This is a genomic window from Actinoallomurus bryophytorum (genome assembly GCF_006716425.1).
GTDB classification, from domain to species: Bacteria; Actinomycetota; Actinomycetes; order Streptosporangiales; family Streptosporangiaceae; genus Actinoallomurus; species Actinoallomurus bryophytorum.
Genome location: NZ_VFOZ01000001.1, coordinates 4036760 through 4092560, shown reverse-complemented (window position 1 = coordinate 4092560; position 55801 = coordinate 4036760). Strand labels below are relative to the sequence as shown.

Annotated in this window: 55 protein-coding genes (2 of these 55 cut by a window edge); 22 read left to right on the top strand and 33 right to left on the bottom strand. The window is 70.3% G+C overall.

Going from position 1 to position 55801, the window contains the following annotated elements:
* Positions 1-476, bottom strand: the 5' portion of a protein-coding gene (locus FB559_RS46455) for a CDP-alcohol phosphatidyltransferase family protein (RefSeq protein WP_141956935.1). 1183 nt of this gene lie to the left of the window's left edge; 476 of the gene's 1659 nt are visible here — the first part of the coding sequence; the start codon lies at positions 474-476; the stop codon falls past the left edge of the window.
* Positions 477-692: 216 nt separating this feature from the next.
* Between FB559_RS46455 and ispD the strand changes: the two genes are divergently transcribed.
* The gene (gene ispD, locus FB559_RS19375) at positions 693-1421 is read left to right on the top strand and encodes a 2-C-methyl-D-erythritol 4-phosphate cytidylyltransferase (protein ID WP_342780946.1); all 729 of its coding nucleotides are present in this window, start codon (positions 693-695) and stop codon (positions 1419-1421) included.
* Here the strand turns inward: ispD and FB559_RS19370 are convergent.
* Positions 1384-2400, bottom strand: a complete 1017-nt coding sequence (locus FB559_RS19370) for a glycosyltransferase family 2 protein (protein ID WP_141956934.1) — start codon at positions 2398-2400, stop codon at positions 1384-1386. The two genes, ispD and FB559_RS19370, sit on opposite strands and share 38 nt — an antisense overlap.
* 80 nt (positions 2401-2480) lie before the next feature.
* Between FB559_RS19370 and FB559_RS19365 the strand changes: the two genes are divergently transcribed.
* The 4 genes from FB559_RS19365 to FB559_RS19350 all read left to right on the top strand — a co-directional run bounded on the left by FB559_RS19365 (position 2481) and on the right by FB559_RS19350 (position 6778).
* Complete coding sequence (locus tag FB559_RS19365) at positions 2481-4082, top strand: LCP family protein (RefSeq protein ID WP_141956933.1); 1602 nt, start codon at positions 2481-2483, stop codon at positions 4080-4082.
* Positions 4083-4195: 113 nt separating this feature from the next.
* Positions 4196-4903 carry a hypothetical protein gene (locus tag FB559_RS19360; RefSeq protein WP_141956932.1) on the top strand — a complete coding sequence of 236 codons (708 nt, stop codon included), beginning with the start codon at positions 4196-4198 and terminating at the stop codon, positions 4901-4903.
* Positions 4904-5235: 332 nt separating this feature from the next.
* Entirely contained in the window at positions 5236-6261 is a 1026-nt protein-coding gene (locus FB559_RS19355) for a zinc-dependent alcohol dehydrogenase family protein (protein WP_141956931.1), read from the top strand.
* A gap of 256 nt (positions 6262-6517) precedes the next feature.
* Positions 6518-6778 (top strand): hypothetical protein, encoded by a 261-nt coding sequence (locus FB559_RS19350; protein ID WP_185792295.1) that lies wholly within the window; start codon positions 6518-6520, stop codon positions 6776-6778.
* 5 nt (positions 6779-6783) lie between these two features.
* Here FB559_RS19350 and FB559_RS19345 read toward each other — a convergent pair whose 3' ends face one another.
* Positions 6784-7092 carry a type II toxin-antitoxin system PemK/MazF family toxin gene (locus FB559_RS19345; RefSeq protein ID WP_141956929.1) on the bottom strand — a complete coding sequence of 103 codons (309 nt, stop codon included), beginning with the start codon at positions 7090-7092 and terminating at the stop codon, positions 6784-6786.
* Complete coding sequence (locus FB559_RS19340; protein WP_141956928.1) at positions 7089-7343, bottom strand: hypothetical protein; 255 nt, start codon at positions 7341-7343, stop codon at positions 7089-7091. The genes FB559_RS19345 and FB559_RS19340 overlap by 4 nt, the downstream gene beginning before the upstream one ends.
* Positions 7344-7474: 131 nt before the next feature.
* Here FB559_RS19340 and FB559_RS19335 point away from each other — a divergent pair, with 131 nt between their 5' ends.
* On the top strand, positions 7475-7798 hold the full coding sequence (locus tag FB559_RS19335; protein WP_141956927.1) for a putative quinol monooxygenase: 324 nt from the start codon (positions 7475-7477) through the stop codon (positions 7796-7798).
* 110 nt (positions 7799-7908) lie between these two features.
* Here the strand turns inward: FB559_RS19335 and FB559_RS19330 are convergent, their stop codons facing one another.
* Positions 7909-8679, bottom strand: coding sequence for a phytanoyl-CoA dioxygenase family protein (locus FB559_RS19330; protein WP_185792294.1), 771 nt, complete (start codon positions 8677-8679; stop codon positions 7909-7911).
* A 66-nt stretch (positions 8680-8745) separates the two neighbouring features.
* On the bottom strand, positions 8746-9915 hold the full coding sequence (locus FB559_RS19325; RefSeq protein WP_141956925.1) for an acyl-CoA dehydrogenase family protein: 1170 nt from the start codon (positions 9913-9915) through the stop codon (positions 8746-8748).
* A gap of 99 nt (positions 9916-10014) precedes the next feature.
* On the opposite strand from FB559_RS19325, the gene FB559_RS19320 reads away from it, so the two are divergent.
* Positions 10015-11349, top strand: coding sequence for a UDP-glucose dehydrogenase family protein (locus FB559_RS19320; RefSeq protein ID WP_221640442.1), 1335 nt, complete (start codon positions 10015-10017; stop codon positions 11347-11349).
* A 39-nt stretch (positions 11350-11388) separates the two neighbouring features.
* Here FB559_RS19320 and FB559_RS19315 read toward each other — a convergent pair whose 3' ends face one another.
* Positions 11389-11745 carry a hypothetical protein gene (locus FB559_RS19315; RefSeq protein WP_141956922.1) on the bottom strand — a complete coding sequence of 119 codons (357 nt, stop codon included), beginning with the start codon at positions 11743-11745 and terminating at the stop codon, positions 11389-11391.
* 291 nt (positions 11746-12036) lie between these two features.
* Here FB559_RS19315 and FB559_RS19310 point away from each other — a divergent pair, with 291 nt between their 5' ends.
* Positions 12037-12408 (top strand): LytR/AlgR family response regulator transcription factor, encoded by a 372-nt coding sequence (locus FB559_RS19310; RefSeq protein WP_141956921.1) that lies wholly within the window; start codon positions 12037-12039, stop codon positions 12406-12408.
* A gap of 37 nt (positions 12409-12445) precedes the next feature.
* On the top strand, positions 12446-12898 hold the full coding sequence (locus FB559_RS19305) for a CoA-binding protein (protein WP_141956920.1): 453 nt from the start codon (positions 12446-12448) through the stop codon (positions 12896-12898).
* Here the strand turns inward: FB559_RS19305 and purE are convergent.
* From purE to FB559_RS19290, 3 genes are all read right to left on the bottom strand, one after another.
* Positions 12887-13378 (bottom strand): 5-(carboxyamino)imidazole ribonucleotide mutase, encoded by a 492-nt coding sequence (purE, locus tag FB559_RS19300; RefSeq protein WP_141956919.1) that lies wholly within the window; start codon positions 13376-13378, stop codon positions 12887-12889. The genes FB559_RS19305 and purE overlap by 12 nt on opposite strands.
* Complete coding sequence (locus tag FB559_RS19295) at positions 13375-14487, bottom strand: 5-(carboxyamino)imidazole ribonucleotide synthase (protein ID WP_246122503.1); 1113 nt, start codon at positions 14485-14487, stop codon at positions 13375-13377. Before FB559_RS19295 ends, purE begins: the two co-directional genes overlap by 4 nt.
* A 363-nt stretch (positions 14488-14850) precedes the next feature.
* Positions 14851-15999, bottom strand: a complete 1149-nt coding sequence (locus FB559_RS19290; RefSeq protein WP_185792292.1) for an acyl-CoA dehydrogenase family protein — start codon at positions 15997-15999, stop codon at positions 14851-14853.
* A 197-nt stretch (positions 16000-16196) separates the two neighbouring features.
* Here FB559_RS19290 and FB559_RS19285 point away from each other — a divergent pair, with 197 nt between their 5' ends.
* On the top strand, positions 16197-16760 hold the full coding sequence (locus tag FB559_RS19285) for a GtrA family protein (protein WP_246121741.1): 564 nt from the start codon (positions 16197-16199) through the stop codon (positions 16758-16760).
* Here FB559_RS19285 and FB559_RS19280 read toward each other — a convergent pair.
* From FB559_RS19280 to FB559_RS19270, 3 genes are all read right to left on the bottom strand, one after another.
* The gene (locus FB559_RS19280) at positions 16744-18024 is read right to left on the bottom strand and encodes an ATP-binding protein (RefSeq protein ID WP_141956915.1); all 1281 of its coding nucleotides are present in this window, start codon (positions 18022-18024) and stop codon (positions 16744-16746) included. The two genes, FB559_RS19285 and FB559_RS19280, sit on opposite strands and share 17 nt — an antisense overlap.
* Positions 18025-18081: 57 nt before the next feature.
* The gene (locus FB559_RS19275) at positions 18082-18753 is read right to left on the bottom strand and encodes a response regulator transcription factor (protein WP_141956913.1); all 672 of its coding nucleotides are present in this window, start codon (positions 18751-18753) and stop codon (positions 18082-18084) included.
* 128 nt (positions 18754-18881) lie between these two features.
* Positions 18882-20441: an acyl-CoA carboxylase subunit beta gene (locus tag FB559_RS19270; protein WP_221640081.1), complete on the bottom strand. Its 1560-nt coding sequence runs from the start codon at positions 20439-20441 to the stop codon at positions 18882-18884.
* 73 nt (positions 20442-20514) lie between these two features.
* On the opposite strand from FB559_RS19270, the gene FB559_RS44710 reads away from it, so the two are divergent.
* Together FB559_RS44710 and FB559_RS19260 are read left to right on the top strand one after the other, a co-directional pair.
* Complete coding sequence (locus tag FB559_RS44710; protein ID WP_221640080.1) at positions 20515-21450, top strand: ASCH domain-containing protein; 936 nt, start codon at positions 20515-20517, stop codon at positions 21448-21450.
* A gap of 18 nt (positions 21451-21468) precedes the next feature.
* On the top strand, positions 21469-22386 hold the full coding sequence (locus FB559_RS19260; RefSeq protein ID WP_141956912.1) for an NADP-dependent oxidoreductase: 918 nt from the start codon (positions 21469-21471) through the stop codon (positions 22384-22386).
* A 52-nt stretch (positions 22387-22438) separates the two neighbouring features.
* On the opposite strand, the gene FB559_RS19255 is transcribed toward FB559_RS19260, so the two are convergent.
* Positions 22439-23371 carry an NADP-dependent oxidoreductase gene (locus tag FB559_RS19255; RefSeq protein WP_185792601.1) on the bottom strand — a complete coding sequence of 311 codons (933 nt, stop codon included), beginning with the start codon at positions 23369-23371 and terminating at the stop codon, positions 22439-22441.
* A 98-nt stretch (positions 23372-23469) separates the two neighbouring features.
* Between FB559_RS19255 and FB559_RS19250 the strand changes: the two genes are divergently transcribed.
* Positions 23470-24429, top strand: coding sequence for a GlxA family transcriptional regulator (locus FB559_RS19250; RefSeq protein WP_141956909.1), 960 nt, complete (start codon positions 23470-23472; stop codon positions 24427-24429).
* A 54-nt stretch (positions 24430-24483) separates the two neighbouring features.
* Here FB559_RS19250 and treZ read toward each other — a convergent pair whose 3' ends face one another.
* Genes treZ through glgX form a run of 3 tightly spaced genes read right to left on the bottom strand, consistent with a single transcriptional unit; the run spans position 24484 to position 30549 of the window.
* On the bottom strand, positions 24484-26202 hold the full coding sequence (treZ, locus tag FB559_RS19245) for a malto-oligosyltrehalose trehalohydrolase (protein WP_141956908.1): 1719 nt from the start codon (positions 26200-26202) through the stop codon (positions 24484-24486).
* Positions 26199-28472 (bottom strand): malto-oligosyltrehalose synthase, encoded by a 2274-nt coding sequence (gene treY, locus FB559_RS19240; RefSeq protein ID WP_141956907.1) that lies wholly within the window; start codon positions 28470-28472, stop codon positions 26199-26201. The genes treZ and treY overlap by 4 nt, the downstream gene beginning before the upstream one ends.
* Positions 28465-30549, bottom strand: coding sequence for a glycogen debranching protein GlgX (gene glgX, locus FB559_RS19235; protein WP_141961787.1), 2085 nt, complete (start codon positions 30547-30549; stop codon positions 28465-28467). The genes treY and glgX overlap by 8 nt, the downstream gene beginning before the upstream one ends.
* 149 nt (positions 30550-30698) lie before the next feature.
* On the opposite strand from glgX, the gene FB559_RS19230 reads away from it, so the two are divergent.
* Together FB559_RS19230 and bfr are read left to right on the top strand one after the other, a co-directional pair.
* Positions 30699-30899 (top strand): (2Fe-2S)-binding protein, encoded by a 201-nt coding sequence (locus FB559_RS19230; RefSeq protein ID WP_141956906.1) that lies wholly within the window; start codon positions 30699-30701, stop codon positions 30897-30899.
* A 67-nt stretch (positions 30900-30966) separates the two neighbouring features.
* A complete protein-coding gene (bfr, locus tag FB559_RS19225) occupies positions 30967-31449 on the top strand; it encodes a bacterioferritin (protein ID WP_141956905.1) in 483 nt (160 codons plus the stop codon).
* Here bfr and bla read toward each other — a convergent pair.
* The gene (bla, locus tag FB559_RS19220) at positions 31422-32351 is read right to left on the bottom strand and encodes a class A beta-lactamase (protein WP_141956904.1); all 930 of its coding nucleotides are present in this window, start codon (positions 32349-32351) and stop codon (positions 31422-31424) included. The two genes, bfr and bla, sit on opposite strands and share 28 nt — an antisense overlap.
* Positions 32352-32407: 56 nt before the next feature.
* On the opposite strand from bla, the gene FB559_RS19215 reads away from it, so the two are divergent.
* Genes FB559_RS19215 through FB559_RS19205 form a run of 3 tightly spaced genes read left to right on the top strand, consistent with a single transcriptional unit; the run spans position 32408 to position 35096 of the window.
* A complete protein-coding gene (locus FB559_RS19215; protein ID WP_185792291.1) occupies positions 32408-33328 on the top strand; it encodes a LysR family transcriptional regulator in 921 nt (306 codons plus the stop codon).
* Entirely contained in the window at positions 33325-34227 is a 903-nt protein-coding gene (locus FB559_RS19210) for a serine hydrolase (protein WP_141956903.1), read from the top strand. The genes FB559_RS19215 and FB559_RS19210 overlap by 4 nt, the downstream gene beginning before the upstream one ends.
* A 53-nt stretch (positions 34228-34280) precedes the next feature.
* Positions 34281-35096: a methyltransferase domain-containing protein gene (locus tag FB559_RS19205; protein ID WP_141956902.1), complete on the top strand. Its 816-nt coding sequence runs from the start codon at positions 34281-34283 to the stop codon at positions 35094-35096.
* 20 nt (positions 35097-35116) lie between these two features.
* Here the strand turns inward: FB559_RS19205 and FB559_RS19200 are convergent, their stop codons facing one another.
* Both FB559_RS19200 and FB559_RS19195 read right to left on the bottom strand, forming a co-directional pair.
* Entirely contained in the window at positions 35117-35734 is a 618-nt protein-coding gene (locus FB559_RS19200; protein ID WP_221640440.1) for an MBL fold metallo-hydrolase, read from the bottom strand.
* Positions 35734-36819: an S-(hydroxymethyl)mycothiol dehydrogenase gene (locus FB559_RS19195; protein WP_141956900.1), complete on the bottom strand. Its 1086-nt coding sequence runs from the start codon at positions 36817-36819 to the stop codon at positions 35734-35736. Before FB559_RS19195 ends, FB559_RS19200 begins: the two co-directional genes overlap by 1 nt.
* 132 nt (positions 36820-36951) lie before the next feature.
* Between FB559_RS19195 and FB559_RS19190 the strand changes: the two genes are divergently transcribed.
* Positions 36952-38406: a CYTH and CHAD domain-containing protein gene (locus FB559_RS19190; RefSeq protein WP_141956899.1), complete on the top strand. Its 1455-nt coding sequence runs from the start codon at positions 36952-36954 to the stop codon at positions 38404-38406.
* Between the two features lie 683 nt (positions 38407-39089).
* On the opposite strand, the gene FB559_RS19180 is transcribed toward FB559_RS19190, so the two are convergent.
* Entirely contained in the window at positions 39090-39632 is a 543-nt protein-coding gene (locus tag FB559_RS19180; RefSeq protein ID WP_141956898.1) for an MOSC domain-containing protein, read from the bottom strand.
* 102 nt (positions 39633-39734) lie between these two features.
* Here FB559_RS19180 and FB559_RS19175 point away from each other — a divergent pair, with 102 nt between their 5' ends.
* Positions 39735-40217 (top strand): hypothetical protein, encoded by a 483-nt coding sequence (locus tag FB559_RS19175; RefSeq protein WP_141956897.1) that lies wholly within the window; start codon positions 39735-39737, stop codon positions 40215-40217.
* Positions 40218-40268: 51 nt separating this feature from the next.
* Here the strand turns inward: FB559_RS19175 and FB559_RS19170 are convergent, their stop codons facing one another.
* From FB559_RS19170 to FB559_RS19145, 6 genes are all read right to left on the bottom strand, one after another.
* A complete protein-coding gene (locus FB559_RS19170; RefSeq protein ID WP_141956896.1) occupies positions 40269-41156 on the bottom strand; it encodes an NUDIX hydrolase in 888 nt (295 codons plus the stop codon).
* On the bottom strand, positions 41146-43218 hold the full coding sequence (locus tag FB559_RS19165; RefSeq protein ID WP_141956895.1) for an RNA degradosome polyphosphate kinase: 2073 nt from the start codon (positions 43216-43218) through the stop codon (positions 41146-41148). Before FB559_RS19165 ends, FB559_RS19170 begins: the two co-directional genes overlap by 11 nt.
* Positions 43219-43296: 78 nt before the next feature.
* Positions 43297-44211, bottom strand: coding sequence for a hydroxymethylglutaryl-CoA lyase (locus FB559_RS19160; RefSeq protein WP_141956894.1), 915 nt, complete (start codon positions 44209-44211; stop codon positions 43297-43299).
* Between the two features lie 113 nt (positions 44212-44324).
* The gene (locus tag FB559_RS19155; RefSeq protein WP_141956893.1) at positions 44325-45305 is read right to left on the bottom strand and encodes an adenylate/guanylate cyclase domain-containing protein; all 981 of its coding nucleotides are present in this window, start codon (positions 45303-45305) and stop codon (positions 44325-44327) included.
* A gap of 7 nt (positions 45306-45312) precedes the next feature.
* On the bottom strand, positions 45313-45822 hold the full coding sequence (locus tag FB559_RS19150) for a PH domain-containing protein (protein ID WP_141956892.1): 510 nt from the start codon (positions 45820-45822) through the stop codon (positions 45313-45315).
* A 49-nt stretch (positions 45823-45871) separates the two neighbouring features.
* The gene (locus FB559_RS19145) at positions 45872-46537 is read right to left on the bottom strand and encodes a hypothetical protein (RefSeq protein ID WP_141956891.1); all 666 of its coding nucleotides are present in this window, start codon (positions 46535-46537) and stop codon (positions 45872-45874) included.
* Positions 46538-46649: 112 nt separating this feature from the next.
* Between FB559_RS19145 and FB559_RS19140 the strand changes: the two genes are divergently transcribed.
* Positions 46650-47276 carry an RNA-guided endonuclease InsQ/TnpB family protein gene (locus FB559_RS19140; protein WP_221640079.1) on the top strand — a complete coding sequence of 209 codons (627 nt, stop codon included), beginning with the start codon at positions 46650-46652 and terminating at the stop codon, positions 47274-47276.
* 22 nt (positions 47277-47298) lie between these two features.
* On the opposite strand, the gene FB559_RS19135 is transcribed toward FB559_RS19140, so the two are convergent.
* From FB559_RS19135 to FB559_RS19110, 6 genes are all read right to left on the bottom strand, one after another.
* On the bottom strand, positions 47299-49875 hold the full coding sequence (locus FB559_RS19135; protein ID WP_141956890.1) for an FtsK/SpoIIIE domain-containing protein: 2577 nt from the start codon (positions 49873-49875) through the stop codon (positions 47299-47301).
* Between the two features lie 45 nt (positions 49876-49920).
* Positions 49921-50181: a hypothetical protein gene (locus FB559_RS19130; RefSeq protein ID WP_141956889.1), complete on the bottom strand. Its 261-nt coding sequence runs from the start codon at positions 50179-50181 to the stop codon at positions 49921-49923.
* Positions 50182-50251: 70 nt separating this feature from the next.
* Complete coding sequence (locus tag FB559_RS19125; protein ID WP_141956888.1) at positions 50252-51073, bottom strand: biotin--[acetyl-CoA-carboxylase] ligase; 822 nt, start codon at positions 51071-51073, stop codon at positions 50252-50254.
* A 67-nt stretch (positions 51074-51140) separates the two neighbouring features.
* Positions 51141-52133, bottom strand: a complete 993-nt coding sequence (locus FB559_RS19120) for an NYN domain-containing protein (RefSeq protein WP_141956887.1) — start codon at positions 52131-52133, stop codon at positions 51141-51143.
* A 57-nt stretch (positions 52134-52190) separates the two neighbouring features.
* Positions 52191-52631, bottom strand: coding sequence for a GNAT family N-acetyltransferase (locus FB559_RS19115; protein WP_141956886.1), 441 nt, complete (start codon positions 52629-52631; stop codon positions 52191-52193).
* Positions 52632-52661: 30 nt separating this feature from the next.
* On the bottom strand, positions 52662-55238 hold the full coding sequence (locus tag FB559_RS19110; RefSeq protein WP_141961785.1) for a phosphoenolpyruvate carboxylase: 2577 nt from the start codon (positions 55236-55238) through the stop codon (positions 52662-52664).
* Positions 55239-55374: 136 nt separating this feature from the next.
* On the opposite strand from FB559_RS19110, the gene FB559_RS19105 reads away from it, so the two are divergent.
* On the top strand, positions 55375-55801 hold the 5' portion of the coding sequence (locus FB559_RS19105; RefSeq protein WP_141956885.1) for an acyl-CoA carboxylase subunit beta. The gene runs 1178 nt beyond the window's last position; 427 of the gene's 1605 nt are visible here — the first part of the coding sequence; its start codon is at positions 55375-55377; the stop codon falls past the right edge of the window.

Sequence of the window (55801 nt, the reverse complement as noted above, 5' to 3'; positions counted from 1 at the left end):
ACGCCGCGGAACATGGCGTTCGGGTCCGTCACCTGGTGGTAACGGGTGCCCGCCGAGGCGATGCGGCTGCGCCGGATTCTCATCACGGGCCGGTTGGGCGAGTCACTGATCGGCTTCACCCGCGTGGCGGCCGCGGAGGCGGGAGCCTTGGAGTTGAGCACGAGCCGGGCGAACACCTCGCGGTGGGCCACGACGTCACCGTGCACGATCAGGATGGGTTCGGTGGCCTCACGTGCCACCCGCGCGATCTCTCTCAGGTCCTCGGCGAGTCCCTTGGACTCGATCACCTCGCAACCGAGCTCGCGCAGCTCGGCGGAGTTGTCCGGACGGGTGATCACACGGCGGTCCGCCACCTCGAGCGACTCGAGCTGCCCGAGCAGGTGGCCGATGACACTGCCGCTTCGAAGCGCCAGGCCGGCCGTCGGCGAGGATCCGGTCGCGACCGTTTCTGTCGCGACAACCAGTGCCAACGTCATCGGCGCCCTCCGAACGTCATCTCAACAGTCCTTCAGGTTTTGGGGGTCTTCTACGGCGAACGCCGCGAGATACGAGCGCCGACCATACCGCGCCGGTCACCCGGCCGCTGCTTTGGCGTAAACATCCGTTCGTCCGCCGGTCGGATGGAGATTCCCCATAGGTTACCGCCGCTCGCGACCCGTGATCCCCAACGGCGGACAGTAGAATTTCGGGCCATGAGGCCCATGAGGACGACCGCGGTGGTCCTGGCCGGAGGAACGGGCCGGCGGCTCGGCCTCGAGGCTCCCAAACAGCTCGCCTCGGTGGGCGGCCGCTCGATCCTCGCGCGTGCGATCGGCGCGTTCGACGCGGCCCCGCAGATCGACGAGATCCTCGTGGTGATGGCCCCAGGGCACCTGGCCGCGGCGGAGCTTGCCGCCGGGCCGTACGCCAAGGTCACCGCCGTCATCGAGGGTGGCGCTAGCCGTACGGACTCCACGCGACGCGCGCTGTCGGCGCTGGAGGCACGGCCGGACGGCGAACGCGTGCTCTTCCACGACGCCGCCCGCCCGTTCGTGGACGGACGGATCATCGCCGAGTGCGTCGCCGTCCTCGGCGACGCCGAGGCGGTCGCGGTAGCGGTGCCGTCCTCGGACACGGTGGTCGTGGTCGAGGACGGCCGGATCGTGGAGATGCCGCGCCGCGACAGCCTGCGCCGCTTCCAGACACCGCAGGGGTTCCGGCTGGGCACGATCCGCGGCGCGTACGAGCGCGCGCTGGCCGACCCGGAGTTCACCCGCAACGCGCCGACCGACGACTGTGGCGTCGTGCACCGCTATCTGCCCGGCGTGCCCATCGTGGTGGTCGAGGGCAGCGAGCAGAACATCAAGATCACCCATCCGGTCGACCTGATCGTCGCCGAGCAGATCACGTCTCGCGAGAACGCCCCAGGCTCGGCGGACTGACCAGGAAGCCAAAGCCCCACGACAGGTGCATCGTCGCGTAGACGAGCGGCAACCGCAGCCAGCCCGAGAGCGGCAGGCCACGGCCGGTCGGCACCGATCCGGCGATGATCGCGGCGGCGTACCCTCCCGGCAGGATCCAGGCCGGCCAGAAGCCCAGCGCACCCGCGACGACGCCGACCACGATCGCCACGACGGCGATCGGCGGGGCGAGGTAGCGGAGGTTGAGCGTGCCCTGGTGCTCGCGTCCCACGACCCGCCGCCAGCGGCCGGTGTGGAAGAACTGCTTGGCCAGCGCCCTGGTGTTCGGTCTGGGCCGGTAGGTCACGTGCATGCGGGGAGTGAAGAAGACCTTGCCGCCGGTCTGGCGGATCCGGTGGTTCATCTCCCAGTCCTGCGCGCGGACGAAGGTCTCGTCGTAGCCGCCGACGCGCTCGAGCGCGCTGCGCCGGAACGAGCCCAGGTAGACCGTGTCGGCCTCGCCCGCGCCGCCACCGGTGTGGAACGGGGCGTTGCCGATGCCGATCTTGGAGGTCATCGCGCGGGCCACGGCCTTCTCGAACGGCGTGACGCCCTCGGCGGCCATGATGCCGCCGACGTTGTCGGCACCGGTCTCCTCGAGGGTCTCGACCGCGGCGCGTACGTAGTCCGGGGGGAGCAGTGAGTGGCCGTCGACCCGTACGACGATGGAGTACTGAGACGCCTTGATGCAGGCGTTCAGTCCCTGCGGCGTACGGCCCGTGGGGTTCGGCACGATGACGATGCGCGGGTCGTCGGCGGCGAGCTTTTCCGCGATCTCCTGCGTCCGGTCGCGAGATGGGCCGATGGCCAGCACGAGCTCCAGCTCACCGGCATACTCCTGGTCGAGGGCGGCGGCGACCGCTTCGGCGAGGTGCCGCTCCTCGTTGAGCACCGGCATGATCACTGACACCGCCGGCCACACGCGGTTTCCGGCAGGGGGTGTGTTAGTCGAGGGATTCATGACGGCGCCACGGTAACGTACGAACGCGAGGTACGCCGCAATGTAGGCAACACTTCGCACCTCGGGGAGGCGTAGGCGGCATGTCAGAAGACACCGAGTCCGACCCGCAAGAGCGATACTTCCGCCCCCGCCCGGGTGCTCCCGGTGACGATGACGCGGTAGAACAGCCCGAAGGCGTCGCTGTCGGCGACGCGGAGGCGACCCACGTCAAGATCGAACGCCCGCCCCACAGGACCTACACGCGCGGCGCGCGCCGCCACCGCCGTGGCATCGTCGCGACGGGTGCGATGTCCGCGGTCGTCCTGCTGTTCTCCGGCGGCGGGTGGGTGTTCCAGGACTACGTCCTCAGCAACGTGGAGCGGGTCAACGCCTTCGACGGGCTGAAGAACCGCCCGGACTCCGGCCCCGAGGGCTCGATGAACATCCTGCTCGCCGGCGTCGACCGCCGCGAGGGCCTGAGCGACCAGCAGATCAACCAGCTACATCTGGGCAAGGTCGGCGGCCAGCGCTCGGACACGATGATGCTGGTCCACATCTCCTCCAAGCACGACAAGATCACCGTCGTGAGCCTGCCGCGCGACTCGCTCGTGACGATCCCCGGGCACCACTCCAACGGGTCCGAGGGCGCCAAGGGCGCCAACGTCGGCGAACGCCAGGGCAAGCTCAACTGGGCGTACATGTACGGCGGGGCGCCCCTGACCGTGCAGACGGTCGAGCGCGCCACCGGGGTGCACGTCGACCACTACATCGAGGTCAACTTCCTCGGCTTCCTCAAGGTCGTGAACGCCCTGGGCGGCGTCACGGTCTGCACCGAACAGCCGATCAACGACCCGAAGAGCGGCCTGCGGCTGCCGGCCGGCAAGAGCAACGTCGACGGTCCCGCCGCGCTGGCCTACTCCCGCGCCCGCTACACCCTGACCGGCGGCAGCGACCTCGGGCGGATCGACCGGCAGCAGCAGTTCATGTCGGCGGTGGTGCACAAGGCGCTGAGCGAGCCCGCGAAGTTCCCCGCCTTCCTGAGCGCCTCACTGGATGCGATCCGCGCGGACAAAGGGCTCTCGAAGAGCACTCTCACCGCGCTCGCCATGCAGATGAAGGGCATGAGCACCGACAGCATCGCCTTCGCCACGGTGCCGCTGTCCAACTCCAACTACATGGTCCCGATCGGCGGCCAGCAGCAGTCGACGGTGCTGTGGGACCAGAAGGCGGGCGACCGGCTCTTCCAGGAGATCGAGGACGACAAACCGATCATCCAGCCGCCGAAGCCCACGCCGACCGCCTCCTCGACGGCGAAGCCGGGCGGCCTCACCGTCGCGCCGGGTCAGATCGACGTACGGGTGATCAACGGCGTCGGCACGCTCGGGCTCGCCACCAGGGCCGCCGGCCAGCTCCACAAGATCGGCTTCGGCACGAGCGTCGCCCCGGGCACCCGGCACGGTGCCACGACCACGGTCATCCAGTACGGCCCCGGCCGGGCGGACTCCGCCAAGACCCTGAAGGCCGCCGTCCCGGGTGCGAAGCTGAAGGCGGTGTCGTCGCTCGGCTCTCGGTTGCAGCTGATCGTCGGCCCTTCCTGGAGCGGCGCGAAGCAGGTCAAGGTGGCCGCCGGCCCGTCCGCCTCACCCACGGGTTCGGGCCAGGCGATCAATGCGAAGACCGCCACCCAGAATCTCTGTAAGTGATCATCGCTATCCGAAACGTTAGCCTCCACTTCCCCCCAAAAAAGGCGATTGGCCACTAACCTGCTGATCTAACGCCGGATCGCGCGGGTCGCGGCCACTCTGGAGGAGTAGCGATGTCCAACGGCGCTCGCCACACCTGGGGCTTCTTCGCGGGGGTGGTTCTCACCGCCGCCCTCGCCGCATTGTTGATCTTCGGCACCTACCGGTTGCAGCACGGCTATGTCGCGCAGTTCCACAAGCAGGACAAGTGGATCGGCGGGGGCCTGCTCGCCGGCGCCGCGATCGTCTTCGCCATCCTCGCCGCCTCGCGCCTTTCCCCGCTCGCCTCGCTCATCGGTGGCATCGTGCTCACCGCCGCCGGCGCGGTCTTCTTCGTGTCGCAGAAGACGAACGCCGACCTGATCAACCGCTTCCCCTTCAAGGAGCAGCGCGTCACGCTCGCCGGGCTCCAGGACGAGGGCTTCATCCTCTTCGCCGGGGTGGGACTGCTGTTCGCCTCGTTCTTCCCGTCCCGCTGGCACGCGCATAAGACGGACGACTCCGACTCCGGTTACGAGTACGGCCTGCCCGAATCATCCGAGCCGTACCGCGAGACGGGCGGCGACCCGGGCTACGGCGGCGGCGCGCGCCACGCGGCCCGCGACGAGCCCGCCGCCCCGGTGTACGGATCCCAGCAGGGCGGGTACGACCCGCAGCGGACCAGCTACGACCCGCTCTACGAGCCGACGCAACAGCAGCAGCAGCCGTACGGCCGCCGGTCGTCGCCCTTCATCCCGCCGGACGAGAGCGGCGGCACACGGGAGATGCACCGCCCCGAGTAGCCGTTCCCCGCGCGCCGGTCGCCGCGCCGTGCGGCCGGACACCTCCAGGTACGGCTCGGGCCGTCGCCGTACGGGATGCCCGCCGCGTCCCGTCGTCCACATGGGACGCGGGGCCCGTTCCGACGCGGTGCCGGCCGCGGCAGGGCCCTTCGCCTGCGCCGTGATCCGCACCGCCGCGTCGCAGGCTCGCCGTTCCGGTGCCGTGTCCTGGCCGAGTCTGTGCAGGTCGGCCATACCCCGCGAGGTATTGCCGGACCTGGCGCATGGCCGGACGATCGCCGTATCCCCAGTGGCAAGGGCCGCCCCGGCCCCTGCCCGCAGGCAGGAGATACATGCGCACCTACCGTTTGGACAAGCCCGGCCGGATCGACGGGATCATGCCGCACGAGGCCGCCGAGCCGGAGCCGGGGCCGACCGGGATCGTGGTCCGGGTCCGCGCGGTCTCGCTCAACCGGCGCGACGCGCTGATCCTGCACCAGCGCTATCCGCTCCCGCTCACGCCGGGTGTGATCCCGGTCAGCGACGGAGCGGGCGAGGTCGTCGCCGTGGGCGAGAAGGTGACCCGCTTCGCGGTGGGCGACCGTGTCGTCGGCGGCTACTGGCCCCGCTGGCACGACGGCCGGCTACGGCCGGACCTCGCCGACCAGCTCGGCTGCACCCTGGACGGCATGCTCACCGAGTACGCGCTGCTGGACCAGGAATGGGCGGTCGCCGTACCCGACCACCTGACCTGGGAGGAGGCGGCCACCCTTCCGTGCGCCGCGCTGACCGCGTGGAACTCCCTCGTCGGCGGTGAGCCGCTCCGCCCCGGGCAGACGGTCCTGACTCTCGGCACCGGGGCCGTCTCCCTGTTCGCGCTCCAGTTCGCCCGCGCGATGGGGTGCCGGGTCGTCTCCACCACCTCCAGCGCCGCCAAGGCCGCACGGCTCGGCGAGCTGGGCGCGCACCACGTCATCGACTACACCGAGACGCCGCAGTGGTGGCGGGCGGTACGCGAGGTCACCGGCGGGCAGGGCGCGGACCTCGTCGTCGAGACGAACGGACCGGCCACCATCGAGCAGTCGATCCGGTCCGCGGCGTTCTACGCCCAGGTCGTGCTCCTCACGGTGTCCGACACGATCGGCGACCGCGGATCGGGCATCGAGATCCCGGCCGACGCCTACCAGTCCTCCCTGGCGACCATCCGGCGGATCTTCGTCGGCAACCGTACGGACCACGAGGCGATGAACCGGGCGGTGTCGGCACACCACCTGCGGCCGGTCATCGACCGGGTCTTCGACTTCGCCGAGGCGCGCGAGGCCTACGCCTGCTACATCGGCGAAGACACATTCGGAAAAGTCATTATCCGCATCGCCTGACATCCGGCTATCACGCTGACGCGTACGGGGTCAATCCCGTACCGCCTGGATAGCGGTTCTCCTTCTCCGGCAGTTAGCTACTCCTGAAAAGGTGCCGGAAAGAAGTGGGAGGGCCCAGATGCCTCATTGGTCCTACCGTGATCACTACCGGGCCGAAGGGTCTCCGTGCACCAGCTGCCCAGAGGGGAGGTTACGGCATCTCACCTGGTCCGAGACGTTATCGATGCACGGCTCCGTATCCGACTCGACGAAGAGCGTGCTCACCGGAATCACCGGACTGCCGTCGACCTGGGGGCGCGCCATGCGGGCGGAATACCGCCAGCTCAAGAACGGCGGGCATATTCCCAAGGGCTATGTCATCAGATGTGCCAGCTGCCTGACGTACCACATTCTCCACAGCGCCCACGATTGCGAGGCGATCTGGCCGGTCACTTCACGCCCTTCGTCGTACACGGACGTGAACTGCGCCGGCTGCCGGCAGACGCTCGTCGTGGTCCCCGACGACGGAGATCTTTGAGCCGGTCAGAGGTCGAAGACGGCGCGCAAGGCGATGTCGACCCGGTCCATGACATCCGCGTCCACCTGTCCGAGGCGTTCGAGCGGAGCGTCCTCACGACGGACGGGGTGCACACCGGGTACGAGAGCCACCCCGGCCCGCGGCTTGTCGGGCAGCGTCACCGTGACGAGCGTGTCCCGTGCCGTGCCCGGGTCGAAGATCGGAACGACCTGGACGGTGGGATACATCTTGGCCAGGGCATCGCTGCCGACGACCAGAACGATGTGCTCGCGGCGGAGCGGCCCCTTGATGCGCCAGATCTCACCACGCCTCACGCAGCCGGCCCACCGCTCCGGTCATCACCGATCGCGGTCTGTTCCGCCTGCATGTCGGCCAGCCACTCGTCATGGGCCAACCGGAAGCCCGGATTGGCCTCCATGTCCTCGGCGAGTGTGTCCATGGCCTCGTGCACGAGCTGAGCTCGAAGCGCACGCGCCACGTACGCGGAGAGATTGCCCCCGGCGCTCTCCCGCGCCGGACCGAGCACCTCGGCGGGGATGGTGACGGTGACCTTTTCGGACGCCATACATCCATCCTACCAAGGTATGGCCGGGACCACGGCTGACCGGAGTGCTGCATCGCCGTACACACCGGCCGGTATGAGGACGGAGGCGACGACTAAGCTGACCGCGGTGGTTCCGGCGAAAGGATGAACGCGTGTCCGGTGCGAACATGTTCAGCGTCTACGGACGTATGACCGCGGTATCCGGACGGCGCGACGAGCTGGTCGCCCTGCTCCAGGAAGGGTTCCGCGCCGGGGGTGACGACAGCGGTCTGCTGACATACAGCATCAACACAGCCCCTGAGGACCCGGACACGATCTGGATGACGCAGCTGTGGATCGACAAGGCGGCACACGACGCCACCACCCGTTCCGAGGCCGTCGCGACGGTGACCCGGCGCCTTCCTCCACTCCTGGCCAAGCAGCCCGAAGGCTCCTACGGCCACGCCGTCTACGTTCACGGCCGAACGGCTGAATGACGCGCTAAGTACGGCTGCGGCCTCGAAAAATCCTCGAGAGCCCAGGGGGAACCGCATGAGCGCCGGCAGCAGTACCGCCGCGTCTGCCGGAGACCAACGGAACCCGGAGATCAGGCCCGGCGGATCTCCTTGCCCAGCATCAGGCGGGGAGCAGGGCCGGTATCGGGCGAGCGGGCGTGAAAAACGTGCAGGTGGGTGATCACGACGTCACCCGGCGATCCGGTCAGCTCGACGACCTGGACCGGCACTCCGTCGATCGCGCCCGCCTCACCGACCAGTGGCCGGCCGTGGTCCGGCAGACCGGCCCCGTCGAGAAGACGAGCCAGCCACGGATGATGACGCATGAACGCGAGCCAGTTCTCCCTGCCGGCACCGACCGGCGCAGGCAAGGCCTCCCGGTAGCGGTCGACCAGCCGATGCGTGCCGGATAGCACCATTGTGCCGCCCCCTCGCGGGCCGACCTCGCCGACGAACGCGAACAGCTTGACCGCCGGCACCGGCCAGGTCGCATGGTCGAAACCGCAGTCCATGTGCCAGCCGTCCGGCAGGACCCACGGGTCCGGTTCGGGAAGGGAGAACAGGATCTGGGCACCGGGCCGCGGACGCCGCCAGCCGCCGGCCCCGAAGACCGCGTCCAAGGCACCGCTCACCGCCTGGTTGTCCGCAAGAGGCCTGAACACCGGGTCACGGCTCAATCCCTGCCAGTTCAGGACGGGCGAGCCCGCCCGATCGGCGGGGTCGGCGGGCCGGAGCCCGGCCTGGCGCTCGGCGTGCCGCCACATCGCGTTTCGCATGGCAGCCGCCTGGCCGGCAGTGAACGCGCTGCCGAGGCGGACGACGCCGGTGGCCTCGAAGCACGATCGGACATCGACCTTCTGCATGGTCCCAGTCTGCGGATCCCTTCGCATCGCGCCACCGAATAACGGCCGATACATGCGGTCGGTGGCCTACGTCAGGAGCTGGCGGGCCATGACGACGCGCTGGATCTGGTTGGTGCCCTCGTAGATTTGGGTGATCTTGGCGTCCCGCATCATCCGCTCGACCGGGTAGTCCCGTACGTAGCCGTAGCCGCCCAGCAGCTGCACCGCGTCGGTCGTGATCTCCATCGCGGCGTCGGAGGCGAAGCACTTGGCGGCCGACGAGATGAAGGTCAGGTCCTTCTGCCTGGCACCCAGGATCGCGCGCTCGGACTGGGCCGCGGCCGCGTACGTGAGCTGCCGGGCCGCCTCCAGCTTCATCGCCATGTCGGCCAGCATGAACTGGACGCCCTGGAAGTCGCTGATCGGCTGGCCGAACTGCTTGCGCTCCTTGACGTATCCGACCGCGTAGTCGAGTGCCCCCTGGGCGATGCCCAGCGCCTGTGCCGCGATGGTGACGCGCGTGTGGTCGAGGGTGGCGAGGGCGGTCCTGAAGCCGGTGCCCTCCTCCCCGATGATCCGGTCGGCCGGGATGCGCACGTCGTCCATGATGACCTCGCGCGTCGGTGAGCCCTTGATGCCGAGCTTCTTCTCCGGCGCGCCGAAGCTCACACCCGCGTCACTCTTCTCCACGACGAAGGCCGAGATGCCGTGGGCGCCCTGCGACGGGTCGGTGACCGCCATCACCGTGTAGTACTCCGAGACGCCGGCGTTGGTGATCCATCGCTTGGTGCCGTTCAGCACCCAGTGGTCGCCGTCGCGGACCGCCTTGGTCTTCATCGCCGCCGCGTCGCTGCCCGCCTCCGGCTCCGACAGCGCGTACGAGAACAGCGCCTCACCACGCGCGACGGCACTCAGGTACCGTTTTTTCAGGTCCTCCGAGCCAGAGAGCAGGATCGGTACGGTGCCGAGCTTGTTGACAGCGGGGATCAGGGACGAGGAGGCGCACGCCCGTGCGACCTCCTCGATCACGATCGCCGTGGCGAGGGCGTCGGCGCCGGCGCCCTCGTACGCCTCCGGGATGTGCACGGCGTGCAGTTCAGCCTGGACCAGTGCCTCGTACGCGACCTGCGGAAACTCCGCGGTCTCGTCGGTCTCCGCCGCCGTCGGCGCGATTTTGTCGTCGGCGAGAGCCCGGACCGTCTCCCGCAGGAGCCGGTGCTCTTCGGAGAGTTCGTACAGAGGAAAGTCTGGGGTCATGTGCCGATCGTACGCTGTCTACCTACTCGCCAGTAGGGCCGGTAGCATCGCGAAACGGCCCGTGGGGACGTCAGTGGGGTCGGGCATCAATTTCTCATGATGGGAGGCAGGGCCTTGGCACAACGCATGACCGTGATCGGCACTGGCTACCTGGGCGCCACCCACGCGGCTTGCATGGCCGAGCTGGGGTACGAGGTGCTCGGCATCGACGTGGACGCCGACAAGATCGCCCGGCTGTCCGCAGGTGAGCTGCCGTTCTACGAACCGGGCCTCGAGCCGATCCTGCGCCGCAACCTCGAGAACGGGCGGCTGCGCTTCACCACCTCCTACGACGAGGCGGCGGAGTTCGGCGACGTCCATTTCGTCTGCGTGGGCACCCCGCAGAAGCCGGGCGAGTACGCCGCCGACATGAGCTACGTCGATGACACGATCACCGCGCTCGCGCCGCGTCTGACGCGGGCGTGCCTCGTGATCGGCAAGTCGACGGTTCCGGTCGGTACCGCCGAAAGGCTCGCGAAGCGCCTGGCGCGGCTGTCTCCGGCCGGCGAGCTGGCCGAGCTCGCGTGGAACCCGGAGTTCCTCCGTGAGGGCTACGCCGTGGAGGACACGCTCCACCCGGACCGCATCGTCATCGGTGTGGAGTCCGACCGTGCGGAGAAGATCCTGCGCGAGGTCTACACCCCCATGACCTCCGAGGGCGTCCCTCTGATCGTCACCGACTACCCCACCTCCGAGCTGGTCAAGGTCTCCGCGAACGCCTTCCTCGCCACCAAGATCTCGTTCATCAACGCGATGGCCGAGGTCTGTGAGGCGGCACACGCCGATGTGACCAAACTCTCCGAAGCGCTTTCGCACGACGACCGGATCGGCGGCAAGTTCCTCGGTGCCGGTCTCGGGTTCGGCGGCGGCTGCCTGCCGAAGGACATCCGCGCGTTCATGGCGCGGGCGGGTGAGCTCGGCGTCGACCAGGCGCTGTCGTTCCTGCGCGAGGTCGACGCGATCAACATCAGGCGTCGCATCCGCATGGTCGACCTGGCGCGCGAACTCCTCGGCGGGTCCTTCATTAACCGCACCGTCGGCGTGCTGGGCGCGGCCTTCAAGCCCAACTCCGACGACATCCGCGACTCCCCCGCGCTCGATGTGGCGACGTCGATCCGCTCGCAGGGCGGCAACGTCACCGTCTACGACCCGCAGGCCCTGGCCAACGCCCGGCGCGCCCATCCCGAGCTGGCGTACGGCACCTCGGCGAAGGACGCCGCCGCCGACGCGCACGTCGTGCTGCTCCTCACCGAGTGGCGGGAGTTCCGCGAGCTGGACCCGGACGAGCTCGGCGCGGTCGTGGCCGAACGCAACATGGTCGACGGCCGCAACGCGCTCGACCCCGAGCGGTGGCGTTCCGCCGGCTGGCACTACCGCGCCCTGGGCCGGCCCTGAGGATCCGCCCGGTTCCCGCCCGGGAGCCCTCCATGGCTCTCAGTCGGCGGGGGCCGGGCCCTGGTCCCACTGGTCCGTGATGGCCCTCATCTGGACGTACGGCAGCCGTACGAGGTCGACGGTGGCGTGTGCCGCCTCCTCGCTCTCGGCGGCGAAGACGCACAGCAGGCGCGTCTGGGCGGGCATGTACATGCCGTTCAGGTAGCGGACCGGATGCCCGGCCTCGGTCACCTTCCGCGCGGCATCGGCGATCGCGAGCTGGATCTCGGCCAACCCGCCGGGCATCGTGCCGGGCGGCAGGCAGATCGCCAGGTAGACGGTGGTCGGGGGAAGCACGCCACCCTCGGCGCACGGGTGGACCGACGGATCGCTCGGAGAGCCGGGTACGGAGTTCACCCTCGTCCTAACAGAGGGCGGGCACGGCCGGGGACGGCTGCCGGGTGGCCGGCGGTCCGGCGGCATCGCCGCGGTACGGCCGAGAACGTACGGTGGCACGGGCAACGGTGGCGCATCGAGTCCAGCCCATGATGCCCCTTCTCCTAGCCGCCGGTGGAACCCTCGTTCCACTATTGGAGGCGGCCGGGCGCGCTGTCTGCACGGGCAGCACCCGTTCACCGCCCCCTGCCAGCCGTACCTGCGTATTCGGGTTACCAGGAAGGGCGGAAAACCGCGCGTACTGTTGGTGATATGGGTGTTCGGTGCCTGATCGTCGACGACGATGACGGCTTCCTCGACGTCGCTCGCATTCTGCTTGAACGCGAGCACATCAACGTCGTCGGGGTGGCCACGAACACCGCGGGCGCCCTTCGTCTGATGACCGCCGCGCGGCCCGATGTCATGCTCATCGACGTCAATCTCGGCGACGAGAGCGGCTTCGACCTGGTCGACTCGATCGCCGGCGTGGACGCGCCACCGATCCTGATCCTGATCTCCACCTACACCCTGGACGACTACATCGACCTTCCGGTGCCGGGCGCCGTGGCGTTCGTCCGCAAGTCCGACCTGTCGGGGACCACGATCCGCCGGATCCTCGTCGACGCCGGCCGGGCACCCGCCTGACGGGAAGGCCACGCGCGCCGGGATGGTTGAGGTGGTCATGAGCGACCGTTACGCCGACGAGGCCGTCATCCGGCGCATCCTGACCGACTCCAAGACGTGGGCGTTCGTCGGCCTGCGCGACAACCGCGAGCGGACCGCGTACGACATGGCGGAGCTGCTCCGGTCGCGCGGGAAGACGATCGTGCCGGTCCACCCCGCCGCCGAGACCGTGCTCGGCGAACCCGGCTTCGCATCCGTCGCCGAGGTGCCGCCGGTCGTCGACGTCGTCGGCGTCTACCGCCGCGCCGCACACGCGGGCGGCGCCGTGGACGAGGCGATCGAGCTGTTCGGCACGTACGGGCCGCGCGGGCCCGGCGACGTCAGGGCCGTGTGGCTGCCGCTCGAGGTGGTCGACGAGGACGCCGCGAAGCGCGCCGCCGACGCCGGACTCGACGTCGTGATGAACCGCTGCCCCGCGATCGAGTGGGCGCGCCTCCGCCTACCCCGCTGACGCGCGTCGCAGCCGCTCGCCCTTGGCCTTGGCCTGGTCGTGCAGGTCGCGCTGGAACTCCTCCATGCGCTCGCGCAGGTCCGCGTCGGACGCCGCGAGGATGCGGACGGCCAGCAGGCCGGCGTTGCGCGCGTTGCCCACCGCGACGGCCGCGACCGGCACTCCGGCCGGCATCTGCACGATCGAGAGCAGGGAGTCCATACCGTCGAGGTACTTCAGCGGCACCGGAACGCCGATCACCGGCAGCGGCGTGACGGAGGCGAGCATGCCCGGCAGGTGCGCCGCACCGCCCGCGCCCGCGATGATCACCTGAAGCCCGCGGGAGGCCGCCTCGGAGCCGTACTCGATCATGTCGTGCGGCATCCGGTGCGCCGAGACCACATCGGCCTCGTACGGCACGTCGAACTCATCCAGCGCCTCGGCGGCGGCCTTCATCACCGGCCAGTCCGAGTCGCTGCCCATCACCACACCGACGCTCATCGGGGTCCGTTCCGCAGGTAGTCGGCGGCGTGCCGGGCGCGCTCGCGTACGTCGTCGAGGTCGTCGCCGAGCGCGGTGACGTGGCCGATCTTGCGCCCCGGGCGGACCTCCTTGCCGTAGAAGTGCACCTTCACACCGGGGTCGTGCGCCATGACGTGGATGTAGCGCGGGTAGATGTCCGTCTCGTCGCCGCCGAGGACGTTGGCCATCACGGCGTACGGAGCGGTGGGCCGGGTGTCGCCGAGCGGCAGGTCGAGGACCGCGCGCAGATGCTGCTCGAACTGCGAGGTGCGCGAACCCTCGATCGTCCAGTGCCCGGAGTTGTGCGGCCGCATGGCCAGCTCGTTGACGAGCACGCCTTCGTCGGTCTCGAACAGCTCGACGGCGAGCAGGCCGGTCACGCCGAGCCTCGCGGCGATGTCGAGCGCCAGCCGCTGGGCCTCCTCGGCCCGGTCCGGATGCAGGCCGGGCGCCGGCGCGATCACCTCGTGGCAGATGCCGTCGCGCTGCACCGTCTCCACGATCGGGTAGGCGGCGCCCTGGCCGTACGGCGACCGGGCCACCAGAGCGGCCAGCTCACGGCGGAACGGCACGTGCTCCTCGGCCAGCAGGGCGATCCCCTCGCCGGTGGCGCGCTCGACCACGGCCCGCGCCTCTGCCGGGTTTTCGCAGACCCAGACGCCCTTGCCGTCGTAGCCGCCGCGTACGGCCTTCAGCACGACGGGCCAGGCCCCGAACGCCTCGACGTCGGCCGCCGTCGCGACCGGCGCGAACCGCGGCACCGGCACACCGAGCCCGCTGAGCCGCTCACGCATCACCCGTTTGTCCTGCGCGTGCAGCAGCGCGGCGGATCCGGGCCGGCACGGTGTGCCGGCCTCCTCCAGCGCCCTGATGTGCTCACCCGGGACGTGCTCGTGGTCGAACGTCACCACGTCGCTGTCCTTGGCGAACGTACGCAGATCGTCGAGCGACTCGTGATCACCGACGCGGACGTCGGAGACCACCCGCGCGGCGGACGCGTGCATGCTGTCGCTGAGGACGCGCAGCGTCACACCGAGACTGATCGCCGCCTGCTGGGTCATGCGGGCGAGTTGCCCACCACCCACCATGCCGACGGCCGGAATACCTTGCCTGTCCGTCACGCACGCAGCCTACCGTCCCTGCTAGGCCGCCTTTCGGGCCTCGGCCGGTCTTCGGCGGCCGGTGTTCGGCGGAGCGCCCGCAGGGGCCGGATCCTGTGGGCGTCGTGGACCTGCCCCTCACTCTGCGCGTTCCTTGAGCGGCCACCGGCCGTCCACCGTCTCGGCGAACTCCTCGCAGGCCGTGCATGCCTTGCGACGGGGGTGCCAGAGATGCCGGTAGATCACAAGCTCCTGATCCGCGATTCCGCAGATCATCGTGCCTTCGGCATAGCGCGGTGGCGCGACGCCCTTCGGGCGTCGCGCCCACCTGTGGCCTCGGAAAATCCGCCTCTAAAGTCCCAGCTCGCGTGCGATGAGCATGCGCTGGACCTCGGAGGTTCCCTCGCCGATCTCCAGGATCTTCGAGTCCCTCCAGTGGCGGGCCACGGGGTATTCGTTCATGAACCCGTAGCCGCCGTGGATCTGCGTCGCCTCGCGCGCGTTCGTCACGGCGATCTCTGAGGAGTGCAGCTTGGCGATGGCGGCCTCCTTCTTGAACGGCTCGCCGCGCATCATCCGCTCCGCGGCGCGGTACCACGCGAGCCGTGCCGTGTGGGTGCGCACCTCCATGTCGGCGATCTTGAAGGCGATGGCCTGGTTCTTGCCGATCGGCTGGCCGAAGGCGGTGCGCTCCTTGGCGTACTTGACCGACTCGTCAAGGCACGCCTGGGCGAGGCCGGTGGCCAGTGCGGAGATCGCGATGCGGCCCTCGTCGAGGATCGACAGGAAGCCGGCGTAGCCACGGCCGCGTTCGCCGAGGAGGTTCTCGGCCGGTACGTGGCAGTCGCTGAAGGAGAGTTCCCGCGTGTCGGAGGCGTGCCAGCCGACCTTGGAGTACTTCGGTGCGACGTTGAGGCCCTCGTTCGGCGTCGGGACGATGATCGAGGAGATCTCGCGCTTTCCGCCCTCCGACTCCCCCGTGACGGCGGTGACCGTGACCAGGCGGGTGATGTCGGTGCCGGAGTTGGTGATGAAGCACTTGGTGCCGTTGATCACCCACTGGCCGTCGACGAGCTTGGCGGTCGTACGGGTGGCGCCCGCGTCGGTGCCGCCGCCCGGCTCGGTCAGGCCGAAGGCGCCGAGTGTGCGGCCGGCCAGCAGGTCGGGCAGCCAGGCCCGCTTCTGCTCCTCGGTGCCGAACCGGTAGATCGGCATCGCGCCGAGCGACACCGCGGCCTCAAGGGTGATCGCGACGGAGGAGTCGACCCGTGCCAGCTCCTCCAGTGCCAGGCAGAGGGCGAAGTAGTCGCCGCCCATGCCCCCGTACTCCTCGGGGAACGGAAGGCCGAAAAGCCCCATATCGCCCATCTGGCGGACGATGTCGTACGGGAACTCCTCGTCCGCGTCCAGTCGTTCGGCCTGTGGAGCGACGACGTCGCGAGCGAACTCCTCGACGGTCTTACGCAGGGCCTCGTGCTCATCGTCGAGCCGGTAGTCCATGATCACCTCGGTCGGAGAGACATGAGCTGGATCCCGTCATACTTCGGACATCCGCGATCGGCGGCTGTCAGAATCAGGGACCACAGGCACATGCTGCCACGAACCCCGTCTATCCTCGTCGTGCCGGGGGTATGGAGAGTTGCGGGCCTGCCGATGATGCGCGATCAACCGCGACCGCGAACGAAAGGTCTCCCTTCGTGAGAATCGCCGTGGATCTGTACCGACGGTTCGCCCACCTCGCCCAAGAGGTGGCAAAGTTCGGCGTGATCGGCGTACTCAACTTCGTCATCACCATCGGGATCGCCGACACGCTGCACCTCGTCCTCGGGATGGGGCCCCTGAAGGCCTTCGGCGTCGGCACCGTGGTCGCGACGACCTTCTCCTACTTCGCGAACCGCTACTGGACGTTCCGGCACCGCGACACCAGCGGGCTCGGCCGCGAGTACGTGCTGTTCTTCATCCTCAACGGCGTCGCCCTGGTGATCACCTGGGTGTTCATCGCCGTCACGCACTACATCCTCGGCCTGAAGAACGGCATCGCCTACAACGCCGCGGAGGTCGTCGGCACCGCCGCGGCGACGCTGTTCCGCTTCTGGGCGTACAAAAAGTGGGTGTTCCTGCCCGCGAGCGCGCCGCCGGTCGACCCGCACACCGGGCTGCCCGAGGCCGACTCGGTGCCCGAGACCGCGTCGGCCGACGACCCGGAGCCCGAGCCCGTACCCACGACCGTGCCGGCCGGGAGCGCTAGGCGGGCCCGCTGACCACGCGCTCCTTGGCGAGGAGCGCCTCCTCGCGCTTGCGCAGGAAGATCGCGAACGTGGCCGGGCGTGACCGGACCAGCTCCAGCCGCCCCCCGTCGGCGGTGGCGAGCGAGCGCGCGAGGTAGAGCCCGAGGCCGGTGCCCTGGCGGCCACTGACATTGCGGTCGAACACCCGGCGTTCGAGTTCGGGGGGTACGCCCGCGCCCTCGTCGCCGACCTCCACCACGATCGAGGCGGGGGTCTCCTTGGTGTGGATGGTGACCCTGCCGTCGCCGTGCACGAGGGAGTTGTCCAGGAGGGTCGCGACGATCTGTGACAGGCCCCCGGGGCTGACCACGGCGGTGAGGCCGCGTACGCCCGACATGTCGATCCGGCGGCTCTCACGCCGGAAGACCGGCTCCCACTCCTTGACCTGCTGCGTGACGATCTCGTCCACTCCGATGGGGACCGCGTCCCCGGTCGGATCGTGTTTGGCACGGGCGAGCAGCTGCTCGACCACGGCCGCGAGCCGCTCGACCTGGGCTGCCGCGGCGGCGCCCTCCTCGCGTACGACGTCGGGGTACTCCGCCGCCTCGATCATCTCCTCCAGCCGCATGGACAGCGCGGTCAGCGGCGTACGCAGCTGATGACTGGCGTCGGAGGCGAACTCCCGGCTCGCGGCGAACAGGTCGGCGATACGGACCGCGCTGCTGTCGAGCACCTCCGCGACGCGGTCGACCTCGGGTACCCCGTATCGCCGCCGTCGCGGGCGCGCGTTGCCGGACCCGAGGCGTTCGGCGGTCTCGGCCAGGTCGATCAGCGGCAGCGTCAGCTTCCGTGCCTGCACCATCGCGAGGGCGACCGCCACCCCCACACCGAGCACGACGAGGCTGCCGATGAGCAGGAACGTGCGTACGGCGTCCGCCTCGACGTCGGCGGCGTCCCGCGAGACCTGGACGCGGATGCCGCGGTCGTTCGCCGCCATCTTCGTGATCACGTGGTCGCCCTTGGCCGGGGCCTCCCCTGCCGTGATCTCCGTACCGTCGGCCATGCTCACCACGATGTAGCGGCCAGGGAACTCCTTGCCGATCTGGTCGCCGGTGATCGACTGGCGCATCTCCTCCCGGAGATTGACCCCCGCCACGACGGTCGCCGCCTCCCGCTCGACCTGCTGCTGCGCCTCGTCGTAGATCAGGCGCTCGGTGGAGTAGGCGAGCGGGATGCCGAGCAGGAGTACGGAGACGACAGCGACGGCGAGCGTCGACAGCAGCAGACGTCGCCTCATGGGGGCCTCTCTTCCGACCGTGACGTGATGCCGTGGTTCACGTCACGGTCCGCCTGTCTAGTCGCCGCGCTCGAAGCGGAATCCGACTCCGCGCACGGTCGTGATGTAGCGAGGGCTTCCCGCGTCGTCCCCGAGCTTGCGGCGCAACCAGGAGATATGCATGTCGAGGGTCTTGGTGGAACCCCACCAGTTGGTGTCCCACACCTCGCGCATGATCTGCTCACGGGTGACGACCTTGCCGGCGTCGCGTACGAGCACGCGCAGCAGGTCGAACTCCTTGGTCGTGAGCTGAAGCTCCTGGTCGCCCATCCAGGCGCGCCTGGACTCGGCGTCGATCCGCACGCCCTGCACTATGGGCGTCTCGGTGCTGCCCCGGCGCAGGAGAGCACGCACGCGTGCGAGCAGCTCCGCCAGCCGGAACGGCTTGGTGACGTAGTCGTCGGCCCCGGCGTCGAGGCCCACCACGGTGTCCACCTCGTCGGCACGGGCGGTCAGGATGAGGATCGGGACGCCATGTCCTTCGGCGCGAACCCGGCGGGCCACCTCGAGGCCGTCGAGCTCGGGAAGGCCGAGGTCGAGCACGATCAGATCCACCCCGCCCCCCAGTGCCCGTTCGAGGGCCTGCGGACCGTCGGGACTGACTTCGACGTTGTATCCCTCCCGCCGCAACGCTCTGGCGAGAGGCTCGGAGATGGACGTGTCGTCCTCGGCGAGCAGTACTGAGGTCATGAGCCGATCGTAGAGCTATTCAGAGTTGTTTCCTCCGTCCTAGAGGGGGCTTGACCTGCGATTTGCCAGCCGTAGAGGTCTTAGTAATACGCCAAATCCGAGCTAATGAGTGGTAATTGGCATGACTTTCAGACCGGCGTGACTCCGTGTCGGCGGTGCGAAAACGCTCGATCCTTTCCTCGGGCGGCGGCGAAGCGGCCCGTCAGCTCGCGCCTCAGGTCCTCCGGCTCGACGATCGCGTCGACCACGAGTTCCCCTGCCAGGCGCACGATATCGATGTCCTCCTCGTATTCGGCGCGGAGCTTTTCGATGTACGCCTCGCGCTCCCGCTCGTCCTCGATCGCCATGATCTTGTTGTAGTAGACGGCGTTGACGGCGGCTTCGGCGCCCATGACCGCGATCTTGGCGGTAGGCAACGCAATAGTGGCCTCGGGGTCAAACCCTGGGCCCGCCATTGCGTAGAGGCCGGCGCCGTACGCTTTCCGGACGACTACGCAGATCTTGGGCACAGTGGCCTCCGACACGGCCGTGATCATTTTCGCGCCGTGCCGGATGATGCCCTGGCGTTCGACCGCCGTGCCGACCATGAAACCGGGCACGTCGGACAGGAACAGCAGCGGCACGTTGAAAGCGTCACAGAGCTGGATGAAACGCGCCGCCTTGTCCGCCGAGTCGACGAACAGCACTCCGCCCTTGAACATCGGGTTGTTCGCGACCACGCCGACCGCCCGGCCGTCCAGCCGCCCGAACCCCACGACCAGCTCGCGTGCCCACAGGCTGTGGATCTCGAAGAAGGAGTCCTCGTCGAGCAGGCCCTTGAGGTAGCGGCGCATGTCGAACGCGACCCGCTCGCTGGCCGGCACGAGCTTGCGCAGGTCCACCGGCTTGGGGTCGCGCGGCTCCGTCTCCGGTGACTCCTGCTCCCAGTGGGACGGGAGGTAGGACAGGAAGTCGCGTACGGCGCCGAGGGCCTGGGGCTCGTCCTTGGCCAGGAAGTGCCCGCAGCCGGAGACCGAGCAGTGCATCTTCGCCCCGCCCATCTCCTCCAGCGTGGTCTGCTCCTTGACCACCATCTCCACCATGCGGGGGCTGCCGAGGTACATCGAGGCGTTGCCCTCGACCATGGCCACGAAGTCGCAGAAGGCGGGGATGTACGCGCCACCCGCGGCGCTCGGCCCGAACAGCGCGCAGACCTGCGGGATCGCGCCGCTCGCGCGCACCTGGGTGTGAAAGATCTTCCCCGCGCCGCGCCGGCCCGGGAACATGTCGACCTGGTCGGTGATCCGTGCGCCGGCCGAGTCGACCAGGTAGACCATCGGAACGCGGGTCTGGTAGGCCCGCTCGATGATCCGGATGATCTTCTCCACCGTGCGGGCGCCCCACGAGCCGGCCTTGACCGTCGAGTCGTTGGCCATCAGCGCGACCGGCCGGCCGTCGATGGTCGCGGTCCCGGTGACGACGCCGTCGGCGGGAAGATCGCCGGCGAGGGCGTTGGCGTACAGCCCGTCCTCGACGAACGAACCCGCGTCGACCAGCAACCCGATCCGATCACGCGCGAACAGCTTTCCCTTGCCCGCGTTGGCGTCGTGGTACTTCGAAGCGCCGCCGTGCTCGATCTTGTCGCGAAGCTGCACCAGGTGAGGGTGGCCTGGCTCGTCCTGTGATGGCTGCATTGTGTGCTCGGTCACGCTCGGACCTTACCTCGTGACGCCGGGCCGCCCACCTGGGGTGCCGGGGGCTGTGGCGCCTAGCCTTGGAGGCATGCCGCATGAGGATCTGCCCCGGTTCGAGCTGGCCTTCCCGGGACCGTTGCGCGACAGGCTGGTGGCGGCGGTGCTGTCCGGTGCGAAGACCGCCACGACCGGCCTGCTGGAGGACTACTCCCGACTGGACGAGCCGCTGCCGGTGGCCGGTGAACGCGCGGTGGTCATCGACTCCGGGGGCGTCCCGGTGGCCGTGGTGGAGACGACCGAGGTACGGGTGCTGCCGATCGGCGAGGTCTCCCTCTCCTACGCACGGGAGGAGGGCGAAGGCCACGAGTCGGTGGCCGCGTGGCGTGCGGATCACGAGCGGTTCTGGCGGAGCGCGGAGATGCGCGAGGCGCTCGGGGACCTCGCGATCGAGGACCGTACGAGCATCGTCGCGCAGCGGTTCCGTGTCGTGGAGCGTCTCGCCGCACGGGCGGCCGAGGAGCTCCTGGACATCGTGGACGAAAGCGACCGGGTGATCGGCCAGGTGGCGCGCGGCGAGGCGATCTCGCGGAGACTCCGGCACAGATGCGCGGCGGTGTTCGTACGGGACGGCTCAGGCCGTGTCTTCGTGCACCGCCGCACCCCGGAGAAGCTCATCTTCCCCTCCCTGTACGACATGTTCGTCGGCGGCGTGGTCGGCGCGGGTGAGGACTACGACGACGCGGCGCTGCGGGAGGCGGAGGAGGAGCTGGGCGTCTCGGGCCTGCCGCGCCCGGTCCCGCTGTTCTCGTTCCTGTACGAGGGCACGGGGACGGCCGCCGGGAATACCTGGTGGTCACGCGTGTACGAGGTCCGCTGCGACCTGCCGGTGTCACCGCAGGTCGAGGAGGTCGCCTGGCACGCCTTCCTGACCGAGGAGGAGCTGCACCACCGCCTCCCCGAGTGGGAGTGGGTCCCGGACGGCCTGGAGGCCTACCAGCGGCTACGCGGCCTCGGCGAGGCCTGAGAACCAGGGAGGTGCCGGATGAAGGCGATCGTGGTGACGGATGAGGCTGCGGGAACGGCCGGGATGACGCTGGCGGAGCGGCCCGAGCCACCGGCGGCGATAAACGACGTCGTTGTGCGGGTTCATGCGTCGGGATTCGTCCCGACTGAGATGGCGTGGCCCTCGACCTGGGCCGATCGCGCCGGCCGTGACCGAACACCGTCGATCCCCGGGCACGAGCTGGCCGGAGTGGTCACCGCTCTTGGCTATGGCACGACGGGGCTGTCGGTGGGACAGCGGGTGTTCGGCCTCACGGACTGGCATCGCGACGGCACCCTGGCGGAGTACGTGGCCGTCGAGGCACGCGACCTCGCGCCGCTGCCGGGCGACGTCGACTTCACGGTGGGCGCGAGCCTGCCGATCTCGGGCTTGACCGCATGGCAGGGGCTGTTCGAGCACGGCCGCCTTCAGGCGGGGCAGAGCGTCCTCGCACACGGCGCGGCCGGCGCGGTCGGGACGATGGTGACGCAACTCGCACGTGAGTTCGGCGCGTACGTCATCGGCACCGGTCGCAGTGCCGACCGTCAGACGGTGCTCGACTTCGGCGCGCAGGAGTTCGTCGACCTTGAGGACGATGCGCTGGAAGACGTCGGCGGCGTCGACCTGGTTTTCGACGTCATCGGCGGCGACATCGGGACGCGGTCCGCAGGCCTGGTCCGAGCCGGAGGAACGCTGGTGTCCGTCGTCGGGCCGGCCGAGGCGCGGCCCACCGGCGGCCTGGCGATCGACTTCGTGGTCGAAGCCGATCGTGGCCAACTGGGTGAGATCGTGCGGCGGGTGCGGGACGGACGACTGCGGACGAACATCGGCAACGTCGCGACCCTCGACGACGCCGTCGGGGCCCTCAACTCGACCGAGCGCCGCAAGGGGAAGACGATCATCAGCGTTCGTCCATGAGAACTCGGGGTCCGGCGGATGAGGGCGGAGTCCGCCGGACGCGCCTCGATCATCAGGCGACGGTGAGGACGATCTTGCCGGTCGTGCGGCCGCGCTCGCCGAGTGTGTGCGCCTCGGCGACCTTCTCCAGCGGGAACACCGAGTCGATCTCGGCGTGCAGGCTCCCGGACTCCACCAGCGCGACGATCTCCTTCATCCCCGCGTAGTCCGGCTCGACCAGCGTCCATCCGGTCCTGATGCCGCGCTCGGCCGCGGCGGCGCGCAGCTCGTCCTCGACCGGCGGGACGATCGAGACGAGGACGCCGCCGTCGCGCAGGGTCCGCACCGAACGCGTGCCGTAGTCGCCGCCGATGGTGTCGAGCACGACATCCACGTCGCGTACGGCCTCGGCGAAGTCGACCTCCGTGTAGTCGACCACCTCGTCAGCGCCCAGCGAGCGTACGAGCTCGTGCTTGGGCGTACGCGCGGTGCCGATGACGTACGCGCCGCGGGCCTTGGCGATCTGTACGGCCAGGTGGCCGACACCGCCGCCGGCGGCGTGCACGAGCACGCGATGGCCCGAGCGGAGTCCCGCCGTGTCCACCAGGCCCTGCCACGCGGTGAGCGCGGCCAGCGGGATGGCCGCGGCCTGGACGTGGTCGATCGAGGCCGGCTTGCGGGCGAAGTGGCGCGGCGGCGCGGTGACGTACTCGGCGTAGGCGCCGGCCGGGTGCGGGAAGCGCGGCATGCCGAAGACCTCATCGCCGGGCTCGTACAGGGTCACGCCGGGGCCGACCGCCTCGACCACGCCCGACACGTCGAAGCCCAGGGTGGGCAGCGAGTCACCGAACCGGCCGCCGTTCGTCCGCGACTTCCAGTCGGTCGGGTTCACCCCCGCCGCGTGCACCCGGACCAGGATCTCCACCGGCCCCGGCTCGGGCCGCTCCACCTCGACGATCTTCAGAACCTCCGGGCCGCCCAGTGTGTCCTGGCCGACGGCGCGCATGGTGGTCATCAACGTCCTCCTCGGTAGGACACCCAGCCAACGCGAGACCCGGCCCGCCCGGAAGTGGCATGAAGGACAACGCTGATTAGGATCTGGCCATGAGCGAGATCCCTCATCGCGTCGTCGTCCTCGCGCTGGACGGCGTGATCCCGTTCGAGCTGGGCATTCCCGGCCGGATCTTCGGCGCCGCCCGCGGCCCCGGGGGTGAGCCCTTGTACGAGGTGCTCACCTGCACGATGGACGGCGGTCCGGTGCGCACCGCCGCCGACTTCGCGATCGTGGTGGACCACGACGCCACGGTGCTGGCCGGCGCCGGCACGGTCGTGATCCCGCCGTTCGCCGGTCCGTACTCCGAGGAGCGCCTCGCCACCGCTCTCACGGGCGTACGGCCCGGCACCCGCATCATGTCGATCTGCACCGGATCCTTCGTGCTCGGCGCGGCCGGACTGCTCGACGGCCGCCCTGCGACCACCCACTGGGCTGAGGCCGGCCACTTCCAGAAGCTGTTCCCGAAGGTCGACCTCGACCCGGATGTGCTGTTCGTCGACGACGGGGACGTGCTCACGTCCGCGGGCGCGGCGGCCGGTGTCGACCTGTGCCTCCACGTCGTACGCCGCGACCACGGCAGCGAGGTGGCCAACCGGGCGGCGCGACGCTGTGTCGTCCCGCCCTGGCGCGACGGCGGCCAGGCGCAGTACATCGAGCGCCCGGTGCCAGAACCCCACGACACCGGCACCGCGCCGGTACGGGCCTGGGCCCTGGAGCGCCTCGACCGCCCGCTTTCGCTGGCCGACCTGGCCGCCCAGGCGGGCATGAGCGTCCGCACGCTCACCCGCCGGTTCCGCGAGGAGGTCGGCATGAGCCCGGGGCGGTGGCTCACCCTTCAGCGGATCGAACGCGCCCGGCACCTCCTGGAGGCCACCGACCTGCCGGTCGACCAGATCGCCCGCATGGCCGGCTTCGGCACCGCCGTCTCGCTCCGCCAGCACCTGCACGCGACCCTGGGCGTCGCCCCGATCGCCTATCGCCGCACCTTCCAGCCCGCCGGTGAGATCTGACCCTCAACCGGGCAGCAGGCGAGTCTCCGGTCGGCGCAGGCGGTGGGGTGATGCTCAGCCGGTCCCCGAGGGCTCCATCCGCAGGATCGCCAGCGACTCCCCGGGCAGCTCCCCGCCGGGGTGCACCCCGCTCGCCGAGGCGAGGAGCAGCTCACCGTCCGGCAGGCGTACCGGCTCGGTCCCCAGGTTCGCCGCGATCCGCACCGAACCCCGGTACACCACGATCCACGAGTCGCCGTGCTCGGCGGACACCTCGGTCAGCCGCGCGTCGGTCAGCTCGGGGCAGGTACGGCGCAGCGCGATCAGCGCGCGGTACCAGGCGAACAGCTCCCTGTGCGGGGCCAGCTCCAGCTCACCCCAGTCGAGCCGCGACCGCTCGTAAGTCCGCGGGTCCTGCGGGTCGGGTACGTCCTCGGACGCCCAGCCGTGTGAGGCGAACTCCCTGCGGCGCCCCTCGCTGACCGCGCGTGCCAGCTCGGGTTCGACGTGGTCGGTGAAGAACTGCCACGGTGTGCCGGCTCCCCACTCCTCGCCCATGAACAGCATCGGCGTGAACGGAGAGGTGAGCAGCAGCCCGGCCCCGACCTTGAGCAGTCCGGTGGAGAGCGTGGCGGAGATGCGGTCGCCGGTGGCGCGGTTGCCGACCTGGTCGTGGTTCTGGATGAAGCCGGTGAACCGGTGGCCCGGGGTCCGCAGCGGGTCCACCGGACGTCCGTGCGAGCGACCGCGGAAGCTCGACCACGTCCCGTCGTGGAAGAACGCCCTGGTCATCGTCTTGGCCAGCGCGCCCATCGACCCGAAGTCGGCGTAGTAGCCCTGCCGCTCCCCGGTGAGCGCCGCGTGCACGGCGTGGTGGAAGTCGTCGTTCCACTGCGCCTCCAGGCCGTATCCGCCGGCCTCGCGTGAGGTGACGAGCCGCGGGTCGCCCAGGTCGGACTCGGCGATCAGGAACATCTCCCGCCCGGTCGCGGCACGCAGCCCCTCGACCGCCACGGCCAGCTCCTCGAGGATGTGCACGGCCCGGCCGTCCTGCATGGCGTGTACGGCGTCCAGCCGCAGCCCGTCCAGGTGGTAGTCGCGCAGCCACATCAGCGCGTTCTGGGCGATGAAGGCGCGCACCTCGTCGGAGCCGGCGCGGTCGAGGTTGACCGCCGGGCCCCACGGCGTACGGTGCGCGTCGGTGAAGTAGGGCCCGTAGTGGCCCAGGTAGTTGCCGCTGGGACCGAGGTGGTTGTAGACGACGTCGAGGACCACGGCCATCCCGCGCCCGTGGCAGGCGTCGACGAACCGTTTCAGCCCGTCCGGGCCACCGTACGGGTCGTGCACGGCCCACAGCCCGACACCGTCATAGCCCCAGCCGTGCCGGCCGGGGAAGGCCGCCACCGGCATCAGCTCGACCGTGTTCACGCCCAGGTCGACGAGGTGGTCGAGGCGTTCGACGGCGGAGTCGAACGTTCCCTGCGGCGTGAAGGTACCGGTGTGCAGCTCGTACAGGATGCCGCCGGCGAGCGGCCGCCCGCGCCAGCCTCCGTCGGTCCAGGCGAACCGGCCGTGGTCATAGACCCGGCTGAGCCCGTGCACGCCATCCGGCTGCCAGGGCGAACGCGGGTCGGGGAACGGCCCGTCGCCGTCGACGACGAAGCCGTAGTCCTCCCCCGGCGCCTCCACGGTCCACCAGCCGCGCCGCACGGACGACGGTGACATGGCGTACCGGCCTCCACCGGCCTCCACCTCGACGTTCTCGGCGTCCGGCGCCCATACGTCGAACCTCACTGCGCCTCGACAAGGAGCGCGACGGGCAGGATGCCGAGCAGGCCGGTGAGCGGGATCTCGGTGCCGTACGACTGGCCGGTGAGCAGGTCGCGCCACGGGCCTCCCGGCAGTGGGAGGTGCGTGTCGCCCCAGCCGCCCCTGCGGTCGAGACCGGCGGGCAGCCGGGTGACCACGGTGGTCACGCCGCCGCGCCGGAAGACCAGAGCGTGCCCGGCCGCCGGGCCCTCGGCGGCGAGCGGCTCGTGACCGCCGGAGAACCAGTCCGGATGCTCGCCCCGTAGCCGCAGGGCGCGCGAGGTCACCAGCAGCTTCTCCCCGCTGAGGTCGGCGGGCACGGTGCCCGCGTCGAGGTCGGCGAGGAGCTCACGGCGCCGCGCGTAGTCCACCGGGCGCCGGTTGTCCGGGTCTACCAGCGACAGGCCGGCCAGCTCACAGCCCTGGTAGACGTCGGGCACCCCGGGCATTGTGAGCTGCACGAGCTTCTGCCCGAGGGAGTTGACCCGCGCGTACGGCGCCAGCAGCTCCACGAACTCCGCGACGTCGTCGGTCAGCTCCGGGTCGGTGAGCACGGCGTCCGCGTGGGCGAGCACCGCCTCCTCGTAGGCCGCGTCCTGGTCCACCCAGGACGTACGGGTCTTCGCCTCGCGCATGGCCTTGGTGAGGTAGGCCTTGAGCCGCGCCGCCGACAGCGGCCAGGCGCCCACGATCGTCTGCCACATCAGGTAGTCCAGGTCGGGCTCGAGCGGGCTCTCGGGCGCGCGGGCGCGCCACCGGCCGACCGCCTCGACCCACTCGCCCGGCAGCTCGGTCAGGACGGCCAGCCGCGCGCGTACGTCCTCCTGCCGCTTCGTGTCGTGGGTCGACAGGGTCGTCATGGTGCCCGGCCGGTCGCGGGCGATCTCCGCGCAGTACTCATGGAACTCCCCGGGCGGCACCGAGAACCTCAGCGGGTCGCCGCCGACCTCGTTCAGCGCCGCGAGGCGTGACCACCGGTAGAACGCGGTGTCCTCGACGCCCTTGGCCATCATCGGCGCGGACGTCTGCTGGAACCGCACGACGAACTCATCGCGCAGCGGGTCGGTGCCGGTCAGCCCGAGCAGCAGCGGCACCACCTGGTCGAGCGGGTCACCGGGCGCCAGGGCGGCACGTGCCCGTGCGGCGGTCTGCGCCACGACCTCGAGGTCGCGCGCCGACGGCTCCTCGCCGGGGACGGCGTAGGTCCGGTAGACGGGCATCGCGGCGAGCAGCTCGACGAGCACCCGGCGGAGCCCGTCGGGATCCGCCTCGGGCAGGATCCGCGCGAGCACCCCGGTGAGCCGGTCGACCTCCGGCGCGAGGAGACGCCCGGCCACGAACCGCCTGGCCTCCCGCTCGACCTCGTCGAAGTCGGCGGTGCCGCCGGTCAGCGCCGTGTAGGCGTCGGTCAGCGGCTTTTCGCCGGCCGGGTCGGTGAAGAGCCCGCCGATCATGCCGAGGGCGTCGTAGCCGGTGGTCCCGGCGCACGGCCAGTCGGCGGGCAGCACCTCGTCGTCGGCGAGGATCTTCTCCGCGACGATCCACGTGTCGTCCTCCGCGAGCCGCCGCAGGTAGCCGCGCGGGTCGGCGAGCCCGTCCGGGTGGTCGATGCGGAGGCCGTCGACCAGGCCCTTGCGCAGCAGCCGCAGCGGCAGCGCGTGGGTGCGGTCGAAGACCTCGGGGTCCTCGGCGCGCAGCGCGATGAGCGTGGAGACGTCGAAGAAGCGCCGGTAGTTGGGGGCCGCCTCGCGCCAGTAGCCCAGCCGGTAGTGACCGTCACGGGGGAAGACGTGCTCGTGGTAGCGGAACACGTCGCCGTCCGTGCTGCCCTCGTCGTCGGGCGAGCCGAGTATCGGCAAGGTGATGGCGCCATCGGACCAGTCGATGTCGAACCACCGCGCGTACGGCGAGTCCGGGCCGTCGCGCAGCACACTCCAGAACGCGGGGTTGAGGGTCTCGGGGGCCGGGATCGCCATGTGGTTGGGCACGAGGTCGATCACGATCGCCAGGCCGTGCTCGCGCAGGCGCGCGGCCATGTCGCGGAACGCCTCCTCACCGCCGAGGTCCGCCGAGACGCACGAGTGGTCGACGACGTCATAGCCGTGCGCCGAGCCCGGCGTGGCCTGCAGGATCGGCGAGAGGTAGACGTGGGAGACCCCGAGGGCGGCCAGGTATCCCGCCAGCTCTCCGGCCTCGGCGAACCCGAACTCTTTCCTGAGCTGCAGCCGGTACGTCGCGGCCGGCACCCTAGACACGACGGAGCACCTGGATCGATCGGGCCTCGACCAACGGTTTCTCCCCTGCCATCGCGGCGGTCTCCTCGTCCTCCAGCGCGTAGCTGGTGGTGGTGTCGAGCACGCAGGTCCACATGCCCCGGTGCTCCTCGGGCAGCGCGAACGTCAGGTCATCTCCCGAGGCGTTGATCAGCAGCAGGAACGAGTCGTCGCGTACGGGCTCGCCGCGACGGTCCGGCTCGGTGATCGCATCGCCGTTCAGGAAGATCGTGATCGCCTTCGCGTAGCCGATCTGCCAGTCGTCGTCGGTCATCTCCCTGCCCTCGGTGGTGAACCAGGTGACGTTGTCTCCGGACAGGAACCGGCGACGGCGGAACACCGGGTGCTCGCGGCGCAGCGTGGTCAGCCGGCGCACGAACTCCCGCAACGCGCCGCTCTGCGCCGTGTCGGTCCAGTCGACCCAGCTCAGCTCGTTGTCCTGGCAGTAGGCGTTGTTGTTGCCCCGCTGGGTGCGGCCCAGCTCGTCGCCGTGGGAGATCATCGGCACGCCCTGGGACAGCAGGAGCGTGGTCAGGAGGTTGCGTTTCTGCCTCTCTCGTATCGCGAGGATGTCCGCGTCGCTCGTCTCTCCCTCGGCTCCGTGGTTCCAGGAACGATTGTCGTCGCTGCCGTCACGGTTGTCCTCACCATTGGCCTCGTTGTGCTTGTGGTCGTAGGAGACGAGGTCGTGCAGCGTGAACCCGTCGTGGGCGGTCACGAAGTTGATCGAGGCGAGCGGCCGGCGGCCGTCGGCCGCGTACAGGTCGCTGGAGCCGGTGAAACGCTTGGCGAACTCCGGCAGCATGCCCTCCTGCCCGCGCCAGAAGTCGCGGATCGAGTCGCGGTACTTGCCGTTCCACTCGGTCCACAGCGGCGGGAAGTTGCCGACCTGGTAGCCGCCCTCGCCGACGTCCCACGGCTCGGCGATCAGCTTGACCTGGGAGACGACCGGGTCCTGCTGGACCAGGTCGAAGAAGGCCGAGAGGCGGTCCACCGCGTGCAGCTCGCGCGCCAGCGTGGAGGCCAGGTCGAACCGGAACCCGTCCACGTGCATCTCGGTGACCCAGTACCGCAGCGAGTCCATGATCATCTGAAGCGCGTGCGGGCTCTGCACATTAATGCTGTTGCCGGTGCCGGTGGTGTCCATGTAGTACCGCGGGTCGCCGTCGACGAGACGGTAGTAGCCCTGGTTGTCGATGCCGCGGAAGCCGAGCGTGGGCCCGAGGTGGTTGCCCTCGGCGGTGTGGTTGTAGACCACGTCGAGGATGACCTCGATGCCCGCCTCGTGCAGGGTGCGCACCATCAGCTTGAACTCCTGCACCTGCTGACCCCGCCCGCCACTGGCGGCGAAGCCGTTGTGCGGGGCGAAGAAGCCGATGGTGTTGTAGCCCCAGTAGTTCGTCAGTCCCCGCTGGGCCAGGGCGTCGTCGTGCACGAACTGGTGCACCGGCATCAGCTCGATGGCGGTCACGCCCAGCGTCCGCAGGTGCTCGACCATCGCCGGGTTGGCCAGGCCCGCGTACGTGCCGCGCTCGGCCTCGGGGATCCCCGGGTGCAGCTCGGTCAGCCCGCGGACGTGCGCCTCGTAGATCACGGTCTCGTGGTACGGCGTCCGCGGTGAGCGGTCCTCACCCCAGTCGAAGAAGGGGTTGATCACCACGCTCTTGGGCGTGTACGGGGCGCTGTCATCGTCGTTCGTGGTCTCCGGATCATCGAACCGGTACGCGAACAGCGCCTCGTTCCACTCCATCTCGCCCTCGATCGCCTTGGCGTACGGGTCGAGCAGCAGCTTCGCCGGGTTGCACCGCAGGCCCTGGTCTGGGTCGTACGGCCCGTGCACGCGGAAGCCGTACCGCTGGCCGGGGCTCACCCACGGCACGTAGCCATGCCAGACGAACCCGTCGGTCTCGGTGAGGGCGACCCGCGACTCACCGCCGCCGTCGTCGAACAGACACAGTTCGACCGCTGATGCGACCTCGGAAAAGAGTGAGAAGTTCGTACCCGCGCCGTCATAGGTGGCCCCAAGGGGATAGGGGTCACCGGGCCATATTCGCATCACATCGGTCAGTTTCCCCCAGGTGATCGACTCACACGCGTCCGGCTGTGACGTATCCGACACCGGCCGGGGGTTGGGCAAAACGGCCTCTCATGGGTTAGCTTAGGGGAGCCTTACCTAATCAGCGTGCTCCTAGAGAGGTCCCCCCGCGTATGTACGTGTGTGTCTGCCACGCCGTCACGGAGGACGTCGTACGTGAGCACATGGCGGCCGGAGCCTGCTCGGCCAAGGACGTGCGCAAGGCGTGCGGCATGCGGCCCGGCTGCGGTTCGTGCGTCACCCGCATCTGCGCGCTCCTGAGCGAGGGCCCTGTGGAGCCGGTTCTCGAGGACTCCGTCGAGGTCGCCGCCTGATCCGGTGATCGTCGATCACCGAGAGCATTGCTTGCGCTTTGCGCCAGGCGTGCCACGATTAGGTCATATGGAAGGCGACACGGACGTCATCAACCTGCTCAACGAGCAGCTGACCGCCGAGCTCACCGCGATCAACCAGTACTTCCTGCACGCCAAGATGCAGGAGCACTGGGGTTTCACGGCGCTCGCCGAGCACACCAGGGCCGAGTCGTTCGACGAGATGCGGCACGCCGAGGTTCTCACCGACCGCATCCTCATGCTGTCGGGGCTGCCCAACTACCAGCGGCTCGACCCGCTGCGTGTCGGGCAGACGGTTCCGGAGCAGCTCCGCTCCGACCTGGCCATCGAGGTGGAGGCCGTCGCGAGGCTGCGTCCGGGCATCGAGTTGATGCGGTCGCGCGGCGACGTGACCTCCGCCCGCATCTTCGAACGCATCCTCGAGGACGAAGAAGAGCACGTCGACTACCTGGAGACCGAGCTGGAGCTCATCGACAAGCTCGGCGAGCAGCTCTACCTCCAGCGTTACGCGCCGCCGCCCAAGAGCGACTGACCCGCGAGAGTCCCGACCGTGACCCGGGCCGCCGCGGCGATGAGCGCGTCGTCGTACGTGGCGTCCTGGGTGGTCTTCGTGGACAGGATCGCCAGCACGATGGGAGCCCGGTGCGGGGGCCACGCCACGGCGACGTCGTTCCGCGTTCCGTACTCGGCGGCGCCGCTCTTGTCGCCGACCGTCCAGCCCGCCGGCACCCCCGCGCGGATCATGGCCGTGCCGGTCGTGTTCCGCCGTAGCCAGTCGTCCAGAAGTCCGCGCCCGCTCTTCGGCAGGACGTTCCCGATCGCGTACTTCCGCAGGTCGGTACCAAGAGCCCGCGGCGTGCTCGTGTCACGGACGTCGCCCGGGACGGCGTCGTTGAGCGCGGTCTCGTAGCGGTCGGCATGGATGGTGTGGTCGCCGAGCCTCCTCAGGGCGGCCTGCAGGCCCTTCGGCCCGCCGAGCCGGCGGAGGAGGAGATTGCCCGCCGTGTTGTCGCTGTAGCGGATCGCGGCGTCGCAGAGCGCGCGGACCGTCATCCCGGTGCCGACGTGCTGTTCGGTGATGGGCGAATAGGTGACCAGGTCGGCCTTGGTGTAGGTGACGACGTCGTCCAGCCCTCCCGGGTCGCGCCGCAGCAGCTCGCCGGCCGCGAGGGCCTTGTAGGTGGAGGCGTAGGCGAATCGCTCGCCGGCGCGCCAGGTGACGGTACGGCCCGTGCCCGTGTCCAGTGCCCAGACGCCGAGCCGGACGCCGTACTCGTCCTCGAGATCCTTGAAACCGTGCCCGGCGGGCGCGGTCGTGGCGGACGCGGTACGCGCGGCGCCGGCGGTCGTACCGCAGCCCGTCAGCGGAAGGACGGCGATCAGCGCCGCCATCGTCACGCGCCGGATGGTCTTTATCTGTCGTGAATCGGCCATGACGAGCAGTCTCCGGTCGCCGCTCGATGCCGTCAAAGACGGAAACGACTGGTCTCATGCTGAAATGGCATAGCCTGTCCGTCGTGGACGTCCTCGGAGCGTGGCAGGCGTTCGTCAACGTGAGCGAGCGAGGAAGCTTCACGCAGGGCGCGGCGGCGACGCGCGTGCCGCAGTCGGTCGCGAGCCGCCGGATCGCCGCCCTCGAACGGCATCTCGGGGAGCGGCTGTTCGACCGGTCGTCGCGCCGCGCGACGCTCACGCAGTTCGGCCGCGACATGCTTCCCTCCGCCAAGCGCCTGGTGCTCCTCGCGGAGACCATGGAGCACGAGGCCGAACGCGCCAGGCTCAACCCCCTCCGTCTCGCCGTGCCCGCCATCTGCACCGTGCGCGACCTGGCACGGCTCGACGCCGAGGCGCGCGAGAAGGGCGTTCACCTGGACTTCCACGCCGCCCCGCCGGCCGAACGCGCCGAGCTCGCGCGATCCCGCGAGGTCCGCGCCGCGCTCACGGCGGTACCCCCGGGCGACGGCACCTGGTCCGTGCCGCTCGGACTCGCCGGCGCCACGCGTCCTCCCGCCGGCACGGTCTATGTCGAGACCCTCCGGCCCGGCCGCGCCACGCGGTCGTCGCGCCGTAGCCGGATCTGGATCCAGCCCGAGGACGACGTCCCCCACATCCGCGACCCCCTGTTCCGTATCCGCGACGCCACCGGCCTCCAGCCCGCGCAGGTCGCCGTCTCGGCCACGCTCACCGCCGCCACGGCGGAGGTCCTCGGCTCGGCGGACCTCCTCCTGTGCTCACGCCGGCAGGCCGGGGAGCTGGAGCTGCACTGGCGCCCGATCGGCGAGATCGATCCCGTACGCGGCTTCGACGTGTCCGCCGCCGTCGGGGACGACGCACAGCGCCTTCGTACCCTGCTGTGGACCGAGATCGCCCGCTGCCTCGGCGCGGACGACCGGGACGGCACGGCGCCATGAGCGCCGAGAGGCTGGTCCGCGGGCTCCGGCGGACGCTCGACGACGCGGGCCTCCAGGGATCGTTCCTGGTCCGGGACCTGCACTCCGGCGACGAGCTCGGCATCGACCCTGACGTGGAGTTCCCGATCGCCTCGCTGGTCAAGGTGCCGCTCGCCATGGCGACGCTCGAACGCGTCCGCCGGGGTGAGCTCGACGGCGCCGCGCAGATCGTCGTAGAGCCCGGCCGGATCACCACTCCGGGACCGACCGGGCTGGGCAGGTTCCGGCACCCGGCCCGTGTCGCCGTCGACGACCTGCTCTACCTCAGCACCTCGGTGAGCGACGGCACCGCGGCGGACGCGCTGTTCGCCCTCACCCCGCCCGCCGAGGTCGCGGCGGCGCTCCACGGGTTCGGGCTGGGCGGCATCAGGGTCCGCCACACCATCCGGGAGCTCAACGAGACCGTGGCCGAACGCCTCGACCCCGCCGACACCCATCTCGCCCACTCCCTCGCGATCGAGGCGGGGACGGCCGGGCGTGGTCACCGGATCCCGCAGCTCGACGTGACCCGCGCGAACTCCGGATCCGCCCGGGCGTTCGTCGGCCTGCTCCAGGCGCTGTGGACACCGTCGCGGGTCGACCCGGGCGTCGCCGAGCGCGTACGCGGCCTCATGGCCGACAACGTCCTGCGGCAGCGGCTGGCACCCGACTTCAGCTCCGACGCGTCGAAGTGGTCCTCCAAGACCGGGACGCTGCTCAACCTCCGCCACGAGATCGGCGTCGTCGAGCACACCGACGGCCAGGCGTTCGGCGTCGCCGTGCTCACGGAGTCGCGTGTGCCGGCCTTCAACCAGCCCGGAGCCGAGGCGCTCATGGCGCAGGTCGCACGCACGCTCCGCGATGAGCTGCGACAGCACTGATCCCGTCGATCATCTGTCGTACGGCGGTCACTTCCGCACGCCATAGTGGTCCGGTGACTTCAATCTCCCCCGACAGGCGCACCTTTGCCGACGTCGACCGGGCCGCCGCCGACATGCAGGCCGCGGCCCTTGATCTGCTGGACCGCCTGGCCGCCCTTCCGCCGATCCGGCGGGTCCGCGACGTCGCGCGTGCCGCGCTGGACGTACGTCCCGGTCAGCGAGTTCTGGACGCCGGCTGCGGTGCCGGTGAGGAGGCGCGGGAGCTCGCCCGGCTCGTCGGCCCGGGCGGGGAGGTCACGGGGATCGACCTGTCCGCCGGTTTCATCGCGACCGCCGCCGAGCGCGACGACGGCGGCGTCCGCTACGCCGTGGGGAACATCGCCGAGCTGGACTTCCCGGACGACGGCTTCGACGCCGTGCGCAGCGAGCGGGTGATCCAGCACGTGCCCGATCCCGACGCCGCCATCGCCGAGCTGGTACGCGTGGTCCGCCCCGGTGGCCGGGTCTGCCTCGTCGACACCGACTGGGAGTCCTTCCTCACGGACGGCATGCCGGCCGAGCTCATCGAGGAGATGGGCGTGCTGGGCCGCAAGCTCGGCCTGCTCAGGCCCGTCGGCCGGTTGCTGCGCGGACAGATGCTCCGGGCCGGCCTGCGGGAGATCACCGCCGAGCCGGTCGCCATCACCCTGACCGACCGCGCGACCGTGGAGACGGTTCATCCGGCCTTCGACCCCGCGGTCATCCGGGCCCTGGACGTCGTGCCCGGCGAGCTCGCGGACCTGTGGTTCGCGGCGTTCGACGCCGCGATCGAGCGGGGTGACTTCCTCGGGGTGATCACCATCTGGGTCGTGACCGGCGTGAAGGCCTGAGCCTCGCCGGTCACGCCCGATCAGTGGCCTCGTGAGATCCATTCTTCGAGGTGCGGGGCCTCGCCGCCGATGGTCGTGCCGTCGCCGTGGCCGGTGCGCACGACGGTCTCCGGCGGCAGGGTCAGCAACCGGTCGCGGATCGAGTCGATGATCAGGCCGAAGTCGGAGTAGGACCGGCCGGTCGCGCCCGGACCGCCGTTGAACAGGGTGTCGCCGGTGAAGACGGTGCCCAGCTCCGGCACGTACAGGCAGACCGCGCCCGGCGCGTGTCCCGGCGTGTGCAGCACGCGCAGCGTCGTGCCGGCCACGGTCAGCTCGTCGCCGTCCGCCAGCGCGCGGTCGGGTTCGCGGTCCGGATAGGTCATGCGCCACAGCACCCGGTCGTCCGGGTGCAGCAGGATCGGCGCGCCCGTGCGGTCCGCGAGCTCGGCCGCGGCATCGATGTGGTCGTCGTGCGCGTGGGTGGAGACGATCGCGGTGAGGCGCCGGTCGCCGACGGCGTCCGCGATCGCGTCGGGGTCGTGCGCGGCGTCGATCACGACCACCTCACGGTCGTCGCCGACCAGCCACACGTTGTTGTCGACGTCCCAGGTGCCGCCGTCCAGGCTGAAGGTCCCCGAGGTGACCAGATGTCCGATCACAACATCACCACCGAACGCAGCACCTCGCCGCGCTGCATCCTGGCGAACGCCTCCTCGACACCGTCCAGGCCGATCGTCTCGGAGACGAAGCCGTCCAGGTCGAGCCGGCCCTGGAGGTACAGGTCGACGAGCATGGGGAAGTCGCGGGAGGGCAGGCAGTCGCCGTACCAGGAGGACTTGAGCGCGCCACCGCGGCCGAACACGTCGAGCAGCGGCAGCTCGATCTTCATGTCCGGCGTCGGCACGCCGACCAGGACGACCGTGCCGGCCAGGTCGCGGGCGTAGAAGGCCTGCTCGTAGGTCTCCGGGCGGCCGATCGCCTCAACCACGACGTCGGCGCCGTTGCCCCCGGTGAGCGCGCGGATCGCCTCGACGGGGTCGGACTCGCGGGAGTTGACCGTGTGGGTGGCCCCGAAGCCGCGCGCCCACTCCAGCTTCCGGTCGTCGACGTCCACCGCGATGATCTTCGCCGCGCCGGCCAGGGAGGCGCCCGCGATCGCGCCGTCGCCGACACCGCCGCAGCCGATGACCGCGACCGAGTCGCCGCGCGTCACGCCGCCGGTGTTGATCGCCGCGCCGATGCCGGCCATGATCCCGCAGCCGAGCAGACCCGCCGCGGCGGGCGAGGCGGCCGGGTCGACCTTGGTGCACTGCCCCGCGGCCACGAGGGTCTTCTCCGCGAACGCGCCGATGCCCAGCGCCGGGGACAGCTCGGTGCCGTCTTCGAGGGTCATCTTCTGCGTGGCGTTGTGCGTCGCGAAGCAGTACCAGGGGCGGCCGCGCAGGCAGGCACGGCACTGACCGCAGACCGCGCGCCAGTTGAGGATGACGAAGTCGCCCGGCGCGACGTCGGTGACGTCGGCGCCGACCTCCTCCACGATGCCCGCGGCCTCGTGGCCGAGCAGGAACGGGAAGTCGTCGTTGATGCCACCCTCGCGATAGTGCAGGTCGGTATGGCATACGCCGCAGGACTGAACCTGGACGAGCGCCTCTCCTGGCCCCGGGTCGGGTACCAGAATCGTCTCGAGAGAGACCTCGGCGCCACGGGATCGCGCGACGACCCCTCGTACCTCGTGCGGCATTGCCTCACACACCCTTCATCCCGGTCTTACGGCCTACGAGAACTATCACATCGCGCCCGCCCCCACTTGACCGATAAACCGGATATACGATCGCGAAAAGCCGCTGTCGGCTGGGCTAACGCTGGGGGTCCGATGACGAGCCACCTGGAAATCGAGCGCAAGTACGACATCGAGCCCGGTATCGCGCTTCCCGGCCTGCGGGGGTTGCCGGATGTGGCGGAGACCGGCGAACCCGAGACCTACCTGCTGACCGCCCGCTATTTCGACACCGAGGACCTGCGCCTGGCCGCCCGCGGCATCACGCTCCGGCATCGCCTCGGCGGCCCCGACGACGGCTGGCACCTCAAGCTCCCGGCCGGGCCCGGCGCGAAACACGAGCTGCACGCGCCGCCGGACGCCCGGACCGTGCCCGCCCCGCTCGCCGCTCTGGTCGTCGGCCACACCCGCGGGCGGCCGCTGGTGCAGGTCGCCACCCTGGAGACGCGGCGTACGGTCCACCCTCTGCTCGGCCCGGACGGCGAGGTCCTCGCCGAGGTCGCCGACGACGAGGTGACCGGGTGGCCGGCGGACGGACGGCCGCTCACCTGGCGGGAGGTCGAGGTCGAGCTGGGCGCGGGATCCGCCGGTCTCCTGACGGCCGCCGGGGACCGGCTGTGCGCCGCCGGCGCGCGCCCCTCACGGTCCACCTCCAAGCTCGGCCGCGTGCTCTCCGTCCGTACGGCGGAGCCGTCGTCCCGCGCGTACCGGACCGCGGGCGACGTCGTCACCTCCTACGTCGCCGAGCAGTTCGAGACGATGCTGGGGTACGACCCGCGGGTCCGGCAGGCCGAGTACGACTCGGTGCACAAGATGCGCGTCGCCGTACGCCGGATCCGTAGCATCCTGCGCAGCACCGCGCGGTTGCTCGAACCGGACCGGATACCCGGGCTGGAGGCCGAGCTGAAGTGGCTGGCGGGCGAGCTGGGCGAGGTACGCGACCTGGAGGTGCTGCGAGAGCGCTTCGCCGGACGGCTCTCAGAGATCGGCGAACCCCTCCCATCCTGGATGGCGACTCTGGACGCGAAGGAGAGGCTGGCCTACGACCGGCTGAACCACACCCTCGCCGGAGACCGGTACTTCGCCCTGCTGGACGCGATCGAGGCGTTCGTCACCGACCCGCCGCTCACCGAGCGCGCGTCCCGCAAGGCCCACAAGGCGGTACCCGCGCTGGTCGCCGGAGCATGGCGACGCGTCGCCCGCCGGCACGCGGAGCTGGAGGAGGCCGAAGACCCCGACGAGGCGCGGCACCGTACACGTAAGGCGGCCAAGCGCGCCCGCTACACCGCCGAGGCGGCACGGCCGGTGCTCGGCGAGCCGGCGCGCAGCATCGCCGTCCAGGCCGGACGGGTACAGGAGGTGCTCGGCGCGTACCAGGACAGCGTCATCGCCCGCGAACGCCTAGCCGAACTGAGCGCCGGTGACCGCGAGGAGACGGTCGAGCTGCTGATCGAGGTGGAACGCCGCGCCGCCGACCAGGCCTTGGACGACGCCCACGCGATCTGGACGGAAGCCGCCGACCCGAAGTACGTCCGCGCGCTGACCGGCTAGAGCCTGTCTCGAAATCCTCGGTCTGGGCCCCGCCCGCTCTGGAGTCCCCCCGCTCTGGGCCCCGCCCGGTCTAGAGTCCGCCCGCTCTGGAATCCGCCCGGTCTAGAGCACACCCGGTCTGGGCCCCACCCCGCCTGAGCCCGCCCGGTCCGGAGCCCACCCGCCTGAACCCCGCCCCGTCTGGGTCCCATCCGGTCCGGAACCCACCCGTCTGGGTCCCACCCGTCTGGAGCCCACCCACCTGGAGCCCACCCGTCTGGAGCCCACCCGTCTGGAGCCCACCCGTCTGGAGCCCACCCGTCTGGAGCCCGCCCGTCTGGAGCCCACCCGTCTGGAGCCCGCCCGTCTGGAGCCCGCCCGTCTGGAGCCCGCCCGTCTGGAGCCCGCCCGCCTGGAGCCCACCCGCCTGGAGCCCACCCACCTGGAGCCCACCCACCTGGAGCCCACCCACCTGGAGCCCACCCACCTGGAGCCCACCCACCTGGAGCCCACCCACCTGGAGCCCACCCACCTGGAGCCCACCCGCCCGGGGGTGCCATCCCACTCTCATTGTCCAGCGGCAACAGCCGCGGGCGGAAGTAGAGCGGGGTTCTGTGGATAACCCCGCCCAGGCGCCGCCCGGGCGGCGCCACACGGCGACCAGGCGGCACCACGCGGCGGCCAGTATGACTTTGAGGCAGACCCTAGACGCGTTCGAGGGGCCGGTGCGGTCCGTCAGGGAGCTCCGCCTTGATCGTGTCGCCGGGGCGCACCACGCCGCCTTCGATGACCACGCTCATGATGCCCGCCTTGCGCACGAGGTTGCCGGCCTCGTCCCGACCGACGACCTGCTTCAGCAGCCCGCTCTGGAAGCCGTCGATCTGCCGGCACGGATTGCGCAGGCCGGTGACCTCAAGGACGGCGTCGTCACCGATCCGAAGCAGGGTGCCGGTGGGCAGGCCGAGCAGGTCGATGCCCCTGGTGGTGATGTTCTCGCCGAGCTGGCCGGCCGTCACCTCGAACCCCGCCTCACCGACCTCGGCGAAGAGCTCCTCGTGGATCAGATGGACCTGACGGAGGTTCGGCTGCGTGGGATCCTGGGCGACCCGCGAACGATGCTTGACCGTGACGCCGGCGTGGACGTCTCCCTCCACGCCGAGTCCGGCGAGCAAGGTGATGGCTCCGTGGTTCGGCTTGGTGAAGGAGTACTCGCCGTTGCTGCTGACCGCCGTCACCGTCCCGTCCATGGAACCAAGCCTGCCGCTTCCCGGCGCCGCGGTCGAGGGGTTATAGGTCGTGACACTCGACGGAGACGCTACTGCGGTCGAGGTCGGTAGCCTCGCTACTTGATGACACGACGATTCGGTGACCAGGCCACCTTCGCCGTGGAGGTCGGCGAGGCCGAATCACCCCAACTCCGCATCGTTGATCTCTGGGCGGCCGGCAAGCGACTCACCACGGACGACAACTCGACCTTCCTCCCCTTCTTCTGCCCGGCCATGCGGTCGACCGCTGCGCAGGTGCGCCGGCGCGACGTCAGGCCTTGCCCCTTTCCAGGACGCTCGCCGGAGGAGACCTTCCGGCTGCTTGAGCAGGACAAGACAGCGTTCCGTGAACACTTCTGGTTCATGGAGTGGGGCGAGACCGTTGACAATGTGTCACGGTATGCCTACCTGGACGACGATCTGATCCTCGTCTTCGCGTTCCGGCGACCGACGCATCCATTCCCAGACGACCTAGGCACGATCTTCGTTGCCAGGATTCCGCCGGACGATTTCGCGACCACCCTCCAAGCCGCAGCCGAACTTCTGGACGCCGATTTCGCTCGATGAAACCGGCCAGACCCTCTAATCTCACTGGGCTCCGAGGGCCGCCCCATGGGCTTACAGGTGGTGACGCTCGGCGGAGACCAAAGAGCCGCCGGCCGTGTGCAGCACCCAGAAGCCGCCCTTCGGCAGCCTGGCGTCCTCCGGCGCCTCCGCTCCGAGTACCTCGCAGGCGCGCTCGATCACGTCGGGGACCAGCTCGCCGTGCGTGCAGACCAGGGTCGGCACTCCGTCCGCGAGCAGCTGGGCGAACCGGCCGCCGGCCTCCTTCGAGGCCGCCATCGGTGTGCCCATCGAGAAGGCCCAGTCGGTACGGATCTCGGCGCCCATCCTGGCCGCGTACGGCAGGACGGTCTCCATGCAACGGGCGGTGGCGGAGCTGAACACGCGGGCCGCGCCGAAGCCGGCCAGCGTCTCGGCCAGGGCGACGGCCTCGGCCCGGCCGCGTGAGTCGAGCGGGCGTAGCAGGTCATCGTCCTGCCAGTCGTGCTTGTCGCCAGCCGAGGTGTGCCGCAGCACGATGTAGGGCGTCGTGTGGTTCGGGCCGGGGGCGAACTCCCGCAGCAGGTCGGCGTCGTGCTCGTAGCTCAGCCGCTCCTCCGCCTCGGGTAGCGGCAGCCACTCGATCCGGTCGACCTCCTCGCTCGGGCGGAAGTCGCCGTCGTTGCCCGTCGCGGCCCAGTAGTCGACGCGCTTGGGCCGGCGCTCCTTCTCGTACTCCCGTGAGGACAGGCGCCGGCCGAGAACCGGCCAGACGCCCGTCTCCTCCCAGACCTCGCGTACGGCGGCGCGGAGCGTATGCTCGCCGTTCTTGGTCTTGCCCTTGGGGAAGGACCAGTCGTCGTACTTGGGCCGGTGGACGAGTACGACCTCGGGGCCGTCCGTGCTCGGGCGCCACAGGATGGCTCCCGCGGCCCGGATCAGATCCGGGGGATCAAGAGCCATCGACCGTCCTCCATCGACGCGTTCGCATGAGATGGGTCTGGATATGGACCGAACCGTCGTGCCGCGTCCAGCGGCCCTCCGCACCCAGCAGCCAGCACTGGGTGTCCATCCCCATCGCCAGGTCGAAGCGGCCGATGAGGTCCGCGCAGTGACCCTGGTCACGTACGCGCACGAGCGTCTCGACGCGGCGGTCGAGGTTGCGGTGCATCAGGTCGGCGCTGCCGATCCACACCTCCGGGTCGCCGTCGTTCTCGAAGGCGTAGATCCGCGAGTGCTCCAGGAAGCGGCCGAGGATGCTGCGTACCTGGATCGTCTCCGACAGCCCGGTCACCCCGGGCCGCAGGGCACAGATGCCGCGCACCCAGACGTCGACCGGCACGCCCGCCTGCGACGCCCGGTACAGCGCGTCGATGATCACTTCGTCGACGAGGGAGTTGCACTTGAAGCGGATGTGGGAGGAGCGGCCCTGCCGGTGGTTCTCGGTCTCGCGGTCGATCCGGCTCACCAGCCCGCCGCGCAGCGAGTCCGGCGCGACCAGCAGCCGGTGGTACTCGGTGTCGCGTGTGTACCCCGTGAGGTGGTTGAACAGGTCCGTGACGTCCTCGCCCACCTGGGCATCGGCCGTCAGCAGGCCGTAGTCCTCATAGATCCGTGCGGTCTTGGGGTTGTAGTTGCCGGTGCCGATGTGGCAGTAGCGGCGCAGCGACCCGTCGTTCTCCTCGCGGACCACCAGGGCCAGCTTGCAGTGGGTCTTCAGGCCGACGAAACCGTACACGACGTGGCAGCCGGCCTGTTCCAGCTTGCGCGCCCAGGTGATGTTGGCGCGTTCGTCGAACCTCGCCTTGATCTCCACGACCACGACGACCTGCTTGCCGGCCTCGGCCGCGTCGATCAGCGCGTCGATGATCGGCGAGTCGCCGCTGGTGCGGTACAGCGTCTGCTTGATGGCCAGGACCTGCGGGTCCGCGGCGGCGTCCTCGATCAGGCGCTCGACGCTCGTGGTGAAGGAGTCGTACGGGTGGTGGACGAGCACGTCGTGGTCGCGCAGCGTCGCGAAGATGTTGACGTCGTGCGGCAACGCAGCCTCCGACGGCACGAACGGGGGGTACTTCAGCTCGCTGCGGTCGAGGTCGGCGATGGCACTCAGGCCGCCGAGGTCGAGGGGGCCGGGCACCCGGTAGACGGCGCCCTCGTCCAGGCCGAGCTCGGTCATCAGCAGGTCGAGCACCTCGGGACTGATCGACTCTTCCACCTCGATCCGGACGACCGGGCCGAACCGGCGGCGCAGCAGCTCACGCTCCAGCGCCTGCAGGAGGTTCTCCGCGATGTCCTCGTCGACCTCCAGGTCCTGGTTACGCGTGACCCGGAAGGCGTGGTGCTCGATGATCTCGGTGCCGGTGAACAGCTGCGGCAGGTTCTCGGCGATGACGTCTTCCAGCGGCACGAACCGGGACGGCGAAGCCTCCAGGAACCTCGGCAGCAGCGGCGGGACCTTCACCCGCGCGAACAGGGTCTCCTCGGTCTCCGGGTCGCGTACGAGCACCGCGAGGTTGAGGGAGAGCCCGGAGATGTAGGGGAACGGGTGCGCGGGGTCGACCACCAGCGGCGTGAGCACGGGATAGACCCGCCGCCGGAACAGCCGGTTCAGCTCTTCTTTCTCGGTGTCGGCGAGCTCGTCCCAGCGCAGGATCTCGATGCGCTCCTTGGCCAGGGCGGGCAGGATGTCGTCACGGAAGACGGCGGCGTGCTGGAGCATCAGCTCGTGCGCGACCTCGGAGGTACGGGCGAGCAGCTCACGTGGCTGCTGGCCGCTCGCGGTCTGCAGCGCGATCCCGGTGGCCATCCGGCGGGCGAGCCCGGCGACCCTGACCATGAAGAACTCATCGAGGTTGCTCGCGAAGATCGACAGGAAACGCACGCGTTCGAGGAGGGGAAGGGTGGGGTCGCCGGCCAGGTCCAGCACACGCTCGTTGAAGCGCAGCCAGCTTTCCTCACGGTCGAGGAACCGGTCTTCCGGAAGTTGGTCTTCGATCTCGGAAAAATGCCCGGCTTCGACACTCATGCGATAGATGCTCCCCGTTTTGCGTGAACTTGAAGCGAACGGGGCGTTATCTTCCTGATACCTGAACGACCCGTTCACTCAGGCGGGGATGGTGCGACCCCTGGGACCCGCGCGCAGCACCTGTGATGGCAGGGTGTGCCCGACCATGCGCTCCGCGCGTGCGGCGACGTCGATGAGGGCATCGAGGTCTACGCCGGTGGCCACTCCCATGTCCTCCACCATGTGAACCAGTTCTTCTGAGGCGATGTTCCCGGTCGCCCCCGGGGCGTACGGGCAACCGCCCAGGCCACCGACGCTCGCGTCGAAGTCGGAGACGCCGAGCTGGAGCGCGGCCAGCACGTTGGCCAGCCCGGTGCCACGGGTGTTGTGGAAGTGCAGGTTGAGCGAGGTCTCCGGGTTCGCCATCCGGAACTCGCCCACCAGCCGGGTCACCCGCGGCGGGGTCGCCATCCCGGTCGTGTCGCCGAACGAGGCGCTGTCGGCGCCGTCGCGCACCGCTCGCGTGGCCGCCGAGACGACCCGCTCGACCGGCACGTCACCTTCGTACGGGCACCCCCACGCCGTGGAGACGATCACCTGGCAGGTGGCGTCATGGTCGTGGGCCAGCGCGATGATCTTGGCGATGTCGTCGAGCGACTCTTCGGTGGACCGGTTGACGTTCTTGCGGTTGTGGGTGTCGGACGCGGAGACCACGACCTCCAGCTCGGTGAAGCCCGCCTCGAGTGCACGCTCGGCGCCACGAAGGTTGGGTACGAGCGCCGAGTAGCGCACGTCGCCGGCGCGCCGCACCTTGCTCCACACCTCGGCGGCGTCGGCCATCTGCGGAATCGCCTTCGGATGCACGAACGACACGGCCTCGATCCGGCCGACGCCGGTGTGTGACAGGGCGTCGATCAGCTCGACCTTCGCCTCGGTCGGCACCGGATCCTCGTTCTGCAGGCCATCTCGCGGGCCCACCTCGCGCAGCGAGATCCGGCCGGGCAGATCAGTCATCTCCACCTCCTGCCCCCAAATCTAGCCTCGGACGCGCGCAGGCACCGTTCGGCTCTCGGCGAGCCGGGACCGTGCACGAGATCGTGTCTCTCGCCGAGCGGCAGCGGTGAGTGTCAGTGGCGGCGGAGGACGTACGGCTGGACGACGCCGAGGCCGTGGGCGCGGCGGCGGGAGATCCGGGACAGGTCGTACGCGTCGTCCTCGCGTAGCTCGGCGGCCAGGCCCGCGTCCACCAGGGCCGTGCCCGGCCGGGCCATCTCGGTCAGGCGGCTCGCGAGGTTGACCGTGGTGCCGAATACATCGCCGCGCAGCGGCAGCACCGGCCCGTACGCCATGCCGACCCGTACGTCCGGGATGCCGGCGTCCTCGCGTACCGCCTCCGCGACCGACAGGCCGATCTCCGCGCCGCCGCGGGCGGTGTCGGCACTGAACAGCACCTCATCGCCGAGCGTCTTCACCAGCCGCCCGCCATGCTCGGCCACGACGTCCGAGGCGGTCTCCTCGAACCGCTCCACCAGCCGGGCCAGCTCGCGTTCGTCCAGGTCACGGCTCGTACGAGTGAAGGCGACCAGGTCGGCGAAGCCGACGGCGGCACGGGTCTGCAGGTCGCCGGCGTCCTGCGAGGCGAGCAGCCGGGTGCCCGCGGCGGCGAGCTGGCGCCGCCAGGCGTGCACGAGCAGCGGCTCCAGCTCGGCGATGTGGGTCTCGGCGTTCTCCATGATGAGCCGCAGGGCCGCGGGGTCGGGCGCCTCCAGCGGGTCGGTGAGCGCCTCGACCAGGATGTCGACCTGCCACTTCGCGAGCCGCGCCATGGTCTGGCCGACGGCACGGACCATGCGCAGCACGATCTCCTCGTCGATCACTCCCGCCGGCCGCAGCGTGGCGATCCTGGTGAGCGCGGTCACGTCGCCCTCAGTGAAGGCGATCATGTCGTCGGGGACGTGCGGGAAGCCGAGGGCACGCCAGAGCTGCCGGGCGAACTCCTCGGAGACGCCGGCAGCCCTGATCGTGTCCATGCTGGTGTAGCGAAGCTCGCCGCCGAGGAGAAGCTCCTCGATCCGGCGAGGGTCGGGTGGTCCGGGCGGTTCGGTCATCGGGCCGTTACGGGCGAATGCCGTCGCCGTCCGTCAGCTCCTCGACCAGGCGGTAGAGCTGGCTCTGGGTGTGCTCGACCCGGGGGATCTTCTTGAGCACGAGCTGACCGTTCTCACCGCCGGACTCGACCACGAGTGTGCCGGTGCCCAGCACCCGCTCGATCAGACCGTGCGAGAACGACACGTCGTTCACGCGGGTCAGCGGGATGTCGCGGCCGGAGCGGGACAGGATGCCGTGACGCATCACAAGCCGCCGGTTGGTCAGCGTGTACGAGGTCGTCACCCAGCGCAGGAACGGGAGCAGCCCGACCACGATGACCGCGACGACCCCGACGGCCGCGACGATGAGCCGGATCAGTGTCTGGGAGTCACCGTCCGGGATGAAAAAGATGACCACACCGGCGACAACGACCGCGACGATCGCCCAGAAGATCGTGGCTACGAGCGTTGACCAGTGGGGATGAAATTCGAGGACGATTTTCTCATCCTCGGTCAACGAGTTTTTCGGAAGACCCATGGCGCATATCTTGGCAGAAAACGCACCTAACGGCCGATCAATGCGGTGATCAGGTCACCACCCGTATGACGATGAATGTCAGAGCGATCAGCCACACACCGCCGCCTCCGAGCGCACCGGCGACGGCGGTGTCGACGGAGTACTCCTGCTCCTCGTGCGCCGTGCGATAGCGGATCCATCCCGTCGCCGCCAGGTAGCCCAGCCAGGGGGCGGCCAGCGCCGGCGCGGCGACGGCGAGGAGGCGGACCTTTCCCAGGTGGTGCAGGGCGATGGTCAGCTCCATCCCGATCAGCGTGAGCACGAGAGCGGCGGCGAACCCCAGCACGCCCATGCGCGCGTACCGGCCGGCCAAGGGATAGTCGACCGGCTCGCGTACCCGCTGATGCGCGTCGTCCAGCAGCACCTCGGCGTCGGGTCCACGCGCCACCCGGCCGGCGGGCTCCGGCAGCAGTCCCGCCGCGTCCCGGCCGAAGCGTGTGGTCAGCTCCCGCCAGATCCCGGCGGCCCGTTCTTCGAGACCGTCGAGGTGCGCCAGCTCCGCCTCCACCGAGGCGTACGCGGCGGTCCGCTCCGCCTCGGCCTCGGTCAGCCGCCGCCGCGCGTCGTCGGACGCGTGCAGCAGCCGCCCGGCCTCGGCCGCCAGCTCCTTGTACCTCCCCCGCGCCGTCTGCGGGTCCATCACGTGCCGTCCGCCGTCTTCGTCCGACGTGCTCATCGCGTCACCAGGCACCTACAGCGTGGGGGCCCTGTCTTTGAGGGCGGGGAGGAAGCGCGGCACGGTCCCTCATGGTGGTCTCCGGGTTTCGTCGGTGGGGTTCGTTAGGTCGATGGCCGTGTCCCGCTTCGGTGAGGTGAGGATCCCGAAGGTGGGGCGGGTGCGGTTCCGCCGGTCCCGTGCCGTGCCCGAGGCCGTTAAGTCGTTTCGCATCACCCGTGACGGGGCGGGCCGTTGGCATGTCGCGTTCGCCGCGGTCCCCGCGCCGGGGACCGGTGAAATCGTCGGTGTGGACTGGGTGGAGAAGACCAGCACCGATCTGGCGCGCCGGTTCGACGTGATCGGTGTCGAGGCCCTGAAGATCGCGGCGATGACCCGCTCGGCCAGGGGCACCGTCGCTGAACCCGGCCGCAGGGTCGCCCGAAAGCGCGGGCTGAACCGGGGCATCCTCGCCAGCGGGTGGGGGCAGCCGGAACACAAAGCACTCGGACGGGTGGTCAAGGTCAATCCGCGTTACACGTCGCAGACCCGCAACACCTGCGGCCACACCGCCCGGGAGAGTCGCGAGAGCCAAGCTCTCTTCCGGTGCGTTGCCTGCGGGCACCAGGACAACGCCGACGTCAACGCGGCACGCGACATCGCCGATTCGCCCGCCGGGCGGGCGGTCGCTGCGCGGGGAGGCTCTATATCGCCGGGGCCGACGAACCGCGAACCTCAACTCCTCCTCCTTCCAGGTTAGGAACGGGTTGGAATCCCCGGCTTCAGGCAGGGGAGGACGTCAAGATGGTGAACGGGATGATCGGCTGCGGGGTGTCACCGGTGCGCTGGTCGTGGAAGAGCGCACGTCGGCGACGTGGGGTCCAGGTCTGCCGTTGCGCGCCCGCCAGCGGCGTCAGCTCGCTGTCGCGTACGTCCAGGGCGACCCACGCGTCGACCGTGCGCACCGCGCCGGGGCGGTCGGCCAGGTCCGCCCTGAACCGGTCCGCGGTACGCCACCAGCCCAGCACGTGAACCCGGTCGTCCGGGCCCTGCTCGACGAGCTTGCGCAGCGCCGTACGGAGCGGGGCCGAGCGCGCGGTGGCGGCGTCCACGGCGAACATCACCACGTAGACCGGGATGAGCCGGTCGCCGGGGGCCGGCAGCTCGGTCGTGACGGTGGCGCGGTGCCCCTCGTCGGTGAGCCACCGCGCGAGCCTCGTCACCCGGGGGCTCGACTCGCCCTCGAACAGGACGAACTCCGCCGCTCCCGGCGCGTGCCCACGAGCGAGAGAGATCACCGCCGAGGCGAGGATGTCGTGTGCCTCGTCGGCGCGGGTGCCGATCACCGCGAAGTTGCGGCCCGGGTTGCGGTCGAAGCGTACGGTCGCGGCGCTGCCGGCCAGGTCGATCCGCTGCCCCACCACGCCCTCGCCCTCCGGCGGAGCCGGGGCGTTCATCAGCTCGGGCACGTAGGCACCGTCGAAGATCCGCGGTGGCTCGAGGTGCTCGGGGCGCCGCTTCCACAGCTCGCTCTGCAGGGCGTCGAAGGTGCCGGGGGTGCCGGCGTCGGGAAGGCGCGCCACGCGGTTGGCGTGCCGCGCGCCGGACTCGGAGTTGACGACCGCGCAGAAGCGCGCGACCTGACGGGCGGCCGGATTGTCATCGGCGAGGATGCGCCGCGCCTTGGGCAGCGCGATCCGCAGCGTGAACTGGTCCAGGATCGCGTTGCGACCCCAGAGTGCCTGCACGCCACCGATGTTCTGGCTGGCGAGGACGAGGTGGATGCCCTGCGACCGGCCCCGGCGGGCCAGGTCGTTGAGGAGGTAGAGCGACTCCTCGGTGATCTTGTCCTGCTGCTGGATGAGCACCTGGAACTCATCGATCACCGCCACGATGCGCGGCCAGTGCCCCTCGGGGTCGACGGCACGCAGCTCCTCGATCTTGGTGACCTCCTGGTCGCGCGCCGCGGCGCCGCGGCGTTCGAGCTCACCGCCGAGGAACCTCAGCAGCGCCAGTCCGAACTCACGGTCGTTGTTGATGTTCACGCCGATGAGCCGGGCGTGCGGCAGCCACGTCTTGTTGTTACGCCCACTCGCGAGGCGGGCGAAGGAGACGCCCTCCTTGAAGTCGAGGAGGTAGAACTCCAGCTCCTTCGGGGAGTAGCGGGCGGCGAGCGAGCCGATCAGGGTGTACAGGAAGTTGGTCTTGCCCGAGCCCGGCGGGCCGCCGACCAGGGCGTGCACCGGATCGTCGCCGAGCAGGGCCTCCACGGGCTCATACCGGTCGACGTCCTCGCCGATGGGCCCGCGGACACCGGGCGCGGACGACTCCGTCCAGAACACCGGCGGGAGGAGCTGGGCGAACCGCGGCGGGTCGCGTTCGATGCCGACCCAGCGGGCGGCGTGCTCGCACACCGCGCGGACGAGCTCCGGCGGCGGCGGCTCGGCCGTCACCTCCAGGTCGCCGGTCATCGACGTGCGTATGGCGCCGTCGGGGCCGACCTCGACGGTCTCGATGTCGGGACCGGCCTCGAGCCGTGCGTCCCGGCAGATGACGTGAATGCCACAGGCCGCGCCCGCGTGCATCACGCTCTCCAGATGGGCGATCTCGTCGTCGCGGAAGCCGCGTACGGGGGCCTGCACGATCACGACTCGCCACGGCTCCGGACGCCGGTTAGTCCTTTTTTCCTCCTCGGCCTCCTCTGCGTCCTTGGCCAGCGCCGCGAGCGAAGAGTGGCCACCGCCCAGGACGTCGCGCTGGATCCGCCGGATGTCGCGGTCGAGCGATCCCAGCAGGTCCTTGAACTCGTCCACGCCGTAGACCGTGAGCAGGCCGGGCCGCGACAGCGCGTGGAAGCCGCCGAGGCCCGCGCCCAGCCGGCGCGGGTCGTACAGGCTGATGCGCACCAAGCCCGCGCGTGTCGTCGCCACGATGCGGACCAGCAGCGCGTCCACCACGGCGTCGGCGGTGGCCAGATCGTCGCCGAGGATCCTCAGGTGGCCGGCGTCCAGCAGCGGGACCAGCGCGGGGATGCGGGAGTCCGGCAGGCGCCCGGGCATCGACCCGATGCGGTAGAGCGACGGTTCGCCATCGCTCTCTTCCAGCTCGGCCCGCCATTGGTCCCACGCCGCCGAAGCCAAGCCGGGAGCGGCGGCGCCGGCGAGGTCGTCCAAGGCTTCGAGGGCTGCGTCCGCCTCCGGGCCGCTCGTCGCGGCGGCCTGGGCGCGCGCCCGATCCATCGCCGCCTCGGCCACGGCGACCGTCTCGTCGAGGTCGCTTCTGCGGGCGCGGATGGTCGCGCGTGCCTGCCGGACGTCCTGCCGTACAGCGGCGAGGAGCTCACCGGGCTTGAGGGTCATTTATGGGTTCCTGGGGCTTTCACAGACGGGGTCCTCGGCGATGCACTAGAGCCCATCGGAATATTGGTTCGCCTCTTCGATCGCGGCCCCGATCTGGGCCTGACACTCGCCGATGCTCTCCACCGCCTGCCCCATCGCACCCAGGGATCCCCCCAGCGACTCGTGGTCGCTGCCTTCCGCCACTGCCATCAGAAACTGCAGCGCCGCCTCCGCTCGGCCACCGGCCTCGACGAGTAGCTGGACCGCCTGCTCGGCTTCTTCGCCGGCCTGGGCGATGGCGCCTTTCAGCTCTGCAACACTGGCCATGCAAGACCTCCGGGGGGACGGACTCTTCAATTAAAACCGGCGGGATGGGGACCGGTCCAGTTGGCGTCAACTACCGGACATGTACGACATCGCCCGCACTAAGTAGATGCTCCCCATTCGGCCCTTGAACCACCAGGCGGCCGGCCTCTTCGATGTCCGTGGCCTCCCCGGTGAGGACCGAGCCGTCCGGCAGCTCGACGCGTACCTGCCGGCCGACAGTGGCGCACAGCTCGCGGTAGGTCTCCCGCACGGCCGCCTCCCCGCCCTGGAACTCCTCGTGCCGTGCGGCCAGCTCGCGCAGGATCGCGCGGAGCAGCGGGTCGCGGTCGGCGGGGGCGCCCTCGATGGCGAGCGAGGTCGCGGTGGGGACCGGCAGCTCGTCCTCGTGAAGGCTGACGTTCAGGCCGATGCCGATGATGACCCCGGCCTCGACGCGCTCGGCCAGGATGCCGGCCAGCTTGCGCTCACCGATCAGCACGTCGTTCGGCCACTTGAGCACGGCGTCGCTCATCCGGCCGCGCGCGACCCCTTCGACCTCGGCGAACCCTCGCAGCGCCGACACCACCGCGACCCCGGCGACCAGCGGCAGCCAGCCCAGCCGCGTAACGGAGTCCTCGGGAGGAAGCAGCACCGAGAAGGACAGCCCCGACCGGGGCGGCGCCGTCCACGCCCGCCCCATCCGGCCGCGCCCCGACGTCTGGGCCTCGGCGACCAGCACCAGGCCGGGGGCCGCGCCACCACGGGCGAGATCGGCCAGGTCGGCGTTTGTCGAGCCGGTCTCCTCGACCACCCGGATCTCACGCCACAACCCCCCAGGCCGTACGAGCGCACGCGTCAGCGAACGTTCGCTCAGCGGCGGCCGGTCGAGGTCGGAGTAGGGCGAGTGGCTCACCCCGGCAGCCTATTGCCCCCGCCGGGGCCCGGCCTCCAGGTCACGAGACACGTGCGGATGGCGCCGTTCAGCGGGGCTTTTTGTCCGAGACGCCGACGCCGAACTCGAACTCGCGGTAGACGCGGGCCCAGAAGCCCTCCCTCAGCCAGTCGCGCGCCTCCTTGTACGGGCGCAGCGAGTGGCCGAGCTCCTTCTCCCCCTCGATGAGGAGCTCTTTGTCGATCACCGTGGGCAGGATCGGGCCGGGCAGCAGGTCACGGATGTTGTCGCGGCCGCGGGTCAGGATCCACTTGTGCGCGACGTGCTCGCCGATCTCCTCCATGTGCGGCCTGGCCGGGCCGAGCTTGGCCACCGAGCCGACGTGGGGCACCTGCGGGCGCATGGCCGCCGGAGGAGACGGGACGGGCTTGGGCGGGCGGGCGCCGAACACCGTGGTGGGGTTCGGCGCCGGAGTCACTACGGGCGGGTCCTCGGTGTTCTCACGTGACGTGTCGAGATCGAAGTAGGGCTTGACGAAGTCCGCGTGCACGATGTCGACGGTGTCGGACTCCCAGATCAGGCGCTCGGCCTGGTTGGTGCCGTACGGGGGTTCGACGCCCCACAGGTGGATGCGGACGCCGTAGGTCTGCGCCGCCTCCACGGCGGGGACCATGTCCTCGTCGCCCGCGATGAGGATCGCGTCGGTGACCGCGCCGTGCCGGGCGAGGGTCTCCAGATCCTCGCGGATCTGCGCGTCGACGCCCTTCTGCTGGTTGTGCTTGTTGAGGTTGCCGAGGCGCAGCTTCACCTTGGGCAACGGAGCGACGACCCGCTGGTCGATGGTGGGCACACGGTCGCGGGCGGCGTCGAACCAGTAGACGCGCAGCAGCTCGCCCCGCATGCACGTGATCGCCCGCTCTTCCAGCGCCTTGATCAGCCCTTCGGCGTCCACCCGGTAGGAGCGCCGGGAGGAGACTCCGAACAGCAGATCACCCGCCGCCGCGTACAGGTATCCGACATCCACGAGGATGGCGAAACGCGACAGCGGCGTTAGGTGAGGCACTGACTCGCGAACGCTCATCTTTGAACTTTAGGTTAAACGCGGCTCCTCGTCCGATGGTGCCTCCCTTTACCGCCGCTACAGTTTCTTGCGCATGTGCACGACGGACCGGCCGTTTTTGGCCTCTCGTCCGGTCTCGCGGTAGCCGAGCGACTCGTATAGACCGATATTGGATGTCATCTTCGCGTTCGTGTAGAGCCGCAGCGCCGTCAGGCCCAGCGACCGGGCACGGAACTCCGCGAACGCCATCAGCCGCCGGCCCAGGCCGCGTCCCTGACGGTCGGGCCGCACCGCGACGTTCTCGACGAGGAGCATGCCGTCGGTGACCTCGAGCACGATCAGCGCGTCGATCTCGCCGTTCTCCAGCACGTAGACGTGCCCCTGCGAGATGAGCTCACCGTAGTCGGCGGTCAGCGGGAGCGGCCGCGCTCCGATCACCGCGACCCACGGCTCGTACGCCGCCTGGACGATCGCCTCTACCGCCACGCGGTCGGCGGACTCGGCAAGCCTGATGCCCATGCCCTCAGTAAACCGCCCGTTTCGACGAGATCATCCCGTGTTCTGGAGACCCGCCGCGACGCCGGCGGCGGCCAGCAGCAGGAGGTCCTCGACCTTCTCGCGCTGTGCGTCGTCCTCGATCCCGCCGCGCAGCTCCTGCAGCGCGCGCAGCTGCAGGTGGGAAAGGGCGTCGACGTACGGGTTGCGCAGCTCGACCGCGCGGGACAGGACGCTGCGGTCCTCCAGCAGCCGGGTGTGGCCGGTGACCTCGAGCACGAGGGCGCGGGTGCGGTCGTACTCGGCCAATACCGCCGCGGCCAGGTCCGCACGGTCGCCCAGGGCGAGGTAGCGCTCGGCGATGGCACGGTCGGTCTTGGCCAGGCTCATCTCCGCGTTGTCCAGCAGCGCCGCGAACAGCGGCCAGGAACGGTACGCATCGCGCAGCTCACCGAGGTCGTCGACGGCCGCCAGGCCACTGCCCAGGCCGTACCAGCCGGGCAGGTTGACCCGGGTCTGGGTCCAGGAGAACACCCACGGGATCGCCCGCAGGTCCTCCAGTGACGCGGTCGCCTTGCGCCGGGAGGGACGCGAGCCGAGCCGCAGGTTGCCGATCTCGTGCAACGGGCTGACCTGCGCGAACCAGTCGGCGAAGCCGTCGGCCTCGACCAGTGAGCGATAGGTCTGCTCGGCCGCCGCGCTGATCCGGTCGGCCAGCGGGCGGAAGCGTTCGGCGGCGGCGATCGCGCGTTCTTCGATCCCCGGCGTGGAGGCGAGCAGCACCGCGCTGGTCACCTGCTCGATGTGGCGCCGTGCGATCTCCTTGTGGCCGTACCTCGCGAAGATCACCTCGCCCTGCTCGGTGACCTTGAACCGGCCCGACACCGACCCGGGCGCCTGCGCCAGCACCGCGCGGTTGGCCGGGCCCCCGCCGCGGCCGAGCGCGCCGCCGCGGCCGTGGAAGAGCGTCAGCCGGATGTCGTGGCGCGCCGCCCAGGAGGCGAGCGCGGCCTGCGTGTCGTACAGCTGCAGCGTCGCCGTCGTCGGCCCGAGCTGCTTGGCCGAGTCGGAGTAGCCGAGCATGACCTCCATGCTGCGGCCGGTCTCCAGCAGCCGGCGGCGTACGGGCGCGAGCCGGAGCATGCCGTCCAGCACCGACGGGGAACGCTGGAGGTCCTCGCCCGTCTCGAAGAGCGGCACGACGTCGAGGATCGGGGGCCGCCCGCCGAGAGCCGCGTGCTCGGCCAGCTCGTAGACGGCGGCGACATCCTCGGCCGTACGGGTGAAGGAGATGACGTAGCGCCGGCAGGCGTCGGTGCCGAAGCGCTCCTGCACCCAGGCGATGACGCGCAGCGTGTCCAGGACCTCCTCGGTCTGCTCGCTGAGCGTGCCGCCCGCGCGTATCTCGGCGAGGGCCTTCTCGTGCACGGCGGAGTGCTGGCGGACCTCGAGCTCGGCGAGGTGGAAGCCGAACGTCTCGACCTGCCAGATCAGGTGCTGCAGCTCGCCGTACGCCTGGCGTACGGCGCCCGCCTCGGCCAGAGAGTCCTGCACGATCCGCAGGTCGGCGAGGAGGTCGGCCGCGCCGTGGTAGCCCAGGTCGGCGTCGCGCCGCCGGGTCGCCTCGATGCGCTCGGCGGCGTACAGGACGAACCGGCGGTGCGGCTCGCCCGGCGAGCGCTTGCCGATGTCGGCGCTCAGCCCCGGCTGGGCCGCGCGGGCCCCGGCCAGCGCGCCGCGCAGTGCGGCGGAGGGCGGTGTCGTGCTCTCGTGCGGCGTGAGCGTGCGGCCGACCCGTGTGCACGCGAGGGCCAGGGCGCGCAGGACGTGGTCGGCCTGGATGCCGACCGCCTCGCGGGTGATCTGCGCGGTGACGTACGGGTTGCCGTCGCGGTCGCCGCCGATCCAGCTGCCGAAGCGCAGGTAGGAGGGGGCCAGCGGCGGCCGTGCCCCGGTGCCGGGCGCGAGCGCGGTGTCGAGGGACCGGTAGATGGCCGGCACCACGCGGAACAGCGTCTCGTCGAAGATCGCCATGGCGGTACGGACCTCGTCCAGCGGGTCCGGCTTCGTACGACGCAGCTGTGACGTACGCCACAGCAGGTCGATCTCCTCCATGAGCCGCCGCGTGAGCTCGTCGCGGTCACCGCTGCCGGCGCGGGGGTCGTTGAGCTCGGTCAGCAGCGCGCTGATCCGCAGGATCGCGGTGACCACGGCCCGGCGGCGCGCCTCGGTGGGATGCGCGGTGAGCACCGGGCGCAGCTCGAGGTCGCGCAGCAGCTGGCCCATCCGGTCCTCGCCGATGTCGCGGACCGCCGCGGCGACCGACTCGCGCTGGGGCTCCCCACCGGTGTCGCGCTCGCGGAGCGTACGGATCCGCTGGTGTTCCTCGGCGAGGTTGGTCAGGTGGAAGTAGACGGTGAACGCGCGCGCGACCAGCTCCGCGCGGTCCAGCGGCCAGCCGCTGACGATGGCGGCGACGTCGTCGACGTCCTTTTCGTCCCGGCGGGTCGCGATGACCGCGTGGCGCAGGGACTCGACGTCGTCGAGCAGTCCCTGTCCGCCGTACTCGACGAGCACTTGGCCGAGCAGGGAGCCCAGCAGCCTGACATCGGCGCGCAATGGCTCGGGCATCTCCTGCCGAGCGGAGTTTCGGGTCGACACGCGAATCAGCGTAGTCAGTAGTCGGCCCCGCTCCGGAAGCCCCGTCTTGCCTGCTGAGATCACCCCGGTCTACATGGTCTCCAGAACTGCTGGCTAGTCTGATCGCATGGCCACGCATGCCCCTGAGCCGCTGCCCTCCAGCGAGATCGACATCCACACGACCGCGGGCAAGATCGCCGACCTGGAGCGACGCCGTTACGAGGCCGTGCACGCCGGATCCGAGCGCGCGGTCGAAAAGCAGCATGCCAAGGGCAAGATGACCGCGCGGGAGCGGATCGACGCGTTCCTCGACGAAGGGTCCTTCGTCGAGTTCGACGAGATGGCCCGGCACCGCGCGCACGGCTTCGGGGTCGAGAAGAACCGGCCGTACGGCGATGGCGTCGTCACCGGCCACGGCACGGTCGACGGCCGCCCGGTCGCGATCTTCTCCCAGGACTTCACGGTCGCGGGCGGCTCGCTCGGCGAGGTGTTCGGCGAAAAGATCATCAAGGTCATGGACCACGCGCTGACGACCGGCTGCCCGATGATCGGCA

Excerpts from the sequence above, each read along its gene's own strand:
- ispD (WP_342780946.1), top strand. The coding sequence starts at position 693 with ATGAGGCCCATGAGGACGACCGCGGTGGTCCTGGCCGGAGGAACGGGC.
- FB559_RS19370 (WP_141956934.1), bottom strand. The coding sequence starts at position 2,400 with ATGAATCCCTCGACTAACACACCCCCTGCCGGAAACCGCGTGTGGCCG.
- FB559_RS19365 (WP_141956933.1), top strand. The coding sequence starts at position 2,481 with ATGTCAGAAGACACCGAGTCCGACCCGCAAGAGCGATACTTCCGCCCC.
- FB559_RS19360 (WP_141956932.1), top strand. The coding sequence starts at position 4,196 with ATGTCCAACGGCGCTCGCCACACCTGGGGCTTCTTCGCGGGGGTGGTT.
- FB559_RS19355 (WP_141956931.1), top strand. The coding sequence starts at position 5,236 with ATGCGCACCTACCGTTTGGACAAGCCCGGCCGGATCGACGGGATCATG.
- FB559_RS19340 (WP_141956928.1), bottom strand. The coding sequence starts at position 7,343 with ATGGCGTCCGAAAAGGTCACCGTCACCATCCCCGCCGAGGTGCTCGGT.
- FB559_RS19330 (WP_185792294.1), bottom strand. The coding sequence starts at position 8,679 with ATGCAGAAGGTCGATGTCCGATCGTGCTTCGAGGCCACCGGCGTCGTC.
- FB559_RS19325 (WP_141956925.1), bottom strand. The coding sequence starts at position 9,915 with ATGACCCCAGACTTTCCTCTGTACGAACTCTCCGAAGAGCACCGGCTC.
- FB559_RS19320 (WP_221640442.1), top strand. The coding sequence starts at position 10,015 with ATGGGAGGCAGGGCCTTGGCACAACGCATGACCGTGATCGGCACTGGC.
- FB559_RS19310 (WP_141956921.1), top strand. The coding sequence starts at position 12,037 with ATGGGTGTTCGGTGCCTGATCGTCGACGACGATGACGGCTTCCTCGAC.
- FB559_RS19305 (WP_141956920.1), top strand. The coding sequence starts at position 12,446 with ATGAGCGACCGTTACGCCGACGAGGCCGTCATCCGGCGCATCCTGACC.
- purE (WP_141956919.1), bottom strand. The coding sequence starts at position 13,378 with ATGAGCGTCGGTGTGGTGATGGGCAGCGACTCGGACTGGCCGGTGATG.
- FB559_RS19295 (WP_246122503.1), bottom strand. The coding sequence starts at position 14,487 with ATGGTGGGTGGTGGGCAACTCGCCCGCATGACCCAGCAGGCGGCGATC.
- FB559_RS19290 (WP_185792292.1), bottom strand. The coding sequence starts at position 15,999 with ATGGACTACCGGCTCGACGATGAGCACGAGGCCCTGCGTAAGACCGTC.
- FB559_RS19280 (WP_141956915.1), bottom strand. The coding sequence starts at position 18,024 with ATGAGGCGACGTCTGCTGCTGTCGACGCTCGCCGTCGCTGTCGTCTCC.
- FB559_RS19275 (WP_141956913.1), bottom strand. The coding sequence starts at position 18,753 with ATGACCTCAGTACTGCTCGCCGAGGACGACACGTCCATCTCCGAGCCT.
- FB559_RS44710 (WP_221640080.1), top strand. The coding sequence starts at position 20,515 with ATGCCGCATGAGGATCTGCCCCGGTTCGAGCTGGCCTTCCCGGGACCG.
- FB559_RS19260 (WP_141956912.1), top strand. The coding sequence starts at position 21,469 with ATGAAGGCGATCGTGGTGACGGATGAGGCTGCGGGAACGGCCGGGATG.
- FB559_RS19255 (WP_185792601.1), bottom strand. The coding sequence starts at position 23,371 with ATGCGCGCCGTCGGCCAGGACACACTGGGCGGCCCGGAGGTTCTGAAG.
- FB559_RS19250 (WP_141956909.1), top strand. The coding sequence starts at position 23,470 with ATGAGCGAGATCCCTCATCGCGTCGTCGTCCTCGCGCTGGACGGCGTG.
- FB559_RS19230 (WP_141956906.1), top strand. The coding sequence starts at position 30,699 with ATGTACGTGTGTGTCTGCCACGCCGTCACGGAGGACGTCGTACGTGAG.
- bfr (WP_141956905.1), top strand. The coding sequence starts at position 30,967 with ATGGAAGGCGACACGGACGTCATCAACCTGCTCAACGAGCAGCTGACC.
- bla (WP_141956904.1), bottom strand. The coding sequence starts at position 32,351 with ATGGCCGATTCACGACAGATAAAGACCATCCGGCGCGTGACGATGGCG.
- FB559_RS19215 (WP_185792291.1), top strand. The coding sequence starts at position 32,408 with ATGCTGAAATGGCATAGCCTGTCCGTCGTGGACGTCCTCGGAGCGTGG.
- FB559_RS19210 (WP_141956903.1), top strand. The coding sequence starts at position 33,325 with ATGAGCGCCGAGAGGCTGGTCCGCGGGCTCCGGCGGACGCTCGACGAC.
- FB559_RS19195 (WP_141956900.1), bottom strand. The coding sequence starts at position 36,819 with ATGCCGCACGAGGTACGAGGGGTCGTCGCGCGATCCCGTGGCGCCGAG.
- FB559_RS19190 (WP_141956899.1), top strand. The coding sequence starts at position 36,952 with ATGACGAGCCACCTGGAAATCGAGCGCAAGTACGACATCGAGCCCGGT.
- FB559_RS19180 (WP_141956898.1), bottom strand. The coding sequence starts at position 39,632 with ATGGACGGGACGGTGACGGCGGTCAGCAGCAACGGCGAGTACTCCTTC.
- FB559_RS19175 (WP_141956897.1), top strand. The coding sequence starts at position 39,735 with ATGACACGACGATTCGGTGACCAGGCCACCTTCGCCGTGGAGGTCGGC.
- FB559_RS19170 (WP_141956896.1), bottom strand. The coding sequence starts at position 41,156 with ATGGCTCTTGATCCCCCGGATCTGATCCGGGCCGCGGGAGCCATCCTG.
- FB559_RS19165 (WP_141956895.1), bottom strand. The coding sequence starts at position 43,218 with ATGAGTGTCGAAGCCGGGCATTTTTCCGAGATCGAAGACCAACTTCCG.
- FB559_RS19160 (WP_141956894.1), bottom strand. The coding sequence starts at position 44,211 with ATGACTGATCTGCCCGGCCGGATCTCGCTGCGCGAGGTGGGCCCGCGA.
- FB559_RS19155 (WP_141956893.1), bottom strand. The coding sequence starts at position 45,305 with ATGACCGAACCGCCCGGACCACCCGACCCTCGCCGGATCGAGGAGCTT.
- FB559_RS19150 (WP_141956892.1), bottom strand. The coding sequence starts at position 45,822 with ATGGGTCTTCCGAAAAACTCGTTGACCGAGGATGAGAAAATCGTCCTC.
- FB559_RS19145 (WP_141956891.1), bottom strand. The coding sequence starts at position 46,537 with ATGAGCACGTCGGACGAAGACGGCGGACGGCACGTGATGGACCCGCAG.
- FB559_RS19140 (WP_221640079.1), top strand. The coding sequence starts at position 46,650 with ATGGCCGTGTCCCGCTTCGGTGAGGTGAGGATCCCGAAGGTGGGGCGG.
- FB559_RS19135 (WP_141956890.1), bottom strand. The coding sequence starts at position 49,875 with ATGACCCTCAAGCCCGGTGAGCTCCTCGCCGCTGTACGGCAGGACGTC.
- FB559_RS19130 (WP_141956889.1), bottom strand. The coding sequence starts at position 50,181 with ATGGCCAGTGTTGCAGAGCTGAAAGGCGCCATCGCCCAGGCCGGCGAA.
- FB559_RS19120 (WP_141956887.1), bottom strand. The coding sequence starts at position 52,133 with ATGAGCGTTCGCGAGTCAGTGCCTCACCTAACGCCGCTGTCGCGTTTC.
- FB559_RS19115 (WP_141956886.1), bottom strand. The coding sequence starts at position 52,631 with ATGGGCATCAGGCTTGCCGAGTCCGCCGACCGCGTGGCGGTAGAGGCG.
- FB559_RS19110 (WP_141961785.1), bottom strand. The coding sequence starts at position 55,238 with ATGCCCGAGCCATTGCGCGCCGATGTCAGGCTGCTGGGCTCCCTGCTC.